38 protein-coding genes, 1 tRNA gene and 1 riboswitch (1 of these 40 running past the window's edge) are annotated in these 42,733 nt (G+C 71.2%); of the genes, 19 read left to right on the top strand and 20 right to left on the bottom strand.

What is annotated here, in order from left to right:
* Positions 1 to 21 precede the first annotated feature (21 nt).
* Positions 22 to 1,680, bottom strand: coding sequence for a urocanate hydratase (gene hutU, locus OF819_RS21165; protein WP_267245182.1), 1,659 nt, complete (start codon positions 1,678 to 1,680; stop codon positions 22 to 24).
* A gap of 106 nt (positions 1,681 to 1,786) precedes the next feature.
* Between hutU and OF819_RS21160 the strand changes: the two genes are divergently transcribed.
* From OF819_RS21160 to OF819_RS21130, 7 genes are all read left to right on the top strand, one after another.
* Positions 1,787 to 3,151, top strand: a complete 1,365-nt coding sequence (locus OF819_RS21160; RefSeq protein ID WP_267245181.1) for a diaminopimelate decarboxylase — start codon at positions 1,787 to 1,789, stop codon at positions 3,149 to 3,151.
* A gap of 4 nt (positions 3,152 to 3,155) precedes the next feature.
* Positions 3,156 to 3,638, top strand: coding sequence for an SRPBCC family protein (locus OF819_RS21155; RefSeq protein WP_267245180.1), 483 nt, complete (start codon positions 3,156 to 3,158; stop codon positions 3,636 to 3,638).
* Between the two features lie 519 nt (positions 3,639 to 4,157).
* Positions 4,158 to 5,546, top strand: coding sequence for an APC family permease (locus tag OF819_RS21150; protein ID WP_267245179.1), 1,389 nt, complete (start codon positions 4,158 to 4,160; stop codon positions 5,544 to 5,546).
* Between the two features lie 178 nt (positions 5,547 to 5,724).
* Positions 5,725 to 6,174, top strand: a complete 450-nt coding sequence (locus OF819_RS21145) for a hypothetical protein (protein WP_267245178.1) — start codon at positions 5,725 to 5,727, stop codon at positions 6,172 to 6,174.
* Complete coding sequence (locus OF819_RS21140) at positions 6,174 to 6,944, top strand: transcriptional regulator (protein WP_267245177.1); 771 nt, start codon at positions 6,174 to 6,176, stop codon at positions 6,942 to 6,944. The genes OF819_RS21145 and OF819_RS21140 overlap by 1 nt, the downstream gene beginning before the upstream one ends.
* A gap of 136 nt (positions 6,945 to 7,080) precedes the next feature.
* A complete protein-coding gene (locus OF819_RS21135) occupies positions 7,081 to 7,581 on the top strand; it encodes a roadblock/LC7 domain-containing protein (protein ID WP_267245176.1) in 501 nt (166 codons plus the stop codon).
* Positions 7,582 to 7,691: 110 nt separating this feature from the next.
* On the top strand, positions 7,692 to 8,063 hold the full coding sequence (locus OF819_RS21130) for a hypothetical protein (RefSeq protein ID WP_267245175.1): 372 nt from the start codon (positions 7,692 to 7,694) through the stop codon (positions 8,061 to 8,063).
* Positions 8,064 to 8,191: 128 nt separating this feature from the next.
* Here the strand turns inward: OF819_RS21130 and OF819_RS21125 are convergent, their stop codons facing one another.
* The 4 genes from OF819_RS21125 to OF819_RS21110 form a co-directional block, all read right to left on the bottom strand.
* Entirely contained in the window at positions 8,192 to 9,037 is an 846-nt protein-coding gene (locus tag OF819_RS21125; RefSeq protein WP_267245174.1) for a MurR/RpiR family transcriptional regulator, read from the bottom strand.
* 101 nt (positions 9,038 to 9,138) lie between these two features.
* A complete protein-coding gene (locus tag OF819_RS21120; RefSeq protein WP_267245173.1) occupies positions 9,139 to 10,950 on the bottom strand; it encodes an amidohydrolase in 1,812 nt (603 codons plus the stop codon).
* Between the two features lie 32 nt (positions 10,951 to 10,982).
* Positions 10,983 to 11,927, bottom strand: coding sequence for a hypothetical protein (locus OF819_RS21115; protein ID WP_267245172.1), 945 nt, complete (start codon positions 11,925 to 11,927; stop codon positions 10,983 to 10,985).
* A complete protein-coding gene (locus tag OF819_RS21110; RefSeq protein ID WP_267245171.1) occupies positions 11,924 to 13,243 on the bottom strand; it encodes a hypothetical protein in 1,320 nt (439 codons plus the stop codon). The genes OF819_RS21115 and OF819_RS21110 overlap by 4 nt, the downstream gene beginning before the upstream one ends.
* Before the next feature lie 232 nt (positions 13,244 to 13,475).
* On the opposite strand from OF819_RS21110, the gene OF819_RS21105 reads away from it, so the two are divergent.
* The 4 genes from OF819_RS21105 to OF819_RS21090 are packed head-to-tail and all read left to right on the top strand — an operon-like array spanning position 13,476 to position 18,032.
* Positions 13,476 to 14,591, top strand: coding sequence for a hypothetical protein (locus OF819_RS21105; RefSeq protein WP_267245170.1), 1,116 nt, complete (start codon positions 13,476 to 13,478; stop codon positions 14,589 to 14,591).
* Entirely contained in the window at positions 14,592 to 16,358 is a 1,767-nt protein-coding gene (locus OF819_RS21100) for an amidohydrolase (RefSeq protein WP_267245169.1), read from the top strand.
* Between the two features lie 5 nt (positions 16,359 to 16,363).
* Entirely contained in the window at positions 16,364 to 17,536 is a 1,173-nt protein-coding gene (locus OF819_RS21095; RefSeq protein WP_267245168.1) for a hypothetical protein, read from the top strand.
* Positions 17,537 to 17,576: 40 nt separating this feature from the next.
* The gene (locus OF819_RS21090) at positions 17,577 to 18,032 is read left to right on the top strand and encodes a hypothetical protein (protein ID WP_267245167.1); all 456 of its coding nucleotides are present in this window, start codon (positions 17,577 to 17,579) and stop codon (positions 18,030 to 18,032) included.
* Between the two features lie 357 nt (positions 18,033 to 18,389).
* On the opposite strand, the gene OF819_RS21085 is transcribed toward OF819_RS21090, so the two are convergent.
* On the bottom strand, positions 18,390 to 19,778 hold the full coding sequence (locus tag OF819_RS21085; protein ID WP_267245166.1) for a cystathionine beta-synthase: 1,389 nt from the start codon (positions 19,776 to 19,778) through the stop codon (positions 18,390 to 18,392).
* 114 nt (positions 19,779 to 19,892) lie between these two features.
* Here OF819_RS21085 and OF819_RS21080 point away from each other — a divergent pair, with 114 nt between their 5' ends.
* The 3 genes from OF819_RS21080 to OF819_RS21070 all read left to right on the top strand — a co-directional run bounded on the left by OF819_RS21080 (position 19,893) and on the right by OF819_RS21070 (position 23,657).
* Positions 19,893 to 20,933 carry an SGNH/GDSL hydrolase family protein gene (locus OF819_RS21080; RefSeq protein ID WP_267245165.1) on the top strand — a complete coding sequence of 347 codons (1,041 nt, stop codon included), beginning with the start codon at positions 19,893 to 19,895 and terminating at the stop codon, positions 20,931 to 20,933.
* Between the two features lie 355 nt (positions 20,934 to 21,288).
* Positions 21,289 to 22,509 (top strand): acetyl-CoA C-acetyltransferase, encoded by a 1,221-nt coding sequence (locus OF819_RS21075; RefSeq protein WP_267245164.1) that lies wholly within the window; start codon positions 21,289 to 21,291, stop codon positions 22,507 to 22,509.
* Positions 22,510 to 22,766: 257 nt separating this feature from the next.
* A complete protein-coding gene (locus OF819_RS21070) occupies positions 22,767 to 23,657 on the top strand; it encodes a hypothetical protein (RefSeq protein WP_267245187.1) in 891 nt (296 codons plus the stop codon).
* Between the two features lie 434 nt (positions 23,658 to 24,091).
* Here the strand turns inward: OF819_RS21070 and OF819_RS21065 are convergent, their stop codons facing one another.
* A complete protein-coding gene (locus OF819_RS21065; protein ID WP_267245163.1) occupies positions 24,092 to 24,412 on the bottom strand; it encodes a hypothetical protein in 321 nt (106 codons plus the stop codon).
* 98 nt (positions 24,413 to 24,510) lie between these two features.
* On the opposite strand from OF819_RS21065, the gene OF819_RS21060 reads away from it, so the two are divergent.
* The gene (locus OF819_RS21060; RefSeq protein ID WP_240138371.1) at positions 24,511 to 24,741 is read left to right on the top strand and encodes a DUF4287 domain-containing protein; all 231 of its coding nucleotides are present in this window, start codon (positions 24,511 to 24,513) and stop codon (positions 24,739 to 24,741) included.
* A 94-nt stretch (positions 24,742 to 24,835) separates the two neighbouring features.
* Here the strand turns inward: OF819_RS21060 and OF819_RS21055 are convergent, their stop codons facing one another.
* Positions 24,836 to 25,720: a Bax inhibitor-1/YccA family protein gene (locus OF819_RS21055; RefSeq protein WP_267245162.1), complete on the bottom strand. Its 885-nt coding sequence runs from the start codon at positions 25,718 to 25,720 to the stop codon at positions 24,836 to 24,838.
* Positions 25,721 to 25,952: 232 nt separating this feature from the next.
* Positions 25,953 to 26,037: transfer RNA gene (locus OF819_RS21050), tRNA-Leu, on the bottom strand.
* 369 nt (positions 26,038 to 26,406) lie between these two features.
* On the opposite strand from OF819_RS21050, the gene OF819_RS21045 reads away from it, so the two are divergent.
* Both OF819_RS21045 and OF819_RS21040 read left to right on the top strand, forming a co-directional pair.
* On the top strand, positions 26,407 to 27,177 hold the full coding sequence (locus tag OF819_RS21045) for an ABC transporter ATP-binding protein (protein ID WP_267245161.1): 771 nt from the start codon (positions 26,407 to 26,409) through the stop codon (positions 27,175 to 27,177).
* 163 nt (positions 27,178 to 27,340) lie between these two features.
* Positions 27,341 to 29,881: an ABC transporter permease gene (locus OF819_RS21040; RefSeq protein WP_267245160.1), complete on the top strand. Its 2,541-nt coding sequence runs from the start codon at positions 27,341 to 27,343 to the stop codon at positions 29,879 to 29,881.
* A gap of 110 nt (positions 29,882 to 29,991) precedes the next feature.
* Here the strand turns inward: OF819_RS21040 and OF819_RS21035 are convergent, their stop codons facing one another.
* A complete protein-coding gene (locus tag OF819_RS21035; RefSeq protein ID WP_267245159.1) occupies positions 29,992 to 31,293 on the bottom strand; it encodes an SAM-dependent methyltransferase in 1,302 nt (433 codons plus the stop codon).
* Between the two features lie 295 nt (positions 31,294 to 31,588).
* Positions 31,589 to 32,974: an NAD(P)/FAD-dependent oxidoreductase gene (locus OF819_RS21030; RefSeq protein WP_267245158.1), complete on the bottom strand. Its 1,386-nt coding sequence runs from the start codon at positions 32,972 to 32,974 to the stop codon at positions 31,589 to 31,591.
* Between the two features lie 516 nt (positions 32,975 to 33,490).
* On the opposite strand from OF819_RS21030, the gene OF819_RS21025 reads away from it, so the two are divergent.
* Both OF819_RS21025 and OF819_RS21020 read left to right on the top strand, forming a co-directional pair.
* The gene (locus OF819_RS21025) at positions 33,491 to 33,763 is read left to right on the top strand and encodes a type II toxin-antitoxin system Phd/YefM family antitoxin (RefSeq protein ID WP_267245157.1); all 273 of its coding nucleotides are present in this window, start codon (positions 33,491 to 33,493) and stop codon (positions 33,761 to 33,763) included.
* Positions 33,760 to 34,029: a type II toxin-antitoxin system RelE family toxin gene (locus OF819_RS21020; RefSeq protein WP_267245156.1), complete on the top strand. Its 270-nt coding sequence runs from the start codon at positions 33,760 to 33,762 to the stop codon at positions 34,027 to 34,029. The genes OF819_RS21025 and OF819_RS21020 overlap by 4 nt, the downstream gene beginning before the upstream one ends.
* A 50-nt stretch (positions 34,030 to 34,079) precedes the next feature.
* Here the strand turns inward: OF819_RS21020 and OF819_RS21015 are convergent, their stop codons facing one another.
* The 9 genes from OF819_RS21015 to OF819_RS20975 form a co-directional block, all read right to left on the bottom strand.
* A complete protein-coding gene (locus OF819_RS21015; RefSeq protein ID WP_267245155.1) occupies positions 34,080 to 35,006 on the bottom strand; it encodes a Ppx/GppA phosphatase family protein in 927 nt (308 codons plus the stop codon).
* Positions 35,003 to 35,557 (bottom strand): DUF501 domain-containing protein, encoded by a 555-nt coding sequence (locus OF819_RS21010; protein ID WP_267245154.1) that lies wholly within the window; start codon positions 35,555 to 35,557, stop codon positions 35,003 to 35,005. The genes OF819_RS21015 and OF819_RS21010 overlap by 4 nt, the downstream gene beginning before the upstream one ends.
* A gap of 56 nt (positions 35,558 to 35,613) precedes the next feature.
* Positions 35,614 to 36,099 carry an FtsB family cell division protein gene (locus OF819_RS21005; protein WP_267245153.1) on the bottom strand — a complete coding sequence of 162 codons (486 nt, stop codon included), beginning with the start codon at positions 36,097 to 36,099 and terminating at the stop codon, positions 35,614 to 35,616.
* Between the two features lie 114 nt (positions 36,100 to 36,213).
* Entirely contained in the window at positions 36,214 to 37,503 is a 1,290-nt protein-coding gene (gene eno, locus OF819_RS21000; protein ID WP_267245152.1) for a phosphopyruvate hydratase, read from the bottom strand.
* A 340-nt stretch (positions 37,504 to 37,843) separates the two neighbouring features.
* Entirely contained in the window at positions 37,844 to 38,593 is a 750-nt protein-coding gene (locus OF819_RS20995; RefSeq protein WP_267245151.1) for a transglycosylase family protein, read from the bottom strand.
* A 4-nt stretch (positions 38,594 to 38,597) separates the two neighbouring features.
* Positions 38,598 to 38,787, bottom strand: a riboswitch (cyclic di-AMP (ydaO/yuaA leader).
* A 265-nt stretch (positions 38,788 to 39,052) separates the two neighbouring features.
* On the bottom strand, positions 39,053 to 40,099 hold the full coding sequence (locus tag OF819_RS20990) for a transglycosylase family protein (RefSeq protein WP_323748949.1): 1,047 nt from the start codon (positions 40,097 to 40,099) through the stop codon (positions 39,053 to 39,055).
* A gap of 198 nt (positions 40,100 to 40,297) precedes the next feature.
* On the bottom strand, positions 40,298 to 41,599 hold the full coding sequence (locus OF819_RS20985) for a cytochrome P450 family protein (protein ID WP_416370586.1): 1,302 nt from the start codon (positions 41,597 to 41,599) through the stop codon (positions 40,298 to 40,300).
* Positions 41,596 to 42,645 carry a nucleoside triphosphate pyrophosphohydrolase gene (locus OF819_RS20980; protein WP_267245149.1) on the bottom strand — a complete coding sequence of 350 codons (1,050 nt, stop codon included), beginning with the start codon at positions 42,643 to 42,645 and terminating at the stop codon, positions 41,596 to 41,598. Before OF819_RS20980 ends, OF819_RS20985 begins: the two co-directional genes overlap by 4 nt.
* Before the next feature lie 34 nt (positions 42,646 to 42,679).
* Positions 42,680 to 42,733 carry the 3' end of a SurA N-terminal domain-containing protein gene (locus OF819_RS20975; RefSeq protein WP_267245148.1) on the bottom strand. Its footprint extends 597 nt past the window's final position, so 54 of the gene's 651 nt are visible here — the last part of the coding sequence; its start codon lies off the right edge, out of view; its stop codon occupies positions 42,680 to 42,682.

Below are 42,733 nucleotides of genomic sequence, written 5' to 3'. Positions count from 1 at the left end.
GGGCAGAGGGTGGCGTGGGGGTCATGCGTCCTCCCGCATCGGGACGCGGACGCCCTTCGCCGTGGCGACGGAGTCCGCGAGGTCGTAGCCCGCGTCGACATGGCGGATGACGCCCATCCCGGGGTCGTTGGTCAGCACGCGGCGGATCTTCTCGCCGGCCAGCGGGGTGCCGTCGGCGACCGTGACCTGGCCCGCGTGGAGGGAGCGGCCCATGCCGACGCCGCCGCCGTGGTGGATGGAGACCCAGGACGCTCCGGAGGCGACGTTGACCATGGCGTTGAGCAGCGGCCAGTCGGCGATCGCGTCGGAGCCGTCGAGCATCGCCTCGGTCTCGCGGTACGGGGAGGCGACCGAGCCGCAGTCGAGGTGGTCGCGGCCGATGACGACCGGCGCGGACAGCTCGCCGCTCGCGACCATGTCGTTGAAGCGCTCGCCCGCGCGGTCGCGTTCCCCGTAGCCGAGCCAGCAGATGCGGGCGGGCAGGCCCTGGAAGTGGACGCGCTCCCCGGCCATCCTGATCCAGCGGGCGAGGGACTCGTTCTCCGGGAAGAGGTCCAGGATGGCGCGGTCCGTCGCGGCGATGTCCTTGGGGTCTCCGGAGAGGGCCGCCCAGCGGAAGGGGCCCTTGCCCTCGCAGAACAGCGGCCGGATATACGCGGGGACGAAGCCGGGGAAGGCGAACGCCCGGTCGTATCCGGCCAGCTGCGCCTCGCCGCGGATGGAGTTGCCGTAGTCGAAGACCTCGGCGCCCGCGTCCATGAAGCCGACCATGGCCTCGACATGCCGCGCCATGGACTCGCGCGCCCGCCGGGTGAAGTCGGCGGGCTTCTCGGCCGCGTACGAGGCCATGTCCTCGAAGGCGACGCCCAGCGGCAGATACGACAGCGGGTCATGGGCGGAGGTCTGGTCGGTGACGATGTCGACGGGCGCGCCGGTCTCCAGCATGCGCGGCAGCAGCTCCGCCGCGTTGCCCAGCAGGCCGATCGACAGCGGACGGCGGGCGTCGCGCGCCTCGACGGCCAGCCGCAGCGCCTCGTCGAGCGAGTCGGCGCGGACGTCGAGATAGCGGTGCTCGATACGGCGCTCGATGGCGCGCGGGTCGCAGTCGACGCAGATCGCGACCCCGTCGTTCATGGTCACGGCGAGCGGCTGCGCGCCGCCCATCCCGCCGAGCCCCGCCGTCAGCGTGATCGTGCCCGCCAGGCTTCCGCCGAACTTCTTCGCCGCGACCGCCGCGAACGTCTCATAGGTGCCCTGCAGGATGCCCTGGGTGCCGATGTAGATCCAGGAGCCGGCGGTCATCTGCCCGTACATGGTCAGGCCGAGCGCCTCAAGACGGCGGAACTCCTCCCAGTTCGCCCAGTCGCCGACCAGATTGGAGTTGGCGATCAGCACGCGCGGGGCCCACTCGTGAGTCTGCATCACGCCGACCGGCCGTCCGGACTGGACGAGCATCGTCTCGTCCCGCTTGAGCGTGCGCAGAGTGCGGGTCATGGCGTCGAAGGAGCGCCAGTCGCGGGCGGCCTTGCCCGTGCCGCCGTAGACGACGAGCTTGTCGGGGTGCTCGGCGACCTCCGGGTCCAGATTGTTCTGGAGCATGCGGAGGGCGGCCTCCTGCTGCCATCCCAGGGCGCTCAGTTCCGTACCGCGCGGCGCCCGTACGGGGCGGGGTCCTGACATGGCACTGCCTCCTCGCGAATGTTGAGACTTCTATTCACATCCTGAATGGATGAATATCCTTAGTCAACAGCTGCATCGCGCGCCGCCCGGTGATTGGCTGGCGCCCATGGCTTCAGACCGCCGGGATCAGGCCGTGCACGCGGCCGTGGCACAGGGCCTCCTCTCCGAGGAGCAGCCGGTCGTCGCCCTGCTGGACGCGGGCGGCATCCGGGCGTCCGCGACCGCCCTGAGGGAGGCGTTCGCCGCGGTGACCGACGCCCCGGTGCTGCACGCCTTCGCGGTCAAGGCCGCACCGCTCGTCCCCGTGCTGGCGCTGCTGCGCGCCGAGGGCCTCGGCGCGGAGGCGGCGAGCCCCGGAGAGCTGGCCCTGGCCAGGGCGGCCGGCGTGCCCGCCGCGCACACGGTCCTCGACTCCCCCGCCAAGACCCTCGGCGAACTGCGCGAGGCCCTCGCCCTCGGGGTCGCGCTCAACGCCGACAATCTCCAGGAGCTGGCCCGCCTCGACACGCTCGTGCCCAGGCAGGCCAACGACCCCGGGAGCCCCGTCCCGCCGATCGGGCTGCGCATCAATCCACAGCTCGGCGCGGGCTCGATCGGCGCGCTGTCCACGGCCACCGCCACCTCCAAGTTCGGGGTCGGTCTGCGCGACGAGGGAGCACGCGACCGGATCGCAGAGGCGGTCCTCGACCGCCCCTGGCTGACCCGGCTGCACACCCACACCGGCTCTCAGGGCATCCCGCTGCCCCTGATGGCGCAAGGCGTGCGCGCCGTCTGGGAACTCGCCGAAGAGATCAACGCGGCAGCCGGCCGCCGCCGGATCGACACGCTCGACATCGGCGGCGGGCTGCCGGTCAACTTCGCCTCCGACGAGCACACCCCGTCCTTCGCCGCGTACGCCCGGCTGCTGAAGGAGGAGGCACCCGGGCTGTTCGACGGCGGCTATGGCCTGGTCACCGAGTTCGGCCGGGCGCTGCTGGCCAAGCACGGCACGATCCTGAGCCGGGTCGAGTACGCCAAGACCACCGGCGGCCGCCCCATCGCCGTCACTCATGCGGGCGTGCAGGTGGCGACCCGCACGGTGTACGACCCGGAGTCCTGGCCGCTGCGGATCCGCGCGTACGACGCCGAAGGGCGGCCCAAGCCCGGACCCGCGGTCGAGCAGGACATCGCGGGGCCCGCCTGCTTCGCGGGCGACCTGCTGGCCGAGGCCAGGCCGCTGCCGCTGCTGGAGCCGGGCGATGTGATCGCGGCCCTGGACACCGGGGCGTACTACTTCTCCAGTCCCTACGGCTACAACAGCCTGCCCCGCCCCGCCGTGCACGGCTTCACCACGGCCTCCGCCTCCGCCGCCTCCGCCGCTGACGGCGACGGCGACGGGCCGGTGCGGTTCACGACCGTACGACGGGCCCAGCGGCCCGACGAGATCGTCGCCGAGTCGGGCGGCGCATACGCCGGAGCGCTGCTTCGATGAAGGCATGGCAGCAGCAGACACCACGGTGCACGTCGAACGCCGGATCGCCGCCCCCGCGGGCCGGGTGTGGCAGGCGCTGACCGATCTGGAGAACATGCCGCAGGTGCTGAGCGGCGTGGAGCAGGTGGAGATCCTCTCCGAGGGACAGCAGGGGCCGTTCGACATCGGCACCCGCTGGCGCGAAACCCGCCGGATGATGGGCAAACTGGCGACGGAAGAGATGTATGTGACGGCAGTGGAGCCCGAGAGCCGGTATGTGGTGGAGGCCGACTCCCGTGGCGCGCACTATGTCTCCGAGTTCGCACTCCGCGCGGACGGGCCGGAGGCGACAACCGTCCGGATGACCTTCTCGGCCACGCCGCCGAGCGGGATCGGCGGCGTGGTCGCCAAGCTGCTGGGCGGCCTGGGCCGCCGGGCGGTGGGCAAGGCGATCGCCAAGGACCTGGAGGACATCGCCCGTTCGGTGGAACCCAAGCCGGCTGCCTGACGCGTGCGCCTCGGGTCGCCGTACAGGCCCGGCTCCCGCGCCGACCCCGTTTGCGGGGACTCCGCCCCCGAACCCCCGCGCCTCAATCTCCCCCGGCTACCTCCCCCAGACTCCTCCCCCAGCTACCGCTGGGGGAGATTGAGAGCACGACCGAAGGCCGTACAGGGGGTTTGGGGGCTTAAGCCCCCAGTTGCGGGAAGTGGGGTACTCCGCCCGACTGGGCGCGGCAGGTCGCCCGACAACCCCATGCGACACAAGGAAGGCGTGCGCGGGGCCGATGCGACCGCACCCCGCACCCGCCACGGGGCCGGGGAACGCACGACCCGCTGCCGGGGGAGGCTGCCCAGGGGGCGGCCCGCCCCTGGGCGAGGAGGAGGACCCGGTGGCGCAATGGCGCACAGGGGCATCCGCAGGCAGCGCGGGGGCCGCGCGCCCCCGTGTCACCCGAAGCGGTCGCTTCACCCGCCGTCCGCCGGGCAGAACCTCGCCACATCGAGCACCGGCACCGGCGGAGGCCGAATGACCACGACATCCGAAGAGCCTGAGAGGACGGCCGGCGACACCCCGCTGAAGCGGGCGATCGGCCCGAAGCTGCTGGTCCTCTTCATCATCGGCGACATCCTCGGGACCGGCATCTACGCCACGACCGGCAAGGTCGCGGGCAAGGTCGGCGGGGCGCTCTGGCTGCCGTTCGTCATCGGCTTCGTCGTCGCGCTGCTGACCGCCGCCTCCTATGTCGAGCTGGTCGGCAAGTACCCGAAGGCCGCCGGCGCCGCGCTGTACACCCAGAAGGCGTTCCGCGTCCCCTTCCTGACCTTCATCGTGGCGTTCATGGTGATGGCGTCCGGGCTGTCCTCCGCCAGCGCCGCGGCCCGCGCCTTCAGCGGCAACATGGGCGAGTTCACCGAGGCCGTGCCGGCCGCGCTGATCGCGATCCTGTTCATCCTGGCGCTCGCCGCGCTCAATCTGCGCGGTGTGTCGGAGTCGGTGAAGACGAACGTCGTGCTGACCCTCGTCGAGCTGTCCGGGCTGGCCGTCATTCTGACCATCGGGGCGTACGCGGTGCTCACCGGCGGCGGAGAGCCGTCCCGGCTGGGCGAGTTCGAGGCGTCGGGGACCGGCTATGCCCTGATCACCAGTGTGCTGGGGGCCACGGCGCTGGGCTTCTTCGCGTTCGTCGGCTTCGAGGACTCGGTCAACATGGCCGAGGAGACCAAGGACCCGGTGCGCACCTTCCCCCGTGCGATCTTCATCGGGGTGGCCGTCACCGGCACCATCTACGTCCTGGTGGCGCTGGTCTCCTCGCTGCTGGTCGAACACGGCGCCTTGGCCCGGTCCGACACCCCCTTGCTTGAGGTGGTCAAGGTGGGCGGGCTGGAGTTCCCGCCGAAGCTCTTCGCGCTGATCACGCTGTTCGCCGTCAGCAACTCCGCGCTGATCAACATCATGATGGCCTCGCGGCTCTGCTACGGCATGGCCAACGAACGCATTCTGCCGCGGGCGATGGGGCGCGTTCTGGCCAAGCGCCGCACCCCGGTCACCGGGATCGTCTTTGTCTCGCTGATCGCGATCGTGCTGGTTTCCACCGGCGAGATCAAGACTCTCAGCGACACCACCGCGCTCCTGCTGCTGTGTGTCTTCGCGGTCGTCAATGTCGCGGTGCTGGTGCTGCGCAGGGACCCGGTGGCGCATGAGCACTTCCGCACGCCGACGGCCCTGCCGGTCCTCGGGGCGGTGACGGCGCTGGTGCTGGCGAGCCCGCTGGCCGACCGGGAGATGAAGGTGTATCTGACGGCAGGCGCGCTGATCGCGGTCGGGGTCGGGCTGTGGATCGTGAACAGGGCGGTGCTGCAGATCCGCGGCGAAGACCGGAGCCAGGACCGGAGCCAGGACCGGAGCCACGGCTGAGAAGCGCAGGTCGCGGCCGGAAACCGCCCCTCTGTGAAGGGGCGGAGCCTATCGGTCTCGGGCATGTTCCGCTGGAAATTGCCGGAAGAGGCGCGAGCACTCGCCACCTTGCGTAATGTGCCGGTCACTGCCGCACATTCGTGCGCGGCATGGCCCGGGGGTGGGGAGGAGTGTCGGCGTGCCCGGAATCGACGAGTGCCTGTTGCAGGCCATGGTGGTGCCGGGCGCGCGCGGCGCGTCCCTCGTCGACTGGACCAGCGGGCTGGCGCTTGGCACGGTCGGCGAATCGCCCGGCGGCGACCATGAGGCGAATGCCGCGGAGACCGCCGAACTCGCCCGTATGGCCGCCGAGTACACATCCTTCACCGCCCGCGCCGTGGACCGCACCGCGGAATTCACTGTGGACCGCGCGGTGGACGGCGGGGGCGCCGCCGACAGCGAGAGCGGCAAGGCGCTGCCCGTCGAGGATCTCATCGTCACCGCGCACAACGGCTATCACCTCGTCAGATTCATCCAGACGGACTTCGACAGCAGCGTGTTCCTGCATCTGTGGCTGGACCGTGAAACGGGCAATCTCGCCCTCGCGCGGCTCCGCCTCGCGGACCTCGCCGAACGGCTGGTGCTGTGATGGCCTCGGCCGTCTCTCCCATGCTGGTGCGGCTGGCCGAGGAGAAGGCGACGGGCGTGCTCCTCCGCGACCATGGCGCGCTCTATCTGGTCGACGGCGAGGTCGTGCACGCGGAGAGCCCCGCGGCACCCGGTCTGGACGTCCTGCTGACCGCGAGCGGCCGGCTGCCGCGCGAGGGCTGGGAAGAGGCCGTCGCCGAGGCGGGCGTACGGCGTGAGGTCGGCCGCCATCTCGTCGCCAGCGGACGGCTGGGCTGCGGCGAGCTGGAGATCTGCCATCTGGGCGCGCTGTTCGACGCCGCGTACTTCGCGCTGACCCCGTGCAGCGGGCCGACCCGCTTCCGCTACGGGGTGGGGCACTGGATCGGCCGGGTGTGTCCGGTGCCCACCCCTGTCGTCGAACGCGAGGCGATGCGCCGCCGGGCGCTCCTGGACGCCATCTGGCCCCACCCCGGCCTTGACGCCGCCCCGGTGATCCCCAGGGACGCGGGCCCGGGCCGTGGGCCGACGCGCAGACAGGCGGCCCTGCTGGCGCTCGCCGACGGGGTGCGCACCCCGGCCGACATCGCGCGGGCGCTTGGCCGTCCGGCCTTCAACACGCTGGTCGAGGTGCGGCGGCTGGCCGCGGCGGGGCTCGTCGAGGCCTCCGCCGGGGCAGCGGCTCTCCCGCCGGGCCGGCCCGCACTCCCCGCCTGGATCCCGGAGGTCTCCGGTAATCCGGACATCGCCCTGTTACGCCGGCTCCGCGACGCTCTGGAGGCAACCCTGTGAGGCACCGTGACACCCGCTCAGCCCTTCGGGCCCGGCGCGGCACGTCATGAAGCGGGCACTGCGGCTGCGGCCCAGGGGCCTTGAGCGGAGCCAGCCCCGGACGAGACAGGCGACCGACGCCGAGAGGAGACAGCTGATGACGGCCGAAGCCGAGGTGCGCGGGGAGCTGAGGCGGCTGCGGGCCCGGCTGCCTCAGGTGACCGGTGCGCTCGCGGCCAGCGCCGACGGCCTCGTCCTCGCCTCCGAAACGGAAGCGGCGGGGGAGGCGGAGCATGTCGCCGCGCTCACCGCGGCGGCGCTCGGCGTCGCACTGCGGCTGACCGAGGCGACCGAACAGGGCAGTTTCCGGGAGCTGCTGATCCGGGGCGACAGCGGCTATGTCGCCACCTACGCGGCGGGCCCGGCCGCCGTCCTCACGCTGCTGGCCGGTCCCCGCACCAATGTCGGCCGGCTGCATCTGGAGGCCCGCCGCTCCGGCGCCCGCATCGGAGAGCTGATCAAGGGCGCGCTCGAACGGCCCGCGCCCGCGCCGATGACCGCGCCCGCGCCGGTGCCGCGCAAGCCGGATCGGCCCCCGAGCCTCGCCGGCCCCGCGACCGGCGGGCCGGCCGACCCGGCGGCAGGCGAACCCGACTGACCGGCAAGCCCGACCGGCCTACCCGGCAGGCCCGACCGACCGGCCGGCCGCCGCGCAGCCACGCAGCCACGATGCGAACCAGAAGAACCGATCACGAAGGAAGTGCGCTCATGGTCAACACCGAGACCGCCCTGAAGGAAGCCACTGCCATCGAGGGCGCCATCGGGGCCGCCCTCGTCGACTACACCAGCGGCATGGCGCTGGGCACGGTCGGCGGCGGCGCCGAGCTGGATCTGAACGTGGCCGCCGCCGGGAACACCGACGTCGTCCGGGCCAAGGCACGCACCATGGAACTCCTCGGCATGCAGGACGAGATCGAGGACATGCTGATCACGCTCGGCACCCAGTACCACCTGATCCGGCTGCTCAAGGGCCGCAACCACACCGGACTCTTCCTCTATCTGGCGCTGGACAAGCAGCGCGCCAACCTGGCCATGGCCCGGCACCAGCTCAAGAAGATCGAGGCGGACCTGGAGGTGTGAGCCCCGGCTCAGCGCCGCCGCGCCCCCCCCCACCCGGCGCCCCCCACCCGGCGCGCCCCACCCGGCGCGGCGTCCCCGGCCCGCGCCGCACCGGCGCGGCGGCCGCGGCGGCGCGCAGGACCAGGCGCTCAGTCCAGGAACAGCCCTCGCGCGACGGCCGATGCGTCGAACGCCTCCAGCCGCGCCTGAGCATCCGGCAGCGCGTCGCACATCGCCTCCAGCAGCACCCGCCCCAGCAGCATCGGGGCGCATGCCGTGTCAAAGGCGAGGCCCGTCCCCACGGCGGCCGGGATCAGCAGATCGCTGTGGGCGGCCACCGGGGCGAAGGCGGAGTCCGCGACGGTCACCACCGTCAGACCCGCCCGGCCGCGCGCATACTCCAGGGCCTCGACGACCTCCTTCGGATGCCGGGGCAGGGCGAAGCAGAGCAGCGCGCTCGCGCCCGCCCGCCGGGCCGCGTCGATGCGGTCGGCGAGCATCGTGCCGCCCTCGTCCAGCGTCCGTACATCCGGGTGGACCTTGGCGGCGAAGTAGGCGAAACCCTTCGCCTGCGAGGACGCGGCGCGCAGCCCCAGCACCGGCAGCGGCCGGGAGGCCGCCAGCAGCCGGCCCGCGCGCTCCACTGGGACGGGGTCGGCGAGCAGTTCCGCGAGCTGCCGCAGATTCTCGATCTCGCCGTGCACCGCCTGCTGGTACTCGTTGTACGTCTCCGACTCGCCCGCGACGCCGGCCTCCGCGGGCACGATCTCCCGCAGATGGCGGCGGAGCGCCGGATAGCCGTCGAAGCCGAGGGCGACGGCGAAGCGGGTGACGGACGGCTGGCTGACCCCGGCCAGCTCCGCCAGCTCCACACTGGACAGAAACGGCACATCGGCGGCCCGCCGCACCATGCTGTGCGCGATCCGCCGCTGCGTGGGGGTGAGCCGACGGCCCTCGAAGAGTTCCTGAAGCCGTGCGGCCGGGCTGTCCCGCAAGCCGTTCCCCCTCGTCGATTCAGACACCGGAATTCAGATACCGGAATTCAGTCACCGGATCACTGCATAAGCATATGCAGCAGCGCCGGGAAGCCGCCCGCTCAGCGGCGCAGCCGCTCGGGCACCAGGGCGTCGAACCCCGGGTCCTGGTGCACGACGTGCCCTCCCGCGACCGTCAGCAGCGAGGTGAGCGAGGCCAGCTCGTCGTCGGGCACACGGAGATAGTCGCCGGAGAGCACAGCCAGATCGGCGAGCTTCCCGGGCTCCAGGGCGCCCTTGAGATGCTCCTCGAAGGTGAGATAGGCGGCGTTCCGGGTGAGCATGCGCAGCGCCTGCTCCCGGGTGACCCTGTGGTGCAGGGCGGTGGTCCCCCATTTCATCGTGGCCCGCGTGGTCCAGAAGGCCACGCCTTCGAAGAGGTTGGCGGGCACCTTGGAGTAGTCGCTTCCGCCGGCGACGACGATGCCCGCGTCCAGCCAGCTCGCGGCGGGGAAGATCTCGGCCGCCCGGTCCGCGCCATGGAGCTGGGCGAAGAGCGGGTAGTAGAGGTACGGGTGGTACTGCATGGCCACCACCAGCCCCAGCGCCCGCACCCGCTCGATATGGTGCGGCCGTCCGTAGTGGGCGTGGTCGAGAACCCAGCGGCGGCCGTCGATGGGGATGTCGCCGTGCGCCTTCTCGAAGGCGTCCAGCAGCAGATCGATCGCCAGATCGCCGCCCGCGTGCACCAGGGGCCGCCAGCCGGCCCGGTTGAGCGCCACCATCAGTTCGGTGAACCGGCCCGCGGAGACGCACTGGATGCCCTGGTAGCCGTGCCTGCCGTCCGCGACGAGCGGGAGGCTGCGGTACGGGCGGCTCAGCAGCATCCCGTCGGTGGACCGGTCGATCCACAGCTCGCCGACGCCGTTGAGGCGCAGCCAGGCGTCCTCGCGCAGCGGGCCGTTCCGCAGGGCGGCGAGCTGTCCGATGATGGCGTCCACGCTCTCGTTGACATGGTCCACGTCGAGATCCATGGCGACCCGCACGGTCAGCTCGCCGCGCTCGCCCATGGCCTGGTAGACGGCGACGTCCAGCGGGCTGAGGGCCGGGTTGCGCACGCTGGTGATGCCGACGGCGTTCAGCTCGCGCTGCGCCCACAGCAGGGCCGAACATGACTCCTCCGCGGTGAAGATGCCGTTGTCGCCGACCGCCGAGCTTCCGCCGCCGTGGATGAGGCGGCGCGCGGTGCCGGAGAAGACCCCGGTCAGCGTTCCCCCGGAGCGTCCGATGGCGCCCTGCGGGGGTGCGGGGGTACGGGCGTCCACGCCGGACAGCCTCATCATGGCGGTGTTGACGTGCAGTCCGTCCTCGAAGGTGAGGACCACGGGGTTGTCCGGCGCCGCGTCGTCCAGTTCGGCGAGGGTGGGCGTGCGCCCCTCGTCGAGCAGTTCCGCGGCGTTGCCCGCATTGCTGAAGATCACCCGCCCGGGGCCGAGCCGCCGGGCCTTCTCCCGCAGGGCGGTGAGGATCAGGGGCACGGAGGTGAGCTGGTCGAGGCGGATGCCGTGGAAGGCGCGGGCCGACCGGTTCAGCAGATGGTGGTGGGAGTCGTTGAGGCCGGGCACGACCGTGCGGCCGTCGAGGGGCACCACGGCCGTTCCGGGCCCGGCGAGGCCGAGGATGTCGTCGTCGCGGCCGACGGCCGCGATCCGGTCGCCGTGCACGGCCAGCGCCTCGGCGCACGGGCCTGACGGGCCTGACGGACCTGACGGACCTGACGGGCCCGGCGTACCCCACGGACCCGAGGTGAGGATCTTCCCGCCGTGCAGGATGAGATCCGGGTACGGCCGCCGTGCCGACTGCCGGGCCGATCGCTCCGCGGCCGGCCGGGCCGGTCGCTCCGGGGGCCGCCGCGCCGGTTTCCAGTCCGCCATCCGTCTCCTCCTCAGTACGGTCAGAAGCACGGTCAGACGGCGCGTTCACGCAGGGCCTCCTTGACGACCGCCACGACCTCGGCGGCCTCCCGGCGGGCCCGGCTCGCGCCGTCCCCCAGGACTTCACAGGGCAGCGTGGGCTCCGTCGCGTACTTCGCATAGCGTTCACGCGCCTCGGCGAACCGCCGCGCAAAGCCGTCCATCGCCAGCCGTTTCAGCTCGGCGGCCGCCGACTGCCCGCCCCCGCGGCCGGCCGGGGCGCAGGCGGCAGCGGCGGCCGGGGCCAGCGTCTCCAGCAGCGTCAGCCCCGCCGTCCCGGCGGACGGCGCGAGGGCGCTGTGCACCAGGGCGTCCAGCTGGGCCGACAGCGTCTGTTCGTCCGCGAAGACCGACAGGCCGACGGCTCCGCCGGGCTGGTCCGGCACGGCGCGCGGTTCGCACACGGGTTCGGCCAGCAGGGGCAGGCCGTACTGCTCGTTCATCCGCCGTGCGATGCTCCGGGCGAGGTCGGGCCCTTCGCTGGGGTCGCCTCCGGCGATGAACCGGGTGGCCCGTACGCCGAGGATGTCCGCCGCCCGCAGCAGCGGCCGCGGCTGGTCCAGCTCCGCGCCGCCGAGGCGGCCGCAGAGCATCCACATCAGCTCGAAGACATGCGGGACGTCGGACTGCCGGTAGACCAGGCACCTTTCCGGGTCCACTCCCAGGGCGAGGACCGCGCGGACGGCGTCCTCGACGAGCGTCCGGTGCGGTATCCGCCCGGACCGCCCCGCCAGCGGCCGCAGATCGGCGAGGAGGAGGAAGCACTCCCCCGGGCTGAGGTACTGCAGTTCACGACAGGCGTCGACGGCGCCGACGGCATCGGCGAGCTGCAGCGGGCGGTCGGGCCGGACCGCCGCGAGGACGCGCTCGGGGAAGACCGGCCCGTGCGGGCCGGGTTCGGCGTCGGGGCTGTGTGAGACAGCCGACGGGACCGTCATACGACCACCTCACCGGCCTCGGGATCAGCACCTGCCCCGGCCCCGGTCTCGACATCGGCCCCGGCACCGGCACCGGCACCGGGAACGCGCGAGGCGCGCGGCGGATTGTGCGCGGCCAGATAGCCGTACCCCGAGGTGCCGCCGGTGCCCAGGGCGCCGTCCGGGAGATAGGCCGGGTCCCGCCGTCCCGCGAGCTGCCGTTCATGGAACTTCCGCCAGGCCCGCAGATGCCGGTCGAGTTCGACGATCCGCTCACGCAGCGAGGCATGGACGCCGGACGCGCCGAGCCTGCGCACACGGTCCACCAGCGGCACAAACCGCGGATCGGCGAGCCGCAGCACATGGCGCACCTCGGGGGTGGCGGTGAGCGCCGGGACCTTCTCCGGCAGCACGCCGTACACATGGGCGTCCAGCAGCTGCCAGCTCTGGCTCTGGATCGCGCTCGCGTCGCCGGTGGCGTCGCGGAAGCCCCGGAAGTGCTCGGGCGGCATCTCCCGCACGCTCTGGAACAGCTTGATCAGGGGTGCCGCGAACTCATCGGCCAGCGCGATGAATTGGAGCGCGGTGGGGAGCAGTCCGGGCCGGAAGGCGGCCAATGCCCGCCGGACGCAGAGAAACGCGCCCCAGAACAGACACTCGCACATGTGGATGACGCGCAGAAAGGCCACCTCGTCATGGCAGTCGGTCTGCGGGAATACCAGCAGCCGGGAAACGGCACTCGGCCCCGGTGGGTCCTTGGCGACATCCAGCAGATACCGGGCCGCCGTGCCGGGGCTGTACGGCGTCCGCGCCATGCCCCCGACATCCCCGGGTATCAGACCATAGGTCTCGTCCAGTATTTCGCACCGGGCGACGGCCACCCCGGGCGAGAAATCCTTCTTCGGCGGCTCCTGCGTTCCGGCGAGCGCCGCCATGTCAAAGGCTATCTGCTCGGCGAGGATATGCCGGAATGCCGACCAGATTCTGTCCCGAGTGGCGGTCAGCGGCTCGGGACCGTCCACGCCCAGCACATATCGCAGCAACAGCGCGGTCGTATAGGGCTCATAGCGCGGGGTGTCGCTGACCATGATGAGGTCCTGCGCCTCCAAAAACAGCCGGGCGACCTCCACCAGGTCACGCGCGGGCAGATCCAGCTCGACCGCGCCGTCCCGGGAGACCGCTCCGGCGGCGGCGGCCAGTGCGCCGATCTCCGCGCGCAGCGCGTCGTCCCGGGCGAGCTGACGCCGGCCCAGCCGATGTGTCCTCTCGCTGTACGCCGTGAGATCGAACGAGGCCAGCCCGTGCAGGAGTTCCGAAACACTCGAATCAGCGGACATCGGTTCACCCATCCTTCCAGCGGAAGCGCCCCGAGGGCTTCCATTCCGGAATCCGGCGAAAAACCGCACAGTCCGCCACGCTAGCAGCGCTTGGCATATGCGTCCCTTCGGCGTTCACCCAAGCGGCCCAGAAAGGGGGTCCGCTCATCGCCCGCAATTCGCCGCGGCATGTGCCGCTGCCTACGCTGGCCGTGCGTACGCCGAACGCACGCGAAAAGCGGAAGAGGAAGGCGTGGTGCATATGGTCTGCGATGTGCTGATCACCGGGTCGGGCTCCGTCACGGAGACCACCTGCCGCTCCCTCGCGCTGATGTCGCCGGAGCCGCTCCGCGTCACCGTCCTGGGCCGCTCCGCGCCGTGGACCGGGGATCTCGCCGCCCTGTCCGGCGCGATGGCCGCACAGCTCGGACGGCGGGTCACCTTCACCGCCGACACCGTCGACTGGGATGAGCCGGACGATCTGCCCGCCAAGCTGGACCGGCACCGGCCGCGCCTGGTCTTCCACACCGCGTCGCTGCAGTCCCCCTGGGAGCTGCTCGGCAGGGTCCGGGAGACCGGGTGGAAGCGTCTGGTGTGGGCCGCGGGAAACGCCATCACCCTGCCGATGCAGGCGCTGCTCGCGAAGCGGGTCGCACTGGCCGTACGGGACATGCGCCCCGCGCCGCTGCTGGTCAATGTCTGCTTCCCGGACTGGGTGAACCCGATCCTGCGCCATCTGCGGCTGCCGGTCGCCTGCGGCACCGGCAATGTCGCGATGTTCACCGGATTCCTCAAGGCGCGCTATCCGGAGCCGGAGCACACCGTCCAGGTCGTCGGCCATCTCTACCACTACTTCAAGATCATGGGCCGGCCGCACGGCCTGCTCGACGGACCGCGGGTGTGGGTCGACGGACAGGAGGTCGACGACGTCGAGACCGCGCTCGCGCCCTGTTTCACCGGGCTGCGGTCCGTCAACTCCCGCGGGAAGCTCATCAATGAACTGGTCGGCGCCGCCAGCGCGGAGACCCTGCTCGCGCTGCTCGCCCCGCAGCCCGCCCGCACCCATGTGCCGGGCCCGAACGGGCTGCCCGGCGGCTACCCCGTACAGGTGGGCGACGGCCGGGTGGAGCTGGATCTGCCTGCGGGGATCAGCCACGAGGAGGCCCTCGCCCTCAACCGCCAGGGCGCGCTCGACATGGGAGCGGCGATCATCGACGACCGCGGCTGGACCGCCTTCAGCCCCACCGCGCGGCAGGCCCTGACCGCCGCCCATGCCGCCGATCTCGCCGCCGGCTTCCACATCGCCGATCTGGAGGCGGTCTGCGCGGAGTTCGTCCGGCTCAGAGAACGGCTCACGGAGGTGTCCTGAATGCCGCAGTCCGTCGTCTCCACCGCGCAGCGGCCGGCCGGGCCGGGGAGCGGCCGCCCCGACCTGATCCTGTACGGAGGAAAGGTGATCACGGTTGATCCGCGGTTCACCGTCGCCGAGGCGGTCGCCGTCACCGGCGACCGGTTCAGCGCCGTCGGACGCGACCGCGAGGTGCTCGCCCGTGCCGGACCGGGCACCCGCTGCGTCGACCTGGCCGGCAGGGCCGTGATGCCGGGCATCATCGACGCCCACTTCCGGCTGCTGGACCGGGCGACCGCCCAGCTCCACGGCGCGGACGTCTCCCTGGCCGAAAGCGTCGCCGACATCCTCGACGCCGTACGGGAACGAGCGCGGCGGCTGCCCGCCGGGGCCGTCATCACCAGCAACGCCGGCTGGTATCCGCAGATGCTGAAGGAGGGCCGCGCGCCCAGCCGGGAGGAACTCGACCGGGCCGCGCCCGACCATCCGGTGGTGCTATCCGGGGAGTTCACCCACCTCAACTCCCTGGCGCTGCGGCGGTTCGGCATCAGCCGCACCACCCGGCAGCCGGAGTACGGCTGGATCGAGAAGGCCGACGCCCGCGGAGTCCCGTCCCACAGCGCGTGGGACGAGGGCGAGCCGACCGGGGTCCTGATGGGCGATGCGGCGCTGCTGACACGCTGCGCGCGCACCGATCTCTCGCCTGAGCTCAAGCAGGAGGCCCTGGTGTGGGCGCTCGGCGAGTGCGCCACGGCCGGGGTCACCAGCGTCCGCGAAGGCGGCCTCGACCCAGGGGATCTGGCGCACTACCAGAAGCTCGCCGAGAACGACGAGCTGCCCCTGCGGGTCTCCGTACAGCTGGCCATGAGCACCGCCCCGCCGGTGGACGAGGTCCTCGCCTCCCTGGAGCGCTTCGACCGGGTCAACCCGTTCGGCGACCACCGCCTCCGAGTCGACCGCGTCGCCTATCTGTTCGCCGACGACGACTACCACCGGATGGACGTGACCCCGCCCATCCGGGGCCAGCGCGTCCCGGCCGACCGGGTCCACCGCTACTTCCGGGACCGCTGCTGCCCGCTCGACAAGATCGAGCAGATTGTGACCGGCATGGCCGAACGTGGCTTCAGCGGCGGCATCCTGGCGGGCGGCGACCGGGCGATCGGCGCGGTCCTCGGCGTGCTGGAGCGGGCCGACGCGGCCGCCGGGCTCAGTGAGCGGCGGTGGGTGCTGTCCCAGGCAGTCTATCCGCGCCCCGAACACCATCCGCGGATGCGCGACCTCGGACTGGTGCTGACCCCCATGTGGCACCACTTCTACTACTATCCGGCGCTCGCGCACTACCACGGCACGGCGTTCGCCCAGACCATGGACCCTTTCCGCTCACTGCGCGCCGCGGGCGTCCATGTGGGGCTCGGCAGCGACATCTCCAAGATCCCTCTGAACTACTTCGCGGGGCTGAGCTATCTGCACACCCGGCAGACGCTGCGGTGGGGACCGGTCAACCCCGGCGAGGCGCTCTCCCGCGAGGAGGCGCTGCGCATGCTCACCATCGACAACGCCTATGTGACGTTCGAGGAGGATGTGAAGGGGTCGATCGAACCGGGCAAACTGGCCGATCTGGCCGTCCTGTCCGCCGACCCGCTCACCGTGCCCGGCGACCGCATCCCGGCCGTCCGCGCCCTGCTGACCATGGTCGGCGGCCGGGTCGTCCACCGGGCGGCGGACTACGGCGACTACGACTGCGGCGACTGCAACGACTACGGCGCCCCGGCCCCCGGAAGGGGATGAACACCATGCCGCTGACCACGGACCTCCGCGGCTACGAGATCGACCCCGTACGGGGGTTCCTGCCCGCGCGGGACCCCCTGGAGCGCCTGCCCGCCGCCTTCCGGCCCTGGGAGGACGTCTGCGCCCGGCTCCCGGCGCTGATGGCGGCCGGCCGGGCCCGTGATGTCGTGGGACGCCTGGAGCCCGTCACGGCGGCCCCGCCGCATGACCGCCGGGAGCTGTGGCGTGCGTACATGCTGCTGTCGCTGCTCGCCAACGCGTATGTGATGGACGGCGAGAAGCGGGCCCGCACCCTGCCGAGGGCCGTGGCGCTGCCCCTGTGCGAGACGGCCGCCGCGCTCGACATGCCCCCCATCCCCACCTACGCCACGCTGGTGCTGCACAACTGGGCGCGCGTGGACCGCTCGGGCCCGCTGGACCTGGACAACCTCGTCCCGCTATGCCCGTTCTCCGGAGGCATGGACGAGCAGTGGTTCTTTCTGTCCATGGCGGCGATCGAGGCGGCGGGCGGGCCCTCCCTGGCCGCGATCGCGGACCTGGGCGCGGGGATCGCCGACGGCCGGCCCGAGCGGATCGCCGACGCCCTCACCCGGATCGCCGACACCTGCCAGGCCATGATCGCGACCCTGCGCCGCATCCCCGAGCGGTGCGACCCGTATATCTACTTCCACCGGGTCCGCCCGCCCATGGCCGCCTGGGGTGAGCCGGGCGTCGTCTACGAGGGCGTCGGCGCAGCGCCCGAGAGCTGGGACGCCGCCAGCGGCGCCCAGAGCGCGCTGCTGCAGGCGCTGGACGCGGCGCTGGGCGTGCGCCACGGGGACGACACGGGCGCGTTCCTGCGCCGCATGCGGACCTATATGCCGCCCGGGCACCGGCGCTTCCTCGCCGACCTGGAAGCCGGACCCTCGGTGCGCGACCACATCGTGCGTCTGGCGGACCGGGACGACGGGGCGAAGCTGCGCGGCCGCTACAACGACGCCGTGGATCTGCTGGACACCTTCCGGCGACGCCATATGGAGATCACCGTCCGCTATCTGTCACAGCAGAGCGGGACGGAGGAGGTCGCGTACGGGACCGGGGGCACCGACTTCGTCCACTTCCTGCACCACACCCGCCGGGAGGCCTCCGCGCACCGCATCGGACAATCCGGGCACCGCCCCGCACAAGACGGGGGCTAGCCCCAATGACCCGCGCCGGGCGCGTCCGTACCGTGACCCCATGACGGCCCGCGACCCGGAGCTCGAGAAGGAGCTCAACGCCACCCTGCACGCCCGCCGTGAGCTGGGCGAAGAGTATGACTCGGCGCTCGTCGAGTCCTTCCTGGAAAAAGTCGACCAGCGCCTCGACAGCACGCTCGACCGGCGGGTCCGCCGGCAGCTCGCCGAACAGCAGATGAGCGTCGCCCGGGGCGCCCGGCCCCGGCCGCCGTCCCAGGACTCCGGCTCCGACTCCGGATTCGGCGAGCGCTTCGGCTTCACGGTCGTCTCGCTGATCCTCGCGGTGCCGCTGACCGCCATCGGCGTGGTGAATGAGGGCTTCAAGGGGCTGGTGGTCTCCTGGCTCGGCATCGTCGCCGTCAACGCGGTGCACGCGGCGCGCGGTTGGCCGTGGCGGCGGCGGGCGCGGCAGGACCGGGCCGGGGACGGGAGCCGGGGCTCCGACTGGGAGGAGTGAGCGAGGAGTGAGTGACGCGGGGGCCGCCGCACCCCCGGCGAACCGGGGGGCGGGACGACGGCGGCCCCCGCGTGGGACACGGTCCGGGTCAGGGCCGGTCTCCGCGTCCTGGGCGTCTGGGAGGTCCGGGAGCCGCTCCGGAGGTCCTAAGACGCCGCTCGTTACGCCGACCGGGCTCCCTGCCAGGCTCCCTGCCGACATCAGTAACTGTGCCGGACGCGTGTTAAGCGATTGCTGCGTGGACGTGACGCGTTCGTAGCCTTTTCAAGGCTCGCCGTCAGGAGTGCTGACGCCCTGTCGGCGACCCGCGGGCCCATGAGGACGGGGGCGTGGGGGCTTCGCCCCCACGCCTGTGGCCTACTTGCCGCCCGCCGCCAGGTACGCCAGCAGGTCCTGGCGGCTGACCACGCCCGTCGGCTTGCCCTCGACCAGGACGATCGCCGCGTCCGCCGCCTCCAGGACCTTCATCAGGTCGGCGACCGGCTCGCCCGAGCCGACCTGCGGCAGCGGCGAAGACATGTGCTTCTCCAGCGGGTCGCCCAGCGAAGCCGCCTGGGTGAACAGCGCGTCCAGCAGCTCCCGTTCCACGACCGAGCCGATGACCTCCGCGGCCATCACATCGGGGTGCCCCGCGCCGGGCTTGACGATCGGCATCTGCGAGACCCCGTACTCGCGCAGCACCTCGATCGCCTCGCCGACGGTCTCCTCCGGGTGCATATGCACCAGGCTGGGGATGCCGCCGCCCTCCTTGTGCCGGAGCACGTCGCCCACGGAGGCGGCCAGCCCCTCGCCCTCCAGGAAGCCGTAGTCGGCCATCCACTCATCGTTGAAGATCTTGCTCAGATAGCCGCGGCCGCTGTCCGGCAGCAGCACCACGACCACATCGTCCGGGCCGAGCCCCTCGGCGACCTTCAGCGCCGCCACCACGGCCATGCCGCACGAGCCGCCGACGAGCAGCCCCTCCTCCTTGGCCAGCCGCCGGGTCATCTGGAAGGAGTCCTTGTCGGACACGGCGACGATCTCGTCGGTGACCTCACGGTCGTACGCGGACGGCCAGAAGTCCTCGCCGACGCCCTCGACCAGATACGGCCGGCCGGAGCCGCCGGAGTACACGGAGCCCTCCGGGTCCGCGCCCACGACCCTCACCTTGCCGTCGCTGATCTCCTTGAGATAGCGGCCGGTGCCCGAGATCGTGCCGCCGGTGCCGATGCCCGCGACGAAATGGGTGATCTTCCCCTCGGTCTGCTCCCACAGCTCGGGACCGGTGGTCTCGTAATGCGAGCGCGGATTGTTGGGGTTGGAGTACTGGTCCGGCTTCCAGGCGTTCGGCGTCTCGCGCACCAGCCGGTCGGAGACGTTGTAGTACGAGTCCGGGTGCTCGGGATCGACGGCCGTCGGGCAGACGACGACCTCGGCGCCGTATGCGCGCAGCACATTGATCTTGTCCATGGACACCTTGTCCGGGCAGACGAAGATGCACTTGTAGCCCTTCTGCTGGGCCACGATGGCAAGCCCGACGCCGGTGTTCCCGCTGGTCGGCTCCACGATCGTGCCGCCGGGCCGGAGCTCTCCGGACTCCTCGGCAGCCTCGATCATGCGCAGGGCGATCCGGTCCTTGACCGAGCCGCCGGGGTTGAAGTACTCGACCTTGGCCAGGACCGTCGCCTGAATGCCTTGGGTGACGCTGTTCAGTTTCACCAGCGGGGTGTCGCCGACAAGACTGATCATCGAGTTGTGGATGCGCACAGTGTTCTCCGGGGTCTCCGTGTTGGTACGGCCAGCGTATGTGGAGCAGCGGGTGATTGGGCGACGGTTCCTTCGGGGCAGTTAGCTCATGTACGCGAGGAGGTGGCTGGGACGGTGTCGAGGGCGAGGGTCGCACGGCGCATCGCGGCGGGCGCGGCCTATGGCGGAGGCGGAATCGGCCTGATCGGAGCGGCCGCCGTGGGCGTCCTGCTGGCGGAGGTGCAGCTGGCGAAACGTTCGGTGGGCGGCGGCACGGCCCCGCTGCCGCCGCGCGGCGAAGGGCTGTACGGCCTCGCGTTCGGCAGCTCGGAGCCGCTGCGGCTCGCGGTGCTCGGCGACTCCACGGCCGCGGGGCAGGGAGTGCGGCGCGCGGGCCAGACCCCCGGGGCGCTGCTCGCCTCTGGCCTCGCGGCGGTGGCGGAGCGGCCGGTGGCGCTGCGCAATGTGGCGCTGCCCGGGGCCCAGTCCGACGACCTGGAGCGCCAGGTGACACAGCTCCTCGCGGACGAGGCGCGGCTGCCCGACGTCTGCGTGATCATGATCGGGGCGAATGACGTCACCCATCGGATGCCGCCGACGCAGTCGGTGCGCTATCTCTCCGAGTCGGTGCGCAGGCTGCGTGCCGCCGGTGCGGAGGTGGTGGTGGGCACCTGCCCCGATCTGGGCACGATCGAGCCGGTCTACCAGCCGCTGCGCTGGCTGGCCCGGCGGGTGAGCCGGCAGCTGGCGGCGGCGCAGACGATCGGCGTGGTGGAGCAGGGCGGGCGTACGGTCTCGCTGGGCGATCTGCTGGGGCCTGAGTTCGCCGCCAACCCGCGCGAGATGTTCGGCGTGGACAACTACCACCCGTCGGCGGAGGGCTATGCGACGGCGGCGATGGCGATGCTGCCCACGCTGTGCGCGGCGCTGGGCCTGTGGCCGGAGGCGGACCGGCTGGAGCCGGAGCGGGACGAGGACATCCTGCCGGTGGCCCGGGCGGCGGCCGAGGCGGCGTCGGAGGCGGGCACGGAGGTCACGGCCGCGCGGGCCCCCTGGGCGCTGCTCAAGCACCGCCGCAGGCGCCGGCTCCCCCCGCCGTCCCCGGAGCCCGAGAGCCCCCCGGAGGCCGCCACGCACCCACCAGGCGAGCCCACGGAGCAGGCCCGCCGCGCCTGACCGGGGCCTGTGCGCCTGATGCGCGCGGAGCCAGGTGGCCGACGCCCCAACAGGGCCACCCCATGCGCCCCCGGCGAGTGAGCCGAAGGGGCGCGCGGGTGTCGAAAGGGTGGGGGCACCTCCCAGCGGTAGCTGGGGGAACGCGCAGGTCCCGAGGAACGTGGGACCGAGCATGATCGACCGTCGACACACGCTCAAGCGCCCCGGAGGCGAACCGAGCCACAGAAAACACAGTTAAGCGTGCGCTTAGAATTGAGGTCCGCATCACACCGGAACCCCGGTGACCACCGCTCTACGTACGGGTAACTTCCCAGACAGTCCTGCACGCACCCTTCCCCCTCCTCCTGGAGCCGTGATGCCCGAAGCCGTGATCGTCTCTGCAGCCCGCTCCCCCATCGGGCGCGCCTTCAAAGGCTCGCTGAAGGAGATGCGCCCGGACGACCTGACCGCGACCATCATCCAGGCCGCGCTGGACAAGATCCCCGAGCTGGACGTCGAGGACATCGACGACCTGATGCTCGGCTGCGGCCTGCCCGGCGGGGAGCAGGGCCACAACCTCGGCCGGATCGTCGCCGTGCAGATGGGGATGGACCACCTCCCCGGCTGCACCATCACCCGCTACTGCTCCTCCTCGCTGCAGACCTCCCGGATGGCGATGCACGCCATCAAGGCGGGCGAGGGCGATGTCTTCATCTCCGCGGGCGTCGAAACCGTCTCGCGCTTCACCAAGGGCTCCTCCGACGGGATGCCCGACACCCACAACCCGCTCTTCGCCGAGGCCGAGGCCCGCAGCGCGGAGCGCGCCGAGAACGGCTCGGACGAGTGGCACGACCCGCGCGAGGACGGCCTGATCCCGGACGCGTACATCGCGATGGGCCAGACCGCCGAGAACCTCGCCCGGTTCAAGGGCATCACCCGCCAGGAGATGGACGAGTTCGGCGTACGGTCGCAGAACCTCGCCGAGGAGGCCATCAAGAACGGCTTCTGGGAGCGCGAGATCACGCCCGTGACGACCCCGGACGGCACGGTCGTCAGCAAGGACGACGGCCCCCGCCCCGGCGTCACCATGGAGGGCGTGGCGGCCCTCAAGCCCTCCTTCCGCCCGGACGGCCTGATCACCCCCGGCAACTGCTGCCCCCTGAACGACGGCGCCGCCGCGCTGGTCATCATGAGCGACGTCAAGGCCCGTGAGCTGGGGCTGACGCCGCTCGCCCGGATCGTCTCCACCGGCGTCTCCGCGCTGTCCCCCGAGATCATGGGGTACGGGCCCGTCGAGGCGTCCCGGCAGGCGCTGGCCCGCGCCGGGCTGACGGCCGGCGACATCGACCTCGTCGAGATCAACGAGGCATTCGCCGCGCAGGTGATCCCCTCCTACCGCGACCTGGGCTTCGAGCTGGACAAGGTGAACGTCAACGGCGGCGCGATCGCGGTCGGCCACCCGTACGGCATGACCGGCGCGCGCATCTCGGCCACGCTGATCAACAGCCTCCAGTTCCATGACAAGCAGTTCGGCCTGGAGACCATGTGCGTCGGCGGCGGCCAGGGCATGGCGATGGTCCTGGAGCGGCTGAGCTGAGCTGACCTGCGGCTCCGGCCGCCGAGCCGGCCTTCCGCCCGTCGGATGTCGGCTCGTGACTGAATCTCCCCCAGGATGTGACCTACGTCCTGGGGGAGCATCATTTCCCCAGGTCAGAGCGTTACCACGGGGGAAGAGCAAGGCATATCAGCTGTCCGATTCGTGACGTAATGCACTGACAGCTGGCACAGTCCCACGACAAGCTGATGTAGGAAGTCGGGGGATCGATCGAAACCGGGAGTACGTCCGTGAGCGCCATGTCCCTTGCCCTGCTGCTCACCACGGCCGCTGCCACGGCCGTGGGCGCCGCCGCCCTGCACGCCGCGCACGGGCTGCGCACCCAGGTCGCCGCTCTGCGCACGGAGCTGGCAGAGGCCCGGGCGGCTGCCGCCGCCGGCCGGCAGGACACGGCTGCCACGGCCGCCGCCGTTGTGCCAGGGCAGGCAGTCCGCGGCGCGGCGGACGCCGAGCCCGCCGCGCCGTCCGCGCCCGCGGCCGAGATACGGGCGGCCGTCGCCGAGGCGCTGGCCGAGGAGCGCGAGCGCGAGCTCGCCGAGGCGCGCGCCTTCTGGGCGGCGCAGGAGGCCCGGGACGCGGCGGACGCGCCCTCCCTGCTCGGCGGGGTGTCCGGCCCCGGTGAGGAGCTGCCGCCGTTCTATGTGCCGCGTCAGGCGGACTTCGCGGGGCTTGAGGCCGTGGATTTTGACGCCGTGAGCTTTGACCCCGCCGAGGCGATCGAGGACCAGCCGGAGGTTGCGGAGTTCGCCGAGGACTCCCCCGAGCTCGCGGCCGCGCGCCGCCGCCACCCGTCGCACCCGGACTTCGTCCCGGTCCAGACGCCGGTCGTCACCGACCATGAGCGCACGGTGGCGCGCCTGGAGGAGCTGGCCGAGACCCGCACCGAGCTGACCGACGTACGGCCCGGCCCGCTCGGCACCCTCGACGTCTACGTCTTCGCGGACGGCACGACGCTGTGCATGACCCCCGGCCACCGCGAGACCGCGGAGCGCCTCGCCGGCGCGCTGCGGGCCGGTGACACGCCCGTCCTGCTCGGCGGCTCGGGCGTCTCCGGCGCGTATGCCCTGACGTTCGCGTGCGGCGACGACAGCGTGTACATCCTGGCGGACCGCGTGATCGCCTCCCTGTAACCGGGGACTCCGCCCCCGCACCCCCGCGCCTCAATCGCCGGCGAGGCTCAAGGGCGCGGCCCCTCCCGCCTCAAACGCCGACGGGCTCGACTGTGCGGCCCCACGCGCCTCAAACGCCGGCGGGGCTGGAGGGGTACGGCCCCGCGCCTCAAACGTCTGCGAGGCTGCGAGGCGCGAAGGCGCGGGCCCACCCGCTTCAAACGTCGGCGAGGCTTGGTGTGCGCCTGAAAGGCCCGAGGCTCATTTTGTCCCTCAAGCGCCGGGCGGGCTGGTCTTCCCAGCCCGCTGGGGGCACCTCCCAGCGGTAGCTGGGGGAGGTAGCGGGGGAGAAGCCTGCGGGCACGGCCGAAGGCCGTACAGGGGCCGACCAGCCCCGCGGCACCCCGAAGGGGGCCTGGGGGCAAAGCCCCCAGTTTCCGGAAAGACCCGCACCCCTAGAGCCCCGCCCTCACCGCCGCCTCCCGCACCCGCGCCACCGCCTCCGCCAACGCCTCCCCATCGCCCCCACCCCGCAGCGCTTCGGCCAAATCCCGGCCCGCCACCGTCAGCTGGTCCGCGACTGCGAACACACCCGCGTCCGGCATGATCCGGGGCTCGCGGCCGGGGGCCTCCAGGCGCTGTGCGCGCACGGACAAGTCCCTGGCCAGGGCCAGGCCCTCCGCGGCCGCTCCACGCTGCAGACGGCTCTGCGGCGCGGCCCGCAGGCGCTCCGCGAGGTGATCCACGACCTGCTCCAGCTCAGTCACATCCAGCACGCCGCGACCCTATGCGCCCGCACCGGACTGTTGCCAATATGCGAACCCTCAGGCACGGTGGCGTGAAGGACCAATGCGCAGAGCGTCCGGAGGCGCCGATGTCCCAAGTCTTCTCCGAAGAGACCCATCGCAATCTGCTCGCACGCATCCCCCAGTGCACCGGTCGTGAGATCTCCGACTGGCTCCGCACCGTAGACGAAGGCCCGTCCCTCTTCCGGTTCGAGGAGAAGGTGAGCTGGCTGCGGAGCGAGCACAACCTCGCCTACGGCCACGCCAAAGCGATCATCCATGAGTACGACCTGAGGCGCGCGGCGCGCAAGCTCCTCTAGCACCAGCTCCTCAAGCTCCTCAGGCAAACGGGAAGGGCCCGCGGGGATCGCACCCCGCGGGCCCTTCCGATGCCCGGAACCGGACGGTGAGGCGTCAGTCGTCGCCCTGCAGAATCGAGATCAGCCGCAGCATCTCCAGGTAGATCCACACCAGCGTCATGGTGAGACCGAACGCCGCCAGCCACGACTCCTCGCGCGGAGCGCCGTACGCCACGCCGTCCTCGACCTGCTTGAAGTCCAGCGCCAGGAAGAACGCGCCCAGCAGCACGCCGACGACGCCGAACAGGATGCCGAGGCCGCCGCTGCGGAAGCCCAGGCCGTCACCGCCGCCGAACACCATGAACAGCAGGTTCACGGCGGTGAGCAGCAGGAAGCCCATCGTGGCGATCATCAGATAGCGGACGAACCGCTGGGTGACCCGGACGATCCTGGTCTTGTACAGCACCAGCATGGTCACGAAGACGGCCATCGTGCCCAGCACGGCCTGCATGGCCGCGCCAGGGGCGACGAACCGGTCTACGAAGTTGCTGATCGCGCCCAGGAAGAGGCCCTCGAACGCCGCGTACGCCAGGATCAGCGGCGGCGAGGGGCGGCGCTTGAACGACTGCACCAGGCCGAGCACCATCGCGATGAGCATCGCGCCGATGGCCAGGCCGAAGCGCTCGTCGGTCAGGTAGATCCAGCCGAGGACGGCGCCGACGATGACGGTGCCGAGCGTCATGCCCGTACGCATGACGACGTCGTCCATCGTCATGCGGTCCGTCTGCGGCGGCGCGACCGGCGGGGCGCCCTGGACGCTGCCCTGCGGCGCGTACGGGTTCGTGGCGTACGGGTTGGTCGTGTCGGTCGCGTACGGGTTGGCGCCGCTGCCCTGCGCGTAGGGATTGGCCGGCCCGGCCTGCTGCGCCGTGTTGAAGCCCGCGTAGCCGTTGTCCCGGCTGAACCCCCGTCGCGAGAAGACCGGGTTGCTGCTCCTCATCTCACTCCTCCATGGCCACCCTGCGCGGCCTTACGCCAAGAGTAATGGGTAGGCAAAAGTCCCACCCTCCTGCTTGCGAAGGAACTCTGCCCGATCCACCCGGCGGATGCACGCGCGTATCCGCTCAAACATGCGAACAGTCACATCACAATCTGCCAGGCGGAGTAGAGCCGGACAGATGCCGTACATTCGGAGCAATCTGGTCAGATCGGAGCAATCTGGACAGGGTGAGTGCCCGGAGCCGGACTCGAACCGGCACGGCCTGAGGTAGGCCAGCGAGGTTTAAGCTCGCCGTGTCTGCGTTCCACCATCCGGGCGTTGATGCGCGGCTCCGCGTAGGCATACGAGCCTATCCGGAGAGATCGCTTGAACGGCGGAACAGTGGCCCGATGTTGTCTTATTTTATTGACGTTTGAGGGTGTGTCAGCCCAGCTCAGCGGCGTCGGCCGCGGAACGCAACACGCCATCGGCCATGACCGGGTGCATATGTGGTTGGCGGAAAGTCGCCGCCGGAGGCCGCTGGCGGCCCTCAGGGACGACGTCATCCCAAAGGAGGAGGGGCGGGACGCTCCGTCAGACTCGAGAGGGCCCCGGGAACGGGCTCGGGGAGTGACGATCGGCGGCTCGGCGGCGGACACGATGGTGTGGTCCCACAGACCACTCCCCCGTGACAGGAGCTACCCCTCGTGACCACCACGCCCACCGCTCACCGCGCCACCGCCGTGGCCGCCCGCGCCACGGAACTGTCCAAGGTGTATGGACAGGGCGAAACCCAGGTGGTCGCCCTCGACCGGGTCAGCGTCGAGTTCCGCCAGGCGGAGTTCACCGCGATCATGGGCCCCTCGGGCTCCGGCAAGTCCACGCTGATGCACTGCGTCGCCGGGCTGGACTCCTTCAGCTCCGGCTCCGTGCGCATCGGCGAGACCGAGCTGGGCAGCCTGAAGGACAAGCAGCTGACCCAGCTGCGCCGGGACAAGATCGGCTTTATCTTCCAGGCGTTCAATCTGCTGCCCACGCTGACCGCCCTGGAGAACATCACGCTCCCCATGGACATCGCCGGCCGCAAGGCCGACAAGCAGTGGCTCGACCAGGTGATCGACATGGTCGGGCTGCGGGACCGGCTCGGCCACCGGCCTGCCCAGCTCTCCGGCGGACAGCAGCAGCGCGTCGCGGTCGCCCGCGCCCTGGCCTCCCGCCCCGAGATCATCTTCGGTGACGAGCCCACCGGAAACCTTGACTCCCGCTCCGGCGCCGAGGTCCTCGGCTTTCTGCGCAACTCGGTGCGCGAACTCGGCCAGACCGTCGTGATGGTCACCCACGACCCGGTGGCCGCGTCCTATGCCGACCGTGTCGTCTTCCTCGCCGACGGCCGCATCGTCGACGAGATGCACAGCCCCACCGCCGACGACGTCCTCGACCGGATGAAGGCGTTCGACGCCAAGGGCCGGACCAGCTGACACCCGCGCGCGCTCCGGCGCACGCCCCCGGCTCCCGGCTCCCCAGGCCCCCGGCGCTCCGTGGCAGCCGCTGCTCCCTGAGCCCTGTGCGCTGAGCCCTGTGCGCTGAGCCCTGAGCCCTCCGGCCCCCTGCCTTCACCCATCCCACAGGACTGACACAGACATGTTCCGTACCGCCCTGCGCAATGTGCTCGCGCACAAGGCGAGGCTGCTGATGACCGTGCTCGCGGTCATGCTCGGCGTCGCCTTCGTCTCCGGCACCTTCGTCTTCACCGACACCCTCGGCCAGGCCTTCCGCAAGCAGTCGGCCAAGAACTACGACGACGTCGCCGTCGCCATCACCACGTACGCCGTCCAGAGCGACGACGGCAACACGGACACCGGCGTCGACCAGGCCACCCTGGACAAGATCCGCGCCATCGACGGCGTGGCCTCGGCCGCCGGCCGGGTCTCCGGCTTCGCCGGCGTCGCCGACCAGGACGGCAAGCTGATCGGCAACGGCTGGACCAACACCGGCGCCAACTTCGCCCCCGGCAAGGACGGCAAGGACTCCCAGTACCGCTTCACCGACGGCTCGGGACCGGTCGAGGACGGCCAGATCGCCCTCGACAAGGACTCCGCCGACGCCGGGAAGTACAAGGTCGGCGACCGGGTGCGGGTGGCGACCAACGGCCCGGTGAAGGAGTACACCCTCTCCGGCGTCTTCACCACCGACGACGGCGCGGTCAGCGCCGGCGGCAGCCTGGTGCTCTTCAACACCCCGGTCGCCCAGAAGCTCTACCTGTCGCCCGGCCACTTCCAGAACGTCAACGTCGTCGCGAAGGACGGCGCGTCCGACGAGAAGCTGCTCGCCGCGATCAAGCCGCTGCTGCCCGAAGACGCCGACGTCAGGACCGGCCAGGCCGTCGCCGACGAGCAGGCGCGGATGATCGAGGAGGGCATGAGCAACTTCAACACGATGCTGCTGGCCTTCGCCGCCATCGCCCTCTTCGTCGGCGTCTTCCTGATCGCCAACACCTTCACCATGCTCGTCGCCCAGCGCACCAAGGAAGTCGCGCTGATGCGCGCGGTCGGCGCGTCCCGCAAGCAGATCACCCGCTCGGTGCTGGCCGAGGCCGCGCTCGTCGGGCTCGTCGCCGCGGCGGTCGGCTTCGCCCTCGGCGTGGGTCTGGCCGTGGCGCTGCGCTCCGGGATGTCCGCCTTCGGGCTGAAGGTGCCCGGCGGCCCGCTGGTCATCACCGCCACCCCGGTCATCTCCTCCCTCGCCGTCGGCGTGCTGATCACCATGCTCGCCGCCTGGCTGCCCGGCCGGCGCGCCGCGAAGATCCCGCCGGTGGCCGCGATGGGCAGCATGCACGCCGCGCCCACCGTGAAGTCGCTCGTCGTGCGGAACTCCATCGGCGCGGCCGTCACCGCCCTGGGCGCGGTGCTCATCCTGCTCGGCGCGGGCATGGGCAAGGACGGCCGGATGATCATCGGCGGCGGCGCGTTCCTCACCCTGATCGGCGTCATCGTGCTGATCCCGCTGCTGTCACGGCCGGTGATCGCCGTACTGCGCGCCCCCATGACCAGGCTGTTCGGCGTCTCCGGCAAGCTCGCCGGGCAGAACGCGGTCCGCAACCCGCGCCGCACCGGGGCCACCGCCTCGGCCCTGGCGATCGGGCTGACGCTGGTGACCGGACTGTCCGTGCTGGGCGCGGCCGTCGGCCAGGCCATCGACAAGTCGACCACGGACAACCTCAAGGCCGACTATGTGATCGCGATGGCCGCGCAGGGCATGGCGCTCGACGAGTCCGTGGTCCCGGCCCTTCAGAAGGCGTCCGGCGTCCAGGCGGTCTCCGCGGACCAGAGCACCAGTCTGAAGACCGGAGAGGACGAATGGCGGTCGGTCGCGGGCGTCACCCCCGGCGACATCGAGCAGCTGCTCACCCTGAAGACCGTGTCCGGCTCACTGGGCTCGCTCGCCGACGGCAAGCTGGCGATCGATCAGAAGACCGCGGAGAAGAGCGGCTGGAAGCCCGGTTCGACGATCGACGTCCAGTTCAACGACGACAAGAAGGGCACGCTGACCGTCGGCGCGGTCTACGCGGACAACGAGTTCCTGCCCGGGATGATGCTCTCCACCGCGGTGCTGAAGCCGCACGAGACCATGGCCCCGTACATCCCGCAGGTGTACGTCAAGATGGACGGCGGCCCGACCAAGGCCAATGAGCGGGCGCTGATCGACGCCCTCGGCGACAACCCGGCCATCCGGGTGATGGACCAGCAGGACGTCCGCGACGAGCAGGGCGGCATGATCAACATGATGCTGAACATCATGTACGGGCTGCTGGCGATGGCCCTGCTGATCGCGGTGCTCGGCGTCGTCAACACCCTCGCGATGTCCGTCTTCGAGCGGCAGCAGGAGATCGGCATGCTGCGCGCGATCGGCCTGGACCGCGGGCGCGTAAAGCGGATGGTCCGGCTGGAGGCCGTGGTGATCTCGGTGTTCGGCGCGGTGATCGGCATCGGTCTGGGCGCGTTCCTGGGCTGGGCCATCGGCCAGACCATCAAGGACCAGATCCCGAACTACGCCCTGGTGATCCCGTGGGACCGGGTGGGCCTGTTCCTGGTGCTGGCGGCGCTGGTGGGTGTGCTGGCCGCGATGTGGCCGGCGCGCAGCGCGGCGAGGCTGAACATGCTGTCGGCCATCAAGGCGGAGTGACCGTACGTCCGTTGTGACGCCTGTCGCGACGCCTGTCGTGACGGAGGGCCGGGCTCCCTGGAGGGGACCCGGTCCTCCGCCGTGTCACCGCCGTGTCGTTCGGTGCGGTGTCATTCGGCCCAGGTGCGGGAACGCAGGGGCATGCCGGAGGCGCCGGTGTCCGGGGTCTTCACGGCGAGGATCTGGTTGACGCCGATCCGGTTGCGTTCGAAGGACAGGGCGGAGGCGGCCATATAGAGCCGCCAGACGCGGGCGCGGCCGGGCGAGGTGAGACGTACGGCCTCGTCCCAGCCGCCCTCCAGGTTGGCGACCCATGCGCGGAGCGTACGGGCGTAGTGCTCGCGGATCGCCTCGACGTCGCGGACCTCGAAGCCGGCGTCCTCCAGCGCGCCGACGGTGCGGCCGAGGGGGGCGAGCTCCCCGTCCGGGAAGACATAGCGGTCGATGAACTCATCCACGTGGTACGCCGCTTCGTCCTTCTCCGGACGGCGGGCGATCTGGTGGTTGAGCAGCCGACCGCCGGGCTTGAGCAGGGTGAACAGCCGGTCGGCGTACTCGCGGTAGCGGACCTGGCCGACGTGTTCCGCCATGCCGATGGAGGAGATCGCGTCATACGGGCCGTCGCGGACGTCCCGGTAGTCCTGGACCCGGATCTCGATCCGGTCGGCCAGGCCCTCCTCCGCGATGCGCTTGCGGGCGTAGGCGGCCTGCTCGGTGCTGAGGGTGACGCCGACGACCTGTGCGCCGTACTCGCGGGCGGCGTGCAGGGCCATGGAGCCCCAGCCGCAGCCGACGTCGAGCAGCCGGCCGCCTTCGCGGAGGGCGAGCTTGCGGCAGACGAGGTCGAGCTTGGCGCGCTGGGCGTCCGCGAGTCCGGCGGTCTCCTTCTCGCCCCAGTAGGCGCACGAGTAGACCATGGAGGGCCCGAGGACCAGCTCGTAGAAGTCGTTGCCGACGTCGTAGTGGTGGCTGATCGCCTGGCGGTCGCGGGTCTTGGTGTGCAGCGGCCCGGACCGGCGGCGGACCTCTTCGGGCGGTGGGGGCGGGGGCGGCAGCGTACCGCCCTCCTTCAGCAGCGCGGCGGCCGCGGAGCGCAGACGGGGGTCGCGGGCGGCACGCAGGACGCCCCCGCGGGGTGCGTCGCCCCGCTCCCACACCACGCCCGACAGCAGGTCGAGGGCCTTGTACAGATCCCCCTCGATGTCGATGTCACCGGCGACCCAGGCCCGGGCGAGCCCCAGCTCTCCGGGCCGCCACAGGAACCGGCGCAGGGCCCTCCGGTGCCGTACGACGAGCGTGGGCGCCCCCGCGGGCCCGGACTCGCTTCCGTCCCAGGCCCTCACCCTCATCGGGAGCGGGCCCCCCAGCAGTTCCTCGGCAAGACTGGTCAGCCGCATCGCGGCGTCGGCCATGGCACACCTCCGTGACGGTGGTTCCGGTCCGCACCGCCTGCCGTGCGCCGGGGCACGGGTCGCGGTGCCTTACGGAAAACAATCCGACCACTGTCCGTGCTTCCCGCCACTACGCAATGCCATGGCAAAATATATGTACCCACCACGCAATGCACCGCAGGGCTGCTGCCGCCATCCGCCGCGCACATGCCGCACATATGACGCACATATGACGCATATATGCGGAAGGGCCGCCCGCACCACGGATGGCGGGCGGCCCTTCTGCAGGCTCAGGAGAAGCGCGGAGGCGTCAGCGTCAGGAGGCCTTGGCCTTCTCCGGCTTGGCGGCGGCGGCCGGGGCGGCCGGGGCCGGCTTGGCCGCCTCGTAGAACTCCTCGCGCGGGGACTCGATCGCGCCGAGCGAGACGACCTCGCGCTTGAGGAACATCGCCAGCGTCCAGTCGGCGAAGACGCGGATCTTGCGGTTCCAGGTCGGCATGGCCATGCCGTGGTAGCCGCGGTGCATATACCAGGCGAGCCGGCCCTTGAGCTTGATCTTCATCTTGCCCATGACGATCATCGCGACGCCCTTGTGCAGGCCGAGCCCGGCCACCGCGCCCTTGTTGGCGTGGCTGTACTCCTTCTGGGGGAAGCCCCGCATGCCGGAGATCACGTTGTCGCCGAGGACCTTGGCCTGACGGAGCGCGTGCTGGGCGTTCGGCGGGCACCAGGCGTTCTCGTTGCCCGCCTTGCGGCCGACCAGGTCCGGGACCTGGGCGTTGTCGCCCGCGGCCCAGATGTAGTCGGTGCCCTGCACCTGGAGCGTCGGCGCGCAGTCGACATGGCCGCGCGGGCCCAGCGGCAGGTTGAAGCGGGCGAGCGCCGGGTTGGGCTTGACGCCCGCGGTCCACACGATGGTGTTGGAGTCGACCTCCAGGCCGTTCTTCAGCACCACATGGCCGTCCACGCAGGAGTCCATGGAGGTCTGGAGGTAGACCTCGACGCCGCGGCCCTCAAGGTGCTCCTTGCCGTACTTGCCGAGCTTGGGGCCCACCTCGGGCAGGATCTTGTCAGCGGCGTCGACGAGGATGAAGCGCATGTCCTCGCGCTTGACGTTGGCGTAGTACTTGGCCGCATCCCGCGCCAGGTCCTCCACCTCGCCGATGGTCTCCGCGCCGGCGAAGCCGCCGCCCACGAAGACGAAGGTCAGCGCCTTGCGGCGGACCTCCTCGTCGGTCGTCGAGTCGGCCTTGTCCAGCTGCTCCAGCACATGGTTGCGCAGCCCGATGGCCTCCTCGATGCCCTTCATGCCGATGCCCTGCTCGGCGAGGCCGGGGATCGGGAAGGTGCGGGAGACCGCGCCCAGCGCGATGACCAGGTAGTCGAACGGCAGCTCATACGCCTCGCCGACCAGCGGCGCGATGGTGGCGACCTTCCGGTCCTGGTCGATGGTGGTGACCCGGCCGGTGAGCACCTCCGCCTTGGGCAGCACGCGTCGCAGCGGGACGACGACATGCCGCGGCGAGATGCTGCCGGCGGCGGCTTCGGGGAGGAAGGGCTGGTACGTCATGTACGAGCGCGGGTCGACGACCGTGACGGTCGCCTCGCCGTACCGCATCTTCTTGAGAATGCGTCGGGCTGCGTACAGGCCTACGTACCCACCGCCTACTACGAGGATCCGGGGACGCTCCGTGGTGCTCATGCCATCGAGTATCCACCCCCCTCCCGGGGGCCGCTCGTGAGCCCCTTCACAAGATGTCGAGCCTGCTCTGCTACACTGCGCGGCCCGCGTGACGGAGGTCATGGCAGCAATGGGGAACCACGGTGCAACGCAGAACGTTGGGCACCCCTTGTGAGCTGGCCCCTAAGGGGCATCCCCCAGGGGACCAGCTGACAGGTTCACACCGCCGTTGCGCGCCGGGTAGCCCAGAACGGACGAGCGGGAGGGGCCAACGGCCCCGCGGAGCGGGCCCTTAGGCCCTCCATGCCACCCCTCGGGGGCCATTTCCTTGTGAAGAACTTCACGAAGTTTTCTCAGCCAGCCCGTCGGGGCGCTGCCGGCTCCGGGCCGGAGGCTACCGGGTTGCCCGCCGAAGCCTGTCGCCGAACGGCTATGCGACGCCCTCTGCCGCCTTGATCGCTACCCCGTCGAGGATCTCCCACGAACGCGACTCGCCGGATCGAACCATGTGTACACGTAAATGCGTACACTGACTTCATGAGTGAGAACACCGTGACCGTGCGGGAAGCCCGCGCGCACCTCGCCGACCACATCAACCGGGCTGAGGAGGGCGTTCCGACCGTAATCACTCGCAACGGCGCTCCGGTGGCCGCCGTTGTCCCGATCGCGGACTTTGAAGCGCTGGAGGAAGCGGCCGACGTCATGTTGGCGCGCGAAGCCGAAGCCGTCCTGGCCGAGGGCGGCCCCACAGTGACGATGGCGGAACTGCTGGCAGACCTGTTCACCGAGCAGGACGGCGAAGCGGCGTGAAGTACGCCTTCAGGTTCACCACGGCAGCGCAGCGGCAGCTCCGGTCCATCAGCCGACCCGACGCCATGCGCATCCTGGCCGCGCTGACCGCGCTCGGCGACGACCCGTATCGCGAGGACGCCGACATCAAAAAGCTCACCGGCCCGTCGGGGCTCTACCGGCTCCGGGTCGGAAGCTACCGGGTCGCCTACCGGATCAACGATGGCGAACTCATCATCCTCGTCGTCAAGGTGGGCGACCGGCGGGACGTCTACCGCAACCTGTAGCACGCCGCCACGCCGCCGCCGTCGCCTGCCGAAAGCTTGCCGCCGAACGGCTACGCGGCGCCCTCTGCCGCCTTGATCGCTATCCCGTCGAGGATGTCGTGCTCGCTGACCACGACCTCCCGCACCCCGATCCGCTTCATGATCTGCAGCAGGACGAGCGCCCCCGCGCCGATCACATCCACCCGGCCGGGGTGCAGCACGCCGATCGCGGCCCGCTCGTCGTGTGTGGAGTGCAGCAGCTCGCCGGTGATCCGCTCGACGTCCTCGAAGGAGATCCGGGAGTGGTGGATCGCGGAGGAGACATAGGTGTCCAGGCCGAGCGCGATCCCGGCCACGGTGGTCACCGAGCCGGCGAGGCCGACGAGGGTTCGCGCCTCGCGGATCGGGACCGTCTCCTCGACGAGGTCGAGCGCCGCGTCGATGTCCGCGGTGATGGCGGCGATCTGCTCGGGCGTCGCCGGGCTGTCCGGGGCGTGCCGTTCGGTCAGCCGTACACAGCCGATGTCGACGGAGCGCGCCGCCTCGACTTGGCGGTGGCCGACGACGAACTCGGTGGAGCCGCCGCCGATGTCGACGACAAGACGCTCCTCATGGCCGGGCAGCTCACGGGTCGCGCCGGTGAAGGAGAACTCCGCCTCCTGCTCACCGGTGATCACCTCGGGCTCGACGCCGAGGATGTCGAGCACGCCGCGTGTGAACGCGTCGCGGTTCTCGGCGTCGCGCGAGGCGGAGGTGGCCACAAAGCGGACCTTCTCCGCGCCGTGCTCCTTGATGACCGCCGCGTACTCGCGGCAGGCGGCGAAGGTGCGCTCCAGCGCCTCGGGGGCGAGGCGTCCGGTGCGGTCGACGCCCTGGCCGAGGCGGACGATCGTCATCCGGCGGTCCAGGTCGACCAGTCGGCCGGTCACGGGGTCCACGTCGGCGACGAGGAGGCGGATGGAGTTGGTGCCGCAGTCGACGGCCGCCACGCGGGTCACTGCGCCGCCTCCCTCGCCGAGTCGGCCGAGACATCCGTGCAGGGCGTGACGCAGGGGCCCTTCGCCCACCACTCGGGCAGCATCGCGATCGCCTCGTCGCCCAGCGGGTTCACCCCGGGGCCGGCGGCCAGCGAGTGGCCGACCAGGACGTGCAGACACTTCACCCGGTCGGGCATGCCGCCCGCGCTGGGGAAGTTCTCCAGCACCTCGATGGCGTCGCGGCGTGCGATGTAGTCCTCGTGTGCGGCGCGGTACGCGGCGGCCAGCTCCGGGTCCTGAGCCAGCCGCTCGGTCATCTCCTTCATCACCCCGTTCGCCTCCAGGGTGCCGATCGCCGACGCGGCCCGCGGGCAGGTCAGGTAGTACAGCGTCGGGAACGGGGTGCCGTCGGGCAGCCGCGGCGCCGTCTCGACGACATCCGGCTGTCCGCACGGGCAGCGGTGCGCGATGGTCCGCAGCCCGCGCGGCGGGCGGCCGAGCTGCGCCTCGAAGGCGGCGATGTCCGCGGCGGTGGGCTCGGTCGGCTCGGTGTGGGGAGGAGGGGTTTCCATGCCTGCCTGAAGGTTCTCGGTGCGGTGGTTTCTCAGTGTGTGGGTTGCGGTGGGGGCTACTGCCGGGCGGGGCGGTCCGCGTGGTCCACCCCATCCCAGACATTCGAGTACCAGGGGCGGTCCGCCGCCCCCTCGTCGTCCCGGCGGCGCTCCTCGGCAGCCGGATCGATCATGGTGTAGGCGGTCTCCCCCGGCATCACATAGTGCAGATGCTCACGGGCCAGCCGCCGGATGTACTGGTCGTCCTGGAGGCGCGCCTTCTCGTCCCGGAGCCTGGCCACCTGCTCGCGTGCCTCGTCCATGCGCCGCTCCTGCTCGGCGATGTCGGCGCGCTGGGAGACGTACTGCCGCATCGGATAGGCGAGGGCCACCACCAGCGTGCAGAGGACGAGCGCCAGAAAGGCCGCCCGGCCGGTGAGCCGGGAGCGGCGGGCCTGGCGGCGGCTCTGCGAGCGGTAGACGCGGGCGGCGGTCTGCTCGCCGAGCAGCCGGATCCGGGTCGCGGTGGAGAACCGGTCCCGGTCCCGGTCCTTCGCGGCCATGTTCCGCCTCCCTCGACACGTGCGTACGTCCCCGCACACGGTACGGGACCGGGTGCGGGGACGTACGTATATACGGGTGTCAGCCCTTATACGGGGTGTCAGCCCTTGCTGTGCTTAATGGTCCGCAAAGCGAAACCGCGGGAAGGCGCTGCGGCCGGCGTACACCGCGGCGTCGTCGAGGATCTCCTCGATGCGCAGCAGCTGGTTGTACTTGGCGACGCGCTCCGAGCGGGCCGGGGCGCCGGTCTTGATCTGGCCGCAGTTGGTGGCGACGGCCAGGTCGGCGATGGTGACGTCCTCGGTCTCGCCGGAACGGTGGGACATCATGCACTTGAAGCCGTTGCGCTGGGCCAGCTCGACGGCGTCCAGGGTCTCGGTCAGCGAGCCGATCTGGTTGACCTTGACGAGCAGGGCGTTGGCGGCGGCCTCGTCGATGCCGCGGGCGAGCCGCTCGGGGTTGGTGACGAACAGATCGTCGCCGACCAGCTGGACCTTGGAGCCGAGCTTCTCGGTGATGGTCTTCCAGCCGTCCCAGTCGTCCTCGAAGAGCGGGTCCTCGATGGAGACGAGCGGGTAGGCCTCGACGAGCTCCGCGTAGTACTCGGTCATCTCGGCGGCCGAGCGGGACTTGCCCTCGAACTCGTACGAGCCGTCCTTGTAGAACTCGGACGCGGCGACGTCGAGCGCCAGCGCGATGTCGCGGCCGGGGGTGTAGCCGGCCTCCTTGATCGCCTCAAGGATGAGGTCGAGGGCGGCGCGGTTGGAGTCGAGGTTCGGGGCGAAGCCGCCCTCGTCGCCGAGACCGGTGGACAGGCCCTTCTGCTTCAGGACCTTCTTCAGGGTGTGGTAGACCTCGGTGCCCCAGCGCAGGGCCTCGGAGAAGGACTCCGCGCCGATCGGAGCGATCATGAACTCCTGGATGTCCACATTGGAGTCGGCGTGCGAGCCGCCGTTGAGGATGTTCATCATCGGAACGGGCAGCAGGTGCGCGTTCGGGCCGCCGAGGTAGCGGAAGAGCGGCAGGTCGGAGGCCTCGGAGGCGGCGTGGGCCACGGCCAGGGAGACGCCGAGGATGGCGTTCGCGCCCAGGGACGACTTGTCCGGGGTGGCGTCCAGGTCGAACATCGCCTGGTCGATCAGGCGCTGCTCGGTGGCGTCGTAGCCGACGAGCTCCGGGCCGATCTGCTCGATGACGGCGAGGACGGCCTTCTCGACGCCCTTGCCCTGGTAGCGGTTCTGGTCACCGTCGCGGAGCTCAAGAGCCTCGAACGCACCGGTGGAGGCGCCGGACGGAACGGCAGCACGGCCGGTGCTGCCGTCGTCGAGGCCAACCTCGACCTCGACCGTGGGGTTGCCTCGGGAGTCCAGGATTTCCCGGGCTACGACGACGTCGATGGACGGCACGAGCATCTCCTTCTGGGATGTGACGCAAGTTGTGATGCGAGCTGGACAGCCAGCAGTGCAGGGTCTGATTCGGCCTTGCGGCAAGAGCCTAACCGGCTCGGGGGCCGCCGCCTGCCGACGCCCGCCCGCTGGGACGAAAAAGGGGGCGAAGTGGACTGGTGCGGGGCGAATGACCACGTACCTACCAGTCAGTAGTAACCGCGGCGTGACCGCCGGACACGACATGGCACGGCGTGACACGGCGCGGTACGGCGCGGTACGGCAGGTACGGCACGCGGAAGCCCCGGCCCGGTGCGCACGGGGGAAGCGCTCCGGACCGGGGCGGTCATAGCCGGGCGGGTCAGCTCAGGTGGAGCTGCTGGCCCGGGAAGATCAGGTCCGCGTCCTCGATGATGTCGTCATTGAGGTCGTACAGCTTCTGCCAGCCGCCCTTGACGCCCTCGGCCTCAGCGATCTTGCTCAGTGTGTCGCCGGACTTGACCTCGTACTCGCCGTCGCCCTTCTTGAAGCCCTTCGCCGGGGCGGCGGGCTTGGCGGCCGGCTTGGCCGGCTTCTGCTTGACCGGCTTCTGCTTGGCCGGGGCCGGGGACGCGGAGCGCTCGGAGCGGGTGGTCGGGGCCTCGCTGCGCTTCTGCGACTGCTTCGGCTGGGACTGCTGCGCGGAGCCGGAGCCGGAGTTCGAGGAGGAGTTCGAGGAGGAGCCGCCGCCGGTGTACGCGGCGCTGGAGAGGCCGACGCCGCAGTGCGGCCAGGCGCCCTTGCCCTGGCCCGCGAGGACCTTCTCAGCTATCTCGATCTGCTGGGCCTTGGTGGCGAGGTCGGCGCGCGCGGCGTACTTGGCGCCGCCGAAGGCCGCCCAGGTGGAGGCGGAGAACTGCAGCCCGCCGTAGTAGCCGTTGCCTGTGTTGATGGACCAGTTGCCGCCGGACTCGCACTGCGCGACCTTGTCCCACTCGGCGGCGGTCGCGGCGGAGGCGGAGGTCGCGCCCAGCAGCGGTGCGGCAACCGCGGCGCCGGTGACGCCGGCGAGCGTGGCGATACGGGTGGCCTTCGACGGACGGCGGTGCTTGCCCTTGCCGGAAAGCAGCATGAAACTGTCTCCTCACCGACGCCTGCGAGGTGAGCTGTCGGGTTCGGGCCAGATGAGTGCCCGGCCGCGCGTCCTAGCGCGCGGCTCCACCCCAAGCCGGTCCCGATTGCCGAAAGCGCACGGTGTGCACTCTCAACGGCCGGGCCCGGCACCTACCTTGGGTCCCCCGCTCCTGCCTTCGGCGCTCCACGCGACGACTGTTCCCCCCGGCCGCCGGCAGGATTCGGCGTGACGGTCGACGGGGCCCGCGATGGCGAGCGGTTGGAACCGTAAACACACCGCCCGCCGCCGCTCAAGGCCGAACATCACGGAAGGATCACTCTTTCCGCGATCGACTTGACATACATTTCCGCAGGTGAGGGGCGATTCGGGCGGATTCGACAGCCACGACACGCCAGTTGAGGCAGAGAGACGCTTGTCTCACTTGCGCAGAACCGGACATAGCACCCCGAACTTCCGTTACTTCAGACCCAGATCGAGGCTCTGGCCAGGGTGAATGAGGTCAGGATCCTCCCCGACGGTCTCCTGGTTGGCCTCATAGAGCGCAGGCCACCCTCCGTGCACCTCACGCTCGTCGGCAATCGACCAGAGACTGTCCCCGGGGCGCACGGTGTAGCCCTGCCCGTCGACGGCCGTGCCGGATGCGTCACGTGAGGAACTGTCACCCCGTGAGGCATGCCTACCGCTTTCACGGCTATCTTCCATGATGCCCGACTTGTCGGACTCATCCGCAGGTGTTCCGCGATGCCGTCCGGTGCCCTCGCCGACCGTCAGATCAGAGTCGACGGGACCGACGGGGTCGGTCGGCTCGATGGTCCGAGTGGGCTCCACGGCGTCCTCGGGGAGGGCCTGAGCGTCCGAGCCGCCGGAGCCACCGGAGCTCTCAGGCGAGGCCGATGCGCCGCCGCGGAGGCCGCTCTCCTGCGGCGCTTCCGAAAAGCCCGCCCCGGACCGGGTCGTGGGCTGCTCGACGCCCTCCGGCACGGAGGAGGGCGAGGAAGAGGGGGAAGGGGAGGAAGGGGAGTCCGGGGAGGGGGCCGCCGTCGTCCCCGTACCCGCGGAGCCCTCATCGACGCCACCCTCGCCGGCGGAGCCCGTACCGGCGGAGCCGACGCCGGAAGAGTCAGCGCCTGAACCCGGCACCGCGTCCGACACCGCGCCCGGCTCCACCCCCGGGTCGACGTCGGCCGACTCGCCGCCGCTCCGCAGACCCGCGGTCGCCGCGCAGTTGGCCCAGGCGTCGGCCCCCTGCACCTTGAGGATCTGCTCCGCCACGGCTATCTGCTGCGCACGGCTGGCGAGGTCGGGGCGCGGCGCATAGACCGTGCCTCCGAAGTCCTCCCAGGTCTGCTGGGAGATCTGGAGCCCGCCGTAATACCCGTTGCCGAGGTCGGCACTCCACATCCCGCCCGTCTCGCACTCCGCGACCCGGTCCCAGGCGGCGGCGTCGGCGGCGGAGGCGGACCCGGCCCCCAGCAGGGGGATGGCGATGGCCGAACCGGTCACCCCCGCCGCGACGACAAGGGCCGGAGCCTGACGGGGTCGGCGGTGTCGACCGTTCCCGGAGCGCATGCGATTGCCTTCCGTGTGACTGCAAAGCACCGCTGAAGCAGCGGAGATGGCAGGTGAACCTAGCCGCATTCGAACGTAAGTCACAAGTCGATGCAGCATGGATCACGCAATCATCACGAAACTGACGCGCTATCAGTTACTCTGCGCTGTGAACTCCACCGGGAGCGTGCGCAGTCCGCGCATGATGAGCCCCCCACGCCACCGCAAATCGGCCGGATCGGCCGCAAGCCGGATATCGGGCAGCCGGGTCAGCAGCGTGGCGAGCGCGGTCTGTCCCTCCAGCCGGGCGAGCGGTGCGCCGAGGCAGTAGTGGATGCCGTGCCCGTAGCCGAGATGCTGATTGTCCGCGCGGGAGAGGTCCAGAGTGTCCGGCTCGGCGAACCGCTCCGGATCGCGGTCGGCCGCTGCCAGCACGACCAGCACGGGGTCGCCCGGCGCGATCTCCTGACCGCCGACGGTCAGCGGCTCGGTGGCGAACCGCCAGGTGGCCAGCTCCACCGGCCCGTCGTAGCGCAGCAGTTCCTCCACGCCGGTGTGCAGCAGTCCGCGCTCCCCCGCCGCCAGCGACGTCTGCAGCCGCTCGCGCTGCTCTGGGTTCCGCAGCAGTGCGTAGACGCCGTTGCCGATCAGATTGACGGTCGTCTCGAAACCCGCGAACAGCAGGATGAAGGCCATGGCCGCGGCCTCATTCTCGGTGAGGTGCTCGCCGTGGTCGGAGGCCCGGATCAGCCCGGAGATCAGATCGTCCCCGAGTGCGTCACGCTTGCGGTGGATCAGCTCCGCGAGATACGTGCGCATCTTCTTCACCGACCGGGCGACCCCGCCGCGCGGCCCCCCGCCGTGGCGGATCATCATCCCGGCCCAGTCGCGGAAGTCGTCCTGATCCTCGCGCGGCACGCCCAGCAGATCGCAGATGGCGTAGATGGGCAGCGGGAAGGCGAACTCATGGATCAGATCCGCGCTGCCGCGCCCCGCGAAGCCGTCGATGAGCCGGTCGGTCAGCTCCTGGACGCGCGGCGCGAACTCCGCGACCCGGCGCGGGGTGAACGCCTTTGACACCAGCCGCCGCAGCCGGGTGTGGTCGGGCGGGTCGATATTGAGCAGATGGGTCATCAGCTCCGCCTTGCGCTCGCCGGGGATGCCCGTCTTCCCCTTGGCGTGGGCGGATTCGTCATGGTGCGCCGGGTTCTTGCTCAGCCGCTGGTCGGCGAGCGCCTGCCGGGCGTCGGCGTACCGGGTGACCAGCCAGGCGTCCACACCGCTGGGGAGCCGGGTGCGGTGTACGGGCGCGTGCTCGCGCAGCCAGGCGTAGGCGGGGTACGGATCGGTGGCGAACTCCCAGCTGAACAGCGCGGGCACGGGCCCGGACGACGCGGGGCCGGACGCCGATCCGGGCGAGGAGCCGGGCGACGCGGGGTGCGGCCCGTCGGTCACGCCAGCGCCTCCGCGGCGAGGATCGCGTCCCGGAACGCCCGCCCCGCGGCGCGCAGCGCGGCCTCCGGGTCGACGCCGTCGGCCTCGGCGCGCACGGCGAGGCGCAGCAGCTCGTAGCCGACGCCTTCGCCCTTCGGCAGCTCCACATCGAGCCCGGCGTTCCGCACCCGCGCGGCCAGCTTGGCGGCGAGCGCAAGACCCGGCTGTCCGAGCGGCACTCCCTCGGTCACCGAGACACGCTGCTTCTCGACGGCCTTGGTGCGCAGCCAGTGCTCCTTGACCTCCTCCGGCGTGGTCGCGCTCTCGCCGCCGAAGACATGAGGGTGCCGGTGGATCAGCTTCTCGACGAGCGTCCCCGCGACGTCGTCCACGGAGAACGCCTCGTCCGGGTCCTCGTGCTCCTCGGCGATCCGGGCGTGGAAGACGACCTGGAGGAGTACGTCTCCGAGTTCCTCGCGCAGTTCGACGCGGTCGCCGTCCTCGATGGCCTCGACGAGTTCGTACGCCTCCTCGATGGCGTACTTGGCCAGGCCCTTGTGGGTCTGCTGGGAGGACCAGGGGCACTCGCGGCGGATGCGGTCCATGACCTGCACCAGATCCAGCAGTCGGGCGCCGGGCAGGTCGTATGAGCCGGGCAGCAGCTCCAGGTCCGGCATCGCCACCCGCCCGGATCCCGCCATACGGGCCAGCCCGTCCGTGAGCGACCGGTCGCCCTCGCCGGACGCCAGGACGACGACGGTCCGTCCGCCCGCGCACGCGTCGACCAGCTCCTGCGCCGAAGGGCCGGCGATCTCCACGGCCACGCCCGCCTCGCGCAGATACGGCAGCTGCGGATGGCGGTCGTCGGCGCAGAGCACCCGGTCGGCGGCGTGCAGGGTCTGCCAGGCGGGCCAGGACAGCAGTCCGGGGGCGACCCGGTGGCTGGCGGTGAGCAGGACGAGACGTCCTGTCCGTTCGGCGTCCGTGGTGTCCGTAGCGTCCGGGTTTTCCGGGTTGCCCGAGGTGTCCGGGGTGCCTGGAGTGTCGGCGGGTGTTTCAGCGGTCACCCGTCGAACCTACCGCGCGCCCCACGCCGGGCGCTCAGGCCCCGGCGGCCGCGGCCTCCGGCTCACTGCTGACCTGTGTGATCCAGTC

Source organism: Streptomyces sp. PR69, assembly GCF_026420845.1.
Taxonomy (GTDB): domain Bacteria; phylum Actinomycetota; class Actinomycetes; order Streptomycetales; family Streptomycetaceae; genus Streptomyces.
This window is presented reverse-complemented; position numbering and strand designations above follow the sequence as displayed.

Excerpts from the sequence above, each read along its gene's own strand:
- hutU (WP_267245182.1), bottom strand. The coding sequence starts at position 1,680 with ATGTCAGGACCCCGCCCCGTACGGGCGCCGCGCGGTACGGAACTGAGC.
- OF819_RS21160 (WP_267245181.1), top strand. The coding sequence starts at position 1,787 with ATGGCTTCAGACCGCCGGGATCAGGCCGTGCACGCGGCCGTGGCACAG.
- OF819_RS21155 (WP_267245180.1), top strand. The coding sequence starts at position 3,156 with ATGGCAGCAGCAGACACCACGGTGCACGTCGAACGCCGGATCGCCGCC.
- OF819_RS21150 (WP_267245179.1), top strand. The coding sequence starts at position 4,158 with ATGACCACGACATCCGAAGAGCCTGAGAGGACGGCCGGCGACACCCCG.
- OF819_RS21140 (WP_267245177.1), top strand. The coding sequence starts at position 6,174 with ATGGCCTCGGCCGTCTCTCCCATGCTGGTGCGGCTGGCCGAGGAGAAG.
- OF819_RS21135 (WP_267245176.1), top strand. The coding sequence starts at position 7,081 with ATGACGGCCGAAGCCGAGGTGCGCGGGGAGCTGAGGCGGCTGCGGGCC.
- OF819_RS21130 (WP_267245175.1), top strand. The coding sequence starts at position 7,692 with ATGGTCAACACCGAGACCGCCCTGAAGGAAGCCACTGCCATCGAGGGC.
- OF819_RS21120 (WP_267245173.1), bottom strand. The coding sequence starts at position 10,950 with ATGGCGGACTGGAAACCGGCGCGGCGGCCCCCGGAGCGACCGGCCCGG.
- OF819_RS21115 (WP_267245172.1), bottom strand. The coding sequence starts at position 11,927 with ATGACGGTCCCGTCGGCTGTCTCACACAGCCCCGACGCCGAACCCGGC.
- OF819_RS21110 (WP_267245171.1), bottom strand. The coding sequence starts at position 13,243 with ATGTCCGCTGATTCGAGTGTTTCGGAACTCCTGCACGGGCTGGCCTCG.
- OF819_RS21100 (WP_267245169.1), top strand. The coding sequence starts at position 14,592 with ATGCCGCAGTCCGTCGTCTCCACCGCGCAGCGGCCGGCCGGGCCGGGG.
- OF819_RS21095 (WP_267245168.1), top strand. The coding sequence starts at position 16,364 with ATGCCGCTGACCACGGACCTCCGCGGCTACGAGATCGACCCCGTACGG.
- OF819_RS21090 (WP_267245167.1), top strand. The coding sequence starts at position 17,577 with ATGACGGCCCGCGACCCGGAGCTCGAGAAGGAGCTCAACGCCACCCTG.
- OF819_RS21075 (WP_267245164.1), top strand. The coding sequence starts at position 21,289 with ATGCCCGAAGCCGTGATCGTCTCTGCAGCCCGCTCCCCCATCGGGCGC.
- OF819_RS21070 (WP_267245187.1), top strand. The coding sequence starts at position 22,767 with ATGTCCCTTGCCCTGCTGCTCACCACGGCCGCTGCCACGGCCGTGGGC.
- OF819_RS21060 (WP_240138371.1), top strand. The coding sequence starts at position 24,511 with ATGTCCCAAGTCTTCTCCGAAGAGACCCATCGCAATCTGCTCGCACGC.
- OF819_RS21055 (WP_267245162.1), bottom strand. The coding sequence starts at position 25,720 with ATGAGGAGCAGCAACCCGGTCTTCTCGCGACGGGGGTTCAGCCGGGAC.
- OF819_RS21040 (WP_267245160.1), top strand. The coding sequence starts at position 27,341 with ATGTTCCGTACCGCCCTGCGCAATGTGCTCGCGCACAAGGCGAGGCTG.
- OF819_RS21035 (WP_267245159.1), bottom strand. The coding sequence starts at position 31,293 with ATGGCCGACGCCGCGATGCGGCTGACCAGTCTTGCCGAGGAACTGCTG.
- OF819_RS21030 (WP_267245158.1), bottom strand. The coding sequence starts at position 32,974 with ATGAGCACCACGGAGCGTCCCCGGATCCTCGTAGTAGGCGGTGGGTAC.
- OF819_RS21025 (WP_267245157.1), top strand. The coding sequence starts at position 33,491 with ATGAGTGAGAACACCGTGACCGTGCGGGAAGCCCGCGCGCACCTCGCC.
- OF819_RS21010 (WP_267245154.1), bottom strand. The coding sequence starts at position 35,557 with ATGGAAACCCCTCCTCCCCACACCGAGCCGACCGAGCCCACCGCCGCG.
- OF819_RS21005 (WP_267245153.1), bottom strand. The coding sequence starts at position 36,099 with ATGGCCGCGAAGGACCGGGACCGGGACCGGTTCTCCACCGCGACCCGG.
- OF819_RS20995 (WP_267245151.1), bottom strand. The coding sequence starts at position 38,593 with ATGCTGCTTTCCGGCAAGGGCAAGCACCGCCGTCCGTCGAAGGCCACC.